Source organism: Clostridium gelidum (genome assembly GCF_019977655.1).
Classification (GTDB): Bacteria; Bacillota; Clostridia; order Clostridiales; family Clostridiaceae; genus Clostridium; species Clostridium gelidum.
Genome location: NZ_AP024849.1, coordinates 2,315,416 through 2,373,086, shown reverse-complemented (window position 1 = coordinate 2,373,086; position 57,671 = coordinate 2,315,416). Strand labels below are relative to the sequence as shown.

Annotated in this window: 47 protein-coding genes, 1 other RNA gene and 1 pseudogene (1 of these 49 running past the window's edge); 5 read left to right on the top strand and 44 right to left on the bottom strand. The window is 29.9% G+C overall.

All coding sequences use genetic code 11. The features are described from left to right. Positions 1 to 108: 108 nt before the first annotated feature. The 13 genes from psyc5s11_RS10450 to psyc5s11_RS10390 form a co-directional block, all read right to left on the bottom strand. Positions 109 to 1,113, bottom strand: coding sequence for an inorganic phosphate transporter (locus psyc5s11_RS10450; RefSeq protein WP_224037519.1), 1,005 nt, complete (start codon positions 1,111 to 1,113; stop codon positions 109 to 111). After that, positions 1,106 to 1,732: a DUF47 domain-containing protein gene (locus psyc5s11_RS10445; RefSeq protein WP_224037518.1), complete on the bottom strand. Its 627-nt coding sequence runs from the start codon at positions 1,730 to 1,732 to the stop codon at positions 1,106 to 1,108. The genes psyc5s11_RS10450 and psyc5s11_RS10445 overlap by 8 nt, the downstream gene beginning before the upstream one ends. Positions 1,733 to 1,970: 238 nt before the next feature. Further along, positions 1,971 to 2,969, bottom strand: coding sequence for an inorganic phosphate transporter (locus psyc5s11_RS10440; RefSeq protein WP_224037517.1), 999 nt, complete (start codon positions 2,967 to 2,969; stop codon positions 1,971 to 1,973). After that, positions 2,962 to 3,588 (bottom strand): DUF47 domain-containing protein, encoded by a 627-nt coding sequence (locus tag psyc5s11_RS10435; protein ID WP_224037516.1) that lies wholly within the window; start codon positions 3,586 to 3,588, stop codon positions 2,962 to 2,964. Before psyc5s11_RS10435 ends, psyc5s11_RS10440 begins: the two co-directional genes overlap by 8 nt. A gap of 330 nt (positions 3,589 to 3,918) precedes the next feature. Continuing rightward, on the bottom strand, positions 3,919 to 5,862 hold the full coding sequence (locus tag psyc5s11_RS10430; protein ID WP_224037515.1) for a [FeFe] hydrogenase, group A: 1,944 nt from the start codon (positions 5,860 to 5,862) through the stop codon (positions 3,919 to 3,921). A 317-nt stretch (positions 5,863 to 6,179) separates the two neighbouring features. Continuing rightward, positions 6,180 to 7,229, bottom strand: coding sequence for a diguanylate cyclase (locus tag psyc5s11_RS10425; protein WP_224037514.1), 1,050 nt, complete (start codon positions 7,227 to 7,229; stop codon positions 6,180 to 6,182). A gap of 707 nt (positions 7,230 to 7,936) precedes the next feature. Next, entirely contained in the window at positions 7,937 to 8,647 is a 711-nt protein-coding gene (locus psyc5s11_RS10420) for an ABC transporter ATP-binding protein (protein ID WP_224037513.1), read from the bottom strand. Further along, positions 8,640 to 9,410: an ABC transporter ATP-binding protein gene (locus tag psyc5s11_RS10415; protein WP_224037512.1), complete on the bottom strand. Its 771-nt coding sequence runs from the start codon at positions 9,408 to 9,410 to the stop codon at positions 8,640 to 8,642. The genes psyc5s11_RS10420 and psyc5s11_RS10415 overlap by 8 nt, the downstream gene beginning before the upstream one ends. After that, positions 9,410 to 10,468 (bottom strand): branched-chain amino acid ABC transporter permease, encoded by a 1,059-nt coding sequence (locus psyc5s11_RS10410; RefSeq protein ID WP_224037511.1) that lies wholly within the window; start codon positions 10,466 to 10,468, stop codon positions 9,410 to 9,412. Before psyc5s11_RS10410 ends, psyc5s11_RS10415 begins: the two co-directional genes overlap by 1 nt. A 3-nt stretch (positions 10,469 to 10,471) precedes the next feature. Continuing rightward, positions 10,472 to 11,365 carry a branched-chain amino acid ABC transporter permease gene (locus psyc5s11_RS10405; RefSeq protein ID WP_224037510.1) on the bottom strand — a complete coding sequence of 298 codons (894 nt, stop codon included), beginning with the start codon at positions 11,363 to 11,365 and terminating at the stop codon, positions 10,472 to 10,474. An 11-nt stretch (positions 11,366 to 11,376) separates the two neighbouring features. Continuing rightward, complete coding sequence (locus psyc5s11_RS10400; RefSeq protein ID WP_224037509.1) at positions 11,377 to 12,546, bottom strand: ABC transporter substrate-binding protein; 1,170 nt, start codon at positions 12,544 to 12,546, stop codon at positions 11,377 to 11,379. Positions 12,547 to 12,993: 447 nt separating this feature from the next. Further along, positions 12,994 to 14,103, bottom strand: a complete 1,110-nt coding sequence (locus psyc5s11_RS10395; RefSeq protein WP_224037508.1) for a DUF3810 domain-containing protein — start codon at positions 14,101 to 14,103, stop codon at positions 12,994 to 12,996. Between the two features lie 94 nt (positions 14,104 to 14,197). Further along, positions 14,198 to 15,193 (bottom strand): asparaginase, encoded by a 996-nt coding sequence (locus tag psyc5s11_RS10390; RefSeq protein WP_224037507.1) that lies wholly within the window; start codon positions 15,191 to 15,193, stop codon positions 14,198 to 14,200. A 457-nt stretch (positions 15,194 to 15,650) separates the two neighbouring features. On the opposite strand from psyc5s11_RS10390, the gene psyc5s11_RS10385 reads away from it, so the two are divergent. Beyond that, complete coding sequence (locus tag psyc5s11_RS10385; RefSeq protein ID WP_224037506.1) at positions 15,651 to 17,876, top strand: SPFH domain-containing protein; 2,226 nt, start codon at positions 15,651 to 15,653, stop codon at positions 17,874 to 17,876. 133 nt (positions 17,877 to 18,009) lie between these two features. On the opposite strand, the gene psyc5s11_RS10380 is transcribed toward psyc5s11_RS10385, so the two are convergent. The 7 genes from psyc5s11_RS10380 to psyc5s11_RS10350 form a co-directional block, all read right to left on the bottom strand. Continuing rightward, entirely contained in the window at positions 18,010 to 18,165 is a 156-nt protein-coding gene (locus tag psyc5s11_RS10380) for a zinc-ribbon domain-containing protein (protein WP_224037505.1), read from the bottom strand. A 922-nt stretch (positions 18,166 to 19,087) separates the two neighbouring features. Next, complete coding sequence (locus psyc5s11_RS10375; RefSeq protein ID WP_224037504.1) at positions 19,088 to 19,426, bottom strand: SoxR reducing system RseC family protein; 339 nt, start codon at positions 19,424 to 19,426, stop codon at positions 19,088 to 19,090. A 155-nt stretch (positions 19,427 to 19,581) separates the two neighbouring features. After that, positions 19,582 to 20,205 carry a YkgJ family cysteine cluster protein gene (locus tag psyc5s11_RS10370; protein WP_224037503.1) on the bottom strand — a complete coding sequence of 208 codons (624 nt, stop codon included), beginning with the start codon at positions 20,203 to 20,205 and terminating at the stop codon, positions 19,582 to 19,584. 291 nt (positions 20,206 to 20,496) lie between these two features. Further along, on the bottom strand, positions 20,497 to 21,825 hold the full coding sequence (locus psyc5s11_RS10365) for a nucleobase:cation symporter-2 family protein (RefSeq protein ID WP_224037502.1): 1,329 nt from the start codon (positions 21,823 to 21,825) through the stop codon (positions 20,497 to 20,499). Between the two features lie 259 nt (positions 21,826 to 22,084). Beyond that, on the bottom strand, positions 22,085 to 23,446 hold the full coding sequence (locus psyc5s11_RS10360) for an MATE family efflux transporter (protein ID WP_224037501.1): 1,362 nt from the start codon (positions 23,444 to 23,446) through the stop codon (positions 22,085 to 22,087). 586 nt (positions 23,447 to 24,032) lie between these two features. Beyond that, entirely contained in the window at positions 24,033 to 24,491 is a 459-nt protein-coding gene (locus psyc5s11_RS10355) for a hypothetical protein (protein WP_224038174.1), read from the bottom strand. Positions 24,492 to 24,740: 249 nt separating this feature from the next. Next, the gene (locus psyc5s11_RS10350) at positions 24,741 to 25,592 is read right to left on the bottom strand and encodes a DegV family protein (RefSeq protein WP_224037500.1); all 852 of its coding nucleotides are present in this window, start codon (positions 25,590 to 25,592) and stop codon (positions 24,741 to 24,743) included. A 310-nt stretch (positions 25,593 to 25,902) separates the two neighbouring features. Between psyc5s11_RS10350 and ssrS the strand changes: the two genes are divergently transcribed. Continuing rightward, a non-coding RNA gene (gene ssrS, locus psyc5s11_RS10345) (6S RNA) lies at positions 25,903 to 26,094 on the top strand. 350 nt (positions 26,095 to 26,444) lie between these two features. On the opposite strand, the gene psyc5s11_RS10340 is transcribed toward ssrS, so the two are convergent. The 3 genes from psyc5s11_RS10340 to psyc5s11_RS28200 all read right to left on the bottom strand — a co-directional run bounded on the left by psyc5s11_RS10340 (position 26,445) and on the right by psyc5s11_RS28200 (position 28,561). Further along, positions 26,445 to 27,185: a tetratricopeptide repeat protein gene (locus tag psyc5s11_RS10340; protein WP_224037499.1), complete on the bottom strand. Its 741-nt coding sequence runs from the start codon at positions 27,183 to 27,185 to the stop codon at positions 26,445 to 26,447. 350 nt (positions 27,186 to 27,535) lie between these two features. Next, positions 27,536 to 28,282 (bottom strand): PQQ-dependent sugar dehydrogenase, encoded by a 747-nt coding sequence (locus psyc5s11_RS10335; RefSeq protein ID WP_375541999.1) that lies wholly within the window; start codon positions 28,280 to 28,282, stop codon positions 27,536 to 27,538. A gap of 12 nt (positions 28,283 to 28,294) precedes the next feature. Further along, positions 28,295 to 28,561, bottom strand: a complete 267-nt coding sequence (locus psyc5s11_RS28200; RefSeq protein WP_375541998.1) for a hypothetical protein — start codon at positions 28,559 to 28,561, stop codon at positions 28,295 to 28,297. A gap of 509 nt (positions 28,562 to 29,070) precedes the next feature. Here psyc5s11_RS28200 and psyc5s11_RS10330 point away from each other — a divergent pair. After that, entirely contained in the window at positions 29,071 to 30,810 is a 1,740-nt protein-coding gene (locus psyc5s11_RS10330; RefSeq protein WP_224037498.1) for an ATP-dependent metallopeptidase FtsH/Yme1/Tma family protein, read from the top strand. Between the two features lie 252 nt (positions 30,811 to 31,062). Here the strand turns inward: psyc5s11_RS10330 and psyc5s11_RS10325 are convergent, their stop codons facing one another. The 3 genes from psyc5s11_RS10325 to psyc5s11_RS10315 form a co-directional block, all read right to left on the bottom strand. Then, positions 31,063 to 32,121: an HD-GYP domain-containing protein gene (locus tag psyc5s11_RS10325; protein WP_224037497.1), complete on the bottom strand. Its 1,059-nt coding sequence runs from the start codon at positions 32,119 to 32,121 to the stop codon at positions 31,063 to 31,065. A gap of 96 nt (positions 32,122 to 32,217) precedes the next feature. Beyond that, positions 32,218 to 33,207 carry a hypothetical protein gene (locus psyc5s11_RS10320; protein ID WP_224037496.1) on the bottom strand — a complete coding sequence of 330 codons (990 nt, stop codon included), beginning with the start codon at positions 33,205 to 33,207 and terminating at the stop codon, positions 32,218 to 32,220. A 553-nt stretch (positions 33,208 to 33,760) separates the two neighbouring features. Then, positions 33,761 to 36,229 (bottom strand): response regulator transcription factor, encoded by a 2,469-nt coding sequence (locus tag psyc5s11_RS10315; RefSeq protein ID WP_224037495.1) that lies wholly within the window; start codon positions 36,227 to 36,229, stop codon positions 33,761 to 33,763. Between the two features lie 911 nt (positions 36,230 to 37,140). Here psyc5s11_RS10315 and psyc5s11_RS10310 point away from each other — a divergent pair. Continuing rightward, positions 37,141 to 37,872 (top strand): TerC family protein, encoded by a 732-nt coding sequence (locus psyc5s11_RS10310; protein WP_224037494.1) that lies wholly within the window; start codon positions 37,141 to 37,143, stop codon positions 37,870 to 37,872. Between the two features lie 99 nt (positions 37,873 to 37,971). Here the strand turns inward: psyc5s11_RS10310 and psyc5s11_RS10305 are convergent, their stop codons facing one another. From psyc5s11_RS10305 to psyc5s11_RS10220, 18 genes and pseudogenes are all read right to left on the bottom strand, one after another. Continuing rightward, the gene (locus psyc5s11_RS10305; RefSeq protein ID WP_224037493.1) at positions 37,972 to 38,847 is read right to left on the bottom strand and encodes a cysteine ABC transporter substrate-binding protein; all 876 of its coding nucleotides are present in this window, start codon (positions 38,845 to 38,847) and stop codon (positions 37,972 to 37,974) included. A 31-nt stretch (positions 38,848 to 38,878) separates the two neighbouring features. Further along, positions 38,879 to 39,628 (bottom strand): amino acid ABC transporter ATP-binding protein, encoded by a 750-nt coding sequence (locus tag psyc5s11_RS10300; protein ID WP_224037492.1) that lies wholly within the window; start codon positions 39,626 to 39,628, stop codon positions 38,879 to 38,881. Between the two features lie 10 nt (positions 39,629 to 39,638). Continuing rightward, positions 39,639 to 40,319 carry an amino acid ABC transporter permease gene (locus tag psyc5s11_RS10295; protein WP_224037491.1) on the bottom strand — a complete coding sequence of 227 codons (681 nt, stop codon included), beginning with the start codon at positions 40,317 to 40,319 and terminating at the stop codon, positions 39,639 to 39,641. Then, positions 40,300 to 40,965: an amino acid ABC transporter permease gene (locus psyc5s11_RS10290; protein WP_224037490.1), complete on the bottom strand. Its 666-nt coding sequence runs from the start codon at positions 40,963 to 40,965 to the stop codon at positions 40,300 to 40,302. The genes psyc5s11_RS10295 and psyc5s11_RS10290 overlap by 20 nt, the downstream gene beginning before the upstream one ends. 201 nt (positions 40,966 to 41,166) lie before the next feature. Next, positions 41,167 to 41,526, bottom strand: a complete 360-nt coding sequence (locus psyc5s11_RS10285; protein WP_224037489.1) for a response regulator — start codon at positions 41,524 to 41,526, stop codon at positions 41,167 to 41,169. A gap of 261 nt (positions 41,527 to 41,787) precedes the next feature. Beyond that, positions 41,788 to 44,640: a GAF domain-containing hybrid sensor histidine kinase/response regulator gene (locus psyc5s11_RS10280; RefSeq protein WP_224037488.1), complete on the bottom strand. Its 2,853-nt coding sequence runs from the start codon at positions 44,638 to 44,640 to the stop codon at positions 41,788 to 41,790. 17 nt (positions 44,641 to 44,657) lie between these two features. After that, the gene (locus tag psyc5s11_RS10275; RefSeq protein WP_224037487.1) at positions 44,658 to 45,728 is read right to left on the bottom strand and encodes an HD-GYP domain-containing protein; all 1,071 of its coding nucleotides are present in this window, start codon (positions 45,726 to 45,728) and stop codon (positions 44,658 to 44,660) included. 372 nt (positions 45,729 to 46,100) lie between these two features. Further along, positions 46,101 to 47,576 carry a protein adenylyltransferase SelO gene (locus tag psyc5s11_RS10270; protein ID WP_224037486.1) on the bottom strand — a complete coding sequence of 492 codons (1,476 nt, stop codon included), beginning with the start codon at positions 47,574 to 47,576 and terminating at the stop codon, positions 46,101 to 46,103. A gap of 235 nt (positions 47,577 to 47,811) precedes the next feature. Beyond that, entirely contained in the window at positions 47,812 to 48,156 is a 345-nt protein-coding gene (locus psyc5s11_RS10265) for an SCP2 sterol-binding domain-containing protein (protein WP_375541997.1), read from the bottom strand. Positions 48,157 to 48,551: 395 nt separating this feature from the next. Beyond that, positions 48,552 to 48,893, bottom strand: coding sequence for a hydrogenase maturation nickel metallochaperone HypA/HybF (locus tag psyc5s11_RS10260; protein WP_224037485.1), 342 nt, complete (start codon positions 48,891 to 48,893; stop codon positions 48,552 to 48,554). Positions 48,894 to 49,002: 109 nt separating this feature from the next. Further along, complete coding sequence (locus psyc5s11_RS10255; protein WP_224037484.1) at positions 49,003 to 51,708, bottom strand: FAD-dependent oxidoreductase; 2,706 nt, start codon at positions 51,706 to 51,708, stop codon at positions 49,003 to 49,005. A gap of 102 nt (positions 51,709 to 51,810) precedes the next feature. After that, positions 51,811 to 52,482, bottom strand: coding sequence for a hydrogenase nickel incorporation protein HypB (hypB, locus tag psyc5s11_RS10250; RefSeq protein WP_224037483.1), 672 nt, complete (start codon positions 52,480 to 52,482; stop codon positions 51,811 to 51,813). Between the two features lie 95 nt (positions 52,483 to 52,577). Next, positions 52,578 to 53,624 (bottom strand): DUF5692 family protein, encoded by a 1,047-nt coding sequence (locus psyc5s11_RS10245; RefSeq protein ID WP_224037482.1) that lies wholly within the window; start codon positions 53,622 to 53,624, stop codon positions 52,578 to 52,580. Positions 53,625 to 53,749: 125 nt separating this feature from the next. Beyond that, a complete protein-coding gene (locus psyc5s11_RS10240) occupies positions 53,750 to 54,325 on the bottom strand; it encodes a TetR/AcrR family transcriptional regulator (protein WP_224037481.1) in 576 nt (191 codons plus the stop codon). 92 nt (positions 54,326 to 54,417) lie between these two features. Further along, entirely contained in the window at positions 54,418 to 55,047 is a 630-nt protein-coding gene (locus psyc5s11_RS10235) for a 3D domain-containing protein (protein ID WP_224037480.1), read from the bottom strand. A gap of 280 nt (positions 55,048 to 55,327) precedes the next feature. Next, positions 55,328 to 55,496 (bottom strand): annotated as a pseudogene (locus psyc5s11_RS10230) (amino acid permease); the annotation flags it as partial. Positions 55,497 to 55,593: 97 nt separating this feature from the next. Then, positions 55,594 to 55,983 carry a hypothetical protein gene (locus psyc5s11_RS10225; RefSeq protein ID WP_224037479.1) on the bottom strand — a complete coding sequence of 130 codons (390 nt, stop codon included), beginning with the start codon at positions 55,981 to 55,983 and terminating at the stop codon, positions 55,594 to 55,596. A 371-nt stretch (positions 55,984 to 56,354) separates the two neighbouring features. After that, positions 56,355 to 56,705, bottom strand: coding sequence for a hypothetical protein (locus psyc5s11_RS10220; protein ID WP_224037478.1), 351 nt, complete (start codon positions 56,703 to 56,705; stop codon positions 56,355 to 56,357). A gap of 474 nt (positions 56,706 to 57,179) precedes the next feature. Here psyc5s11_RS10220 and sstT point away from each other — a divergent pair, with 474 nt between their 5' ends. Next, on the top strand, positions 57,180 to 57,671 hold the start of the coding sequence (gene sstT / locus psyc5s11_RS10215) for a serine/threonine transporter SstT (protein WP_224037477.1). It continues 741 nt past the right edge of the window; 492 of the gene's 1,233 nt are visible here — the first part of the coding sequence; the start codon lies at positions 57,180 to 57,182; its stop codon lies beyond the right edge, outside the window.

Genomic DNA, 57,671 nt, shown 5'->3' with positions numbered 1-57,671 from the left:
AAAAAATAATGTAGTGATTTCATTCTAAATTGGTCACAGACTACCCATAAAGGGCATCAATTGTACATTGTTAATTGCAATATATATAAATATGAGACTTTCATCAAATTATATACATAATTTGATTATAGTTATAATTAATGCTGAAAGACCTGCTGTTATTGGTATAGTTAAAACCCAAGCCCAAACTATATCTTTAGCTATGCCCCATTTTACTGATTTAAGTCTTTTAGATGCTCCAACACCCATTATAGTTGTTGTAATTATATGGGTTGTACTAACTGGAGCATGAAATAATGTTGCCAGTAATATTACTAGTGATCCACCGGTTTGAGCTGCGAATCCGTTTACTGGTGTTAATTTAGCCATCCCACTTCCCATAGTTTTAATAATCTTTTTCCCACCTATAGAGGTTCCGAGTGCCATAGCTGAAGCACAAACTACTATAACCCAGGTAGGAACCTCAAAATTTTCAATAACCTTACCACTAAGTAAAGCCATTGTTATTATTCCCATTGATTTTTGAGCATCATTTCCGCCATGATTAAAAGCCATAAATGCGCCTGCAATTACCTGAAGTTTCAAAAATATTTTATTTACTACATGATACTTAAATGGTTTTAAAATCAAGTTTAATAGTTGCATTAGTATATAGCCTACTATAAATCCTATAACTGGAGAAATAAATAGCCACAATATTACACTATGAAAAAGATTATACCAATTAACAACGTCAAATGTGCATTTATAAGCTATTCCACCACCTACTAACGCTCCAATCAATGCATGGGATGAACTACTTGGAATACCAAAATACCAAGTAATTAGGTTCCATACTATTGATGAAATTAAAACCCCTAAAATCACCCATTGAGGTATAGATTCTGATGCATAATTTACAATATCTGCACCTACCGTTTTAGCAACTGCTGTTCCTGTAAATGCGCCCAAAAAATTAAATATTGCGCACACTATTATAGCAGTTGTTGGCGTAAGTGCTCTTGTAGTAATCGAAGTAGCAACTGCTGTAGCTGTATCATGGAATCCATTTATAAAATCAAATATTATTACTAAAAAAACTATTAATATTGTTATGGTCATTGTACTATGCATTCTTAATGACAACTCCCTCTACAGTGTTTGCAATTTTTTCACACTTATCAATAGTATTTTCTAAAGTTTGGTATATCTCTTTCCATTTTATAATTTCTATAGGATTCGTTTCATTTTTGAATAATTCTGATACTGTTTTTCTAAATAAACAATCTGCTTCACTTTCAATTTTATTTATTTCTGTAATTTTCTCTTTTATATGCTTTGATTTATTACCTACTGAATTAAGTTCATCCATTAATTCCACGATACAGGTAGTGCATTGTACTATCATGTCACCTAAAAGCTTACATGCCTCCGTGCTTTCATTAATATCAAACATAACAAATCTATGCATTGTTGAATTTGTTAAATCTAATACATCGTCCATTTTCTTAATTAATGAATAGATATCCTCCCTGTCTATTGGAGTTATAAATGCTTCACTTAATTCTTTAGTTATAATATTTACTAATTTGTCTCCTTTATGTTCCAACTCTTCGATTTTACTAACATTAAGTTCTTTCTCTGATAAAGAGTCTAAACTTACTCTTAAAATCATCGCCCCTTCATTTACATTTTGTGCTGCTTCTAAAAATAACTTATAAAATTTATCCTCTTTTGGCTTTAAGTAAAACATCAATCACATCTCCCTATAAAATATAAACACTCGACATATTTATTAAATATTATAGCCCTGTTAAAGTATATTCTATTTTAACCAAATATTAAACCATTTTTAATAAACTTAACCTAATTTTAATATAAAAAAACCTGCAGATTCATCATATATGAAAATCTACAGATTATTTACTTAATTTATATACTATTTACTGTGTAGACTATATAGTTCCGAAAAACAATAGTCTTTTAATAAGTTATACAAATAGCTTCATTATATATATAATTAAAGCTGAAAGGCATGCTGTTATTGGTATAGTTATAACCCAAGCCCAAACTATATTTTTAGCTACTCCCCATTTTACTGATTTAAATCTTTTAGATGCTCCAACACCCATTACAGTTGTTGATACTATGTGAGTTGTACTAACTGGAGCATGGAATAGTGTTGCAATAAATATTACTGCTGCACCACCAGTTTGAGCTGCAAATCCATTTACTGGTGTTAATTTCGCCATCCCGCTTCCCATAGTTTTGATAATTTTTTTTCCTCCTGATGCTGTTCCAAGTGCCATAGCTAAAGCACAGCATGCAATAACCCATGTAGGAACTTCAAAGGTAGTAATAAGTCCACCACTTAATAAAGCCATGGTTATTAGTCCCATAGATTTTTGAGCATCATTACTACCATGATTTAAAGCCATAAGTGCACCCGCAACAATTTGTAATTTTAAGAATATTTTATTTACTATCCTAAGCTTAAATGGCTTTAAAATCCAATTTAATAGTATCATCAATATATATCCTACTGTAAATCCTATAACTGGTGCAATAAATATCCATATTATTACCTCATGAAAAAGATTATTCCAGTTTACTACACTAAAACTATTATTATAAGCTATTCCTCCACCTATTAATGCTCCTATTAATGCATGAGAAGAACTGCTTGGAATACCAAAATACCATGTGATTATATTCCAGATTATTGCTGAAATTAAAACACCTAGTATAACCCATTGTTGTATATTGTTATGACTAACAATGCTTTCACCTACGGTTTTAGCAACTGCTGTTCCAGAAAATGCACCTATAAAGTTAAATATCGAACATATTATAATTGCAGTTGTTGGTTTAAGTGCTCTAGTAGTAATAGTAGTAGCAACTGCTGTCGCTGTATCATGAAATCCATTAATAAAATCAAATAATAATACTACAATTACTATTATTATTGTTATGGTCATAGTACTAAGCATTCTTAATGACAACTCCCTCTACAGTATTTGCAATTTTTTCACAATTATCAATAGTATTTTCTAAAATTTGATATATTTCTTTCCATTTTATAATTTCTATAGCATTAGTTTCATTTTTGAATAAATTTGATACTGTTTTTCTAAATAAACTATCTGCTTCACTTTCGATATCATGTATAATTATAATTTTCTCTTCTATGTATTTTGCTTTGTTACCTACTGAATTAAGTCCAATCATTAAGTCTAAAATATGTTCAGTGCACTTTACTATCATATCGGCTAAAAGCTTAGCTTCATGTGTACTTTCATTAATATCATACATCAAAAATCTATGCATAGTTGAATTAATTAAATCTAATACATCATCAAGTTTCTTAATTATTGAATAGATATCTTCCCTATCTATTGGTGTTATAAATGCTTCATTTAATTCTTTAACTACAATAGTTACTAATTTGTCGCCCTCATGTTCTAATTCTTCAATTTTATCTACATTACTTTCCTTATCTGATAAGGTATCCAAACTTCCTCTTAAAATCCTTGCCCCTTCATTCACATTTTTTGCTGCTTCTAAAAACAATTTATAGAATTTGTCTTCTTTTGGCTTTAAGTTAAACATCTTATCACTTCTCCCTATAAAATATAAATCTTCGACATTTTATTAAATTTTCAATCCTGTACAAGTATATTATATTTCTAACTAATTTTAAACTGTTTTTAACAAAACTTAACCTAAATTTAATATTGCCCGCCTTTAACTTAACAATATATTCCTTATTAATTTGAAATTTTAGCCTTGGATATTTTATTATATCCAAACTTAAACATTCCATCCATCAGATAACAACTAACTATAAAAAATAAGTTTAGAATTTATATTAGAAATATACAATTATCACTAAAAAGCACGCAAATTTTATTTTGCGTGCTTTGAATATGTTACATTCTTTTAATCATTGTTTTTCTTAATTCTTGGAAAATATGTGGTATGAAGTAATTCATGAGCTTTATGACTTAATGGATGATCTAAATACTTTTCATAAATAGCAAGAACCTCTGGATTTTCATTTGATCTCCTAAGTGTCTTAGATCTATCTATATTATTTAAACCTTCCGCTCTTTTTTGAAGTACTGCTTGTTTATTTCCCTTTATTTTGGGCTGTCCACCACCGCCGATGCATCCACCTACACAAGCCATGATTTCTATAGCGTGGAAGAATTCTTCACCAGATCTTACTTTATCCAACATCTTTGCAGCTTCTCTAAGTCCATGTGCAACTCCTATTCTTAGTTTTACGTCTCCAGCTTCAACTTCACAAACTCTAAAGCCATCCCATCCTCTAAGGGCTTCAAATTCTATATTCTCAATTCTATTTCCAGTCATTTTCTCAAGGGCAGTCCTTGTAGCAGCTTCTATAACTCCACCTGTTCTACCGAAAATAATTCCAGCACCAGTATATTCGCCCATGACTGAATCTATTTCTTCATCTTCAAGTTCTTTTAAATCTATTCCTGAATTTTGAAATATCTTTATAAGCTCTCTTGTTGTAATTACGTAATTAACGTCAGAATCCAAACCTACAGAAAATTCTGGTCTTGATGCTTCATATTTTTTTGCTATACACGGCATGATTGCTACTGAAGATACTTCTTCCCTTGATAATCCTTTTTCTTTTGCCCATATTTCTTTTGCAACTATACCAAACATCTCCATTGGAGATTTTGCAGAAGAAGGAACATCTAACATATCCGCATAATTTTGTTCTATAAATTTAATCCATGAAGGACAGCACGAAGTAAGAATTGGAAGTTTAACACTTTCATCTCCAGCTAAATGCTTTTCTAATCTTTCTTGAAGCTCAGCGGCCTCTTCCATTATAGTCAAATCAGCTCCCCAAGTAGTATCAAACACATAATCTACTCCTAATTTTCTAAGACCAGCTGCTAATTTCTTTTCAACATTTTCTCCTGGTTCAAATCCAAACGCCTCACCTATTGCAACTCTGACAGCTGGTGCCATTTGAGTAATTACTATCTTATCAGGTGTTGCTAAGTTCCTAAGGAATAAAAGAGTATTATCTCCTGTAAATATTGCATCAACAGGACATGCAGATACACATGCTCCACAATGAGTACATCTATTATAATCTATATTATGTTGTTTTTTCGCTTCCCCCTCAATACAATCAACAGGGCATGCTCTTTTGCATGCTCCACATCCAATGCACTTTTTAGTAATTGTTAATTTAATTAGATGGCTACACTGAGATGTTGGGCATTTCTTCTCTTCAATATGCTCTTCAATTTCGTCATAAAACTTATCAATTATTTCTTCCATAATATTATGCTTTTGATGCATTTTACATTTTACTGCCACCGCAAGATTTCTTAAAAGGTAAATTTCACGCATGTTAGATACACCTTTGCTTATTCTATTTAAAATATTAAACATTTCAGTTATGTCATCTTTAACTATTTCGTAGTTTTTATAAGATCCATCTTTAATTTTTGCAAGTAAATATCTAATATAAAACTTTTCAAACTGAATTATACAATCTTCCGCAGATAAAATAATAATTGTTCTTGCAATATTTTCATAAAATAATCCAAAATCAAATTCTTTATTTAAGCTATCTTCTGTTAAAAAGCCTCCAAAAGGAAGTCCAATTTGTGCTGCTTTGAAGTTGCTCTTATTTATAAGTCCTCCACAAAGCTCTATTATATCATTAAGAGTAGCCCCTTCAGGTACTTCTATTATTCCTGGCTTATTAACTTTCCCACAAATAGCTATACTTCTTTTATTATTTGTTAATTCTTTTAATTCTGTTTCACTAAAAACAGAAAATACAGAACCTAATGCACTTTGTATTAAAGCTGTCTTTTTATCTATCATACTATCCACTCCTTAAATCTTAGAACTCTTCTAATATTATATCTTGCTTAAATATTAAAATTTGTACTTAAAATATACAATTTTCTATTATTTTATAATAATAAAACTATATTTATTATACTTATTACTATACTTTTAGTAAAGTTATATTTTTCTCTTCAGCATCTGTTATGCTAAATATTATATAAATGATAATAAATTGCATAATTATAAAAACCACTCAAGGCATTTCCTTAGAGTGATTTAAATATATTTATAATGGAATTTTTAATAATTCCTTTTACTATTTGGAATCATGTTGCTTTATAGTAACCATTTTATATTACATTTTTCATATATTCTACAATTAATTCATCTAACTCTTGGCTTATCTTTAATGTTTGTTCATACTCTGCTTTATCATCTAATGATATACACATTTCATTTAAAACATTCCTTAATTCCTGAATTCTATAATTTAATATTGATAACTTTTCTTCCTTATTTGTTTTTTTATCTAGTGTTTTTTGTTTCTCTTCATAAATACTTTTTTCCAATTCTTTTAAAATATTTTTAATATGAACTATTTCATTTTTACTGCAATATATACCAAAACTAACCTTTAGTTTAATAATTTTGTCATCAAATTCAAATGAAATATCTTCTAGTAAATCTCTTATATCCGCTAAAATATTATCCGATTCTTTCCTATCTATATTATTCAAAACAACAATAAATTTATTATTAGAATATCTCCCAATCCAATATGAATTTTGTAGGACTAACTGATTAACAAGCTCAGACAAATCTTTTAAAATTTCCACTCCTATTTTATATCCATATTCTTCATTTACATTTTCAAAATCATGTATCTCTATCATTATTACTGATAATAAATATTCATTTATTATACTATTATTTATATCAACAGGTAGTCTTCCTTCAATATAATTTCTATTATAAGCACCTGTTAAATCATCTGTAATGATTTTCTCATTCATATTTTCAATAATAGTTTTAAATTTTTCATCAAAATTATAATTAATACTTGCTATTTTATTATTCTGTGAAGATATATCTTTTATTATTTCAACAACATACATTTCTCCACGTATATTTATTGGGGTTGCAACTATTAACATTATTTTATTCGAAATGTATTCTAATTTAACAAATGTATCTTTTTCAATATCAACTCTCATCGAAATACAATTGTCACATATTTCACCTTTATTTATCATGTCATAGCACTTCTCTTTATGTTTTGTAATCTCATCGTTACTAATATTTATTATATTTTTGTTAATAGGATCAATAATTCTAATAACATCATACATATTGTCTAGCAATGATAATTTTTCCTTTGCTTTTTCATATAACTTATTCATTTTTATGCCTCCCATTACAACTAATATACAAATAATAGTTCTATTATTTTTTACAAACCTTCCGCACATTTAAGTATTTTTATTTATATATTATACAATTTTATACAAAAATGTACAAGCATACTAATGTATAATGATAATTTTATTATTCTACCATGTAATTCAGTATCACATTCGAAAGTTTATTTAATTAATTTAACCTAACGTACTTCTATTATCAAGATGTGCGTTAGGTGTGTTAATTAATATTCTTAGTTTATAAACTTAATTTTTCAACTCTTAAGGGTATTTATGACCAAAATAATTTTTCTGAATTATAGAATCGGCAATCTTAAATGTACCTTTTAAATGATTAAGATCCTTTTAATCTTTTGGAGTACTCATAATTGTGCCATCGTTTAAGATAATATAATTTTTTTCATTTTCTTTGATTTTAATAAATTTGCAAATAACCAATTACTTCTAATAATGTTTTTTAATTTCTGTTTCATTTTTATTCTCCATTAACTTTCTATATTCTAACTCAAACTTAGATTTTAACCAATAAGATTTTTCCTTGGAAATAATATAACCTAAAAAAGAGTTATAAGAAAATCTTATAACTCTTAATATAATCTATCATTTAATAATATTTTAAACATTCATAAATTTATTTTATTATACACTCTATTACACTTAAAGTGTCCCATTGAGGACTAAATTGTATTTTACAATGTTTCACCAAGATAAGCTTTTTTAATTTCTTCATTATTAAGCAATTCCTTACCTGTACCCGTTAATATTATTCTTCCAGTTTCCATAATATAACCTATATCAGCTATTTTTAATGCTGCATTAGCATTTTGTTCTATTAGAAGAACTGTCATACCTTCTTCGTTAATTCTCTTTATAATCCCAAATAATTCTTTTACAATTATAGGCGCAAGCCCTAAAGAAGGTTCATCCATCATTATTAATTTAGGTCTTGACATAAGTGCTCTTCCTATAGCAAGCATCTGTTGCTCTCCACCAGAAAGGGTACCTGATACTTGCCAAGTTCTTTCTTTTAACCTTGGAAAAAGTGAATATACTTTTTCTAAATCTTCTGCTATTCCCTTGCTATCTTTTCGCGTGTAGGCACCTATTTTTAAATTTTCTAGTACTGTAAGGTCTGAGAACACCCGTCTTCCTTCTGGAACTAATGCTATACCTTCTTTAACCATACCCTCAGTCTTAAGTTTTGTTAAATCCGTACCTTCATAATCTATAGTACCACTTTTAGGTTTAACAAGACCTACTATAGATTTTAATGTAGTACTTTTCCCTGCTCCATTAGCTCCAACTAAAGTTACTATTTTTCCACTTGGCACCTCTAAGCTTACACCTTTTAAAGCTTCTATTCCACCATAGGATACTACTAAATTATCTATTTTAATCATCTTCTGATACCCCCAAATATGCATCTATAACCTTTTTATCATTTTGTATTTCAGAAGGCGTACCTTCAGCTATAGTAATTCCATATTCAAAAACTTGTATTCTATCTGATAAACCCATAACCATATTCATATGATGTTCTATCATAAATATAGATAAATTAAACTTTTCTTTAATTTCTCTAACAAAAGCTGTAAGTTCATCTGTTTCTGTAGGATTCATGCCAGCAGCTGGTTCATCCAGAAGAAGAAGCTTTGGACTCGTTGCAAGAGCTCTTGCTATTTCAAGCTTTCTTTGTTTTCCATAAGGCAGTGAAGTAGCCTTTTCATCTTTCAAATCATAAAGTCCAACTTCTTCTAAAAGAGCAATTGATTTTTCAAACATTTCCTTTTCTTCTCTTCTATACTTAGATAACTTTAATGTAGCTTCAATAACATTAGATTTAATATGAACATGGTTTGCAATTAATACATTATCAAGTACGCTTAAGTCTTTAAAAAGTCTTATGTTTTGAAAAGTTCTAGCTATTCCTGTTTTAGTTATTATATCTTGTCTCATTCCAGTAATATCTGTATTATCAAAAATTATTTTTCCATTTGTAGGTGTATAAACATTTGTTATCATATTAAAAGCAGTTGTTTTACCTGCTCCATTAGGTCCAATTAAAGAAACTATTTCACCTTCATTAATTTCAAGATTGAAATCTTTTACTGCAGTAAGACCTCCAAATTGCATTGTTGCATTTTCTACTTTTAGTAGTGCCATTATTTATTCCCTCCTTCGTCTAGAGGTTTTTTATTTGAATATTTAAATATCGATTTCCATGTAAATTCTTTTGTTCCCATAATTCCAGTCCTAAAGAACAATACTATAATCATAAGTAAAATCGAAAAAATAACCATTCTAAGTCCAGGTATACCAGTAAAACTTATAAATCCAAAACTATATACTTTTTCCATATCCAAGAATCTTAAAAGTTCTCCTCCAATTGTTACAATAAAAGCTGCAATTACTGTACCTGTAATACTTCCCATACCTCCAACAACTACTATAAGAAGTATATTAAATGTGAAAACAAATTTAAACATACTAGGATCTATAGTACCCATTAAATTTCCAAGTAGACCCCCACCTATACCAGCAAAGAAAGCCCCTATAACAAATGCTATAGTTTTATGTTTAAATAAATTTATTCCCATACTTTCAGCTGCAATTTCATCTTCGCGTATAGCTTTTAAAGCTCTTCCGTAAGAACTATTTATTAGAGATGCAACAATTATTATAGTTACAATCGCTATCCCGAAACTCCAATATAAATTTGTATAATGTGGAATACCTCTGAGGCCTAAAGCTCCATTTGTTATATTTTGAACATTATTAAGAACTACTCTTATAATTTCTGCGAAACCTAAAGTTGCAATAGCTAGGTAATCACCTTTAAGTCTTAAAGCAGGAGCACCTATTAAAAATGCTATGAATGCTGAAATGAGCCCTGCCACAATTAATGCTGGCAGAAATGGAATTGATAAATGGTTTAATGGAGCTATTAAAGCTTCCATAAAGAAATTTTGAGTTTTTATTTTTTCAGACATAGTAAGAAGTGCTGTTGTATACGCACCTAATGCTATAAAACCAGCATGTCCTAGTGAAAATAATCCAGTAAATCCATTTATCAAATTTAGACTCAGTGCAAAAATTGTATATATTGCACATAAGTTTAAAATTCTAATTTTATAACTGTCCAAGCCATTATTTGCAGCTAATAAGAGTAAAAATACAATCGCAATAAGAGCTATATTTAAAAGTTTATTTCTCTTCTTCATATTTTACACCTTCTCTGTTAAATTTTTGCCCATTATTCCTGTAGGCTTGAATAGCAGTATTACTATTAAAACTATGAAAGCAAACGCATCTCTATATCCAGTTAATCCTGGAAGAGCCGCAACTAACATAATTTCGCCAATACCTAGAATAAATCCACCAAGAACTGCTCCTTTGATATCACCTATACCACCTATAACAGCAGCTATAAAGCACTTAAGTCCAGGAATAATTCCCATAGTTCCAATTATTTGCGGGTATTTAACAGACCACATCATTGATCCTATACCAGCTAAAATTGAACCTATAGCAAAAGTAAAAGATATTATTCTATTTACCTTTATACCCATAAGGCTTGCTGTTTCAACATCTTTAGATGCTGCTCTCATAGCCATACCAACATTAGTTTTATTGACTAAATGTAGTAAAGCAAACAATAATATTATTGTTACTACTGGAATTATAAAAGTAAGATTTTGAATAGAAACCCCACCTATAACAACTACATCTGTAAGTATTTTGGGCGTTGGAAATGCTTTTGGCATTCCTCCAAATAAAACAACTGCTAAGTTTTCAAGCAAGAATGAAACACCAATAGCAGAAATTAAAATAGATATTTTGGGTGCCGTTCTAAGTGGTCTATAAGCTAAGAATTCAATTACAGCTCCTAAAACTGCTGTCAAAATTATAGCTATTATAAATGAAACATACCAAGGAAGTCCAAAAGTAGTTACTCCAAAAAATGCGAAGTAAGCAGCCATCATAAATATATCTCCATGAGCGAAGTTTATAAGTTTTAATATTCCATATACCATAGTATAACCTATAGCTATAAGTGCATATAAACTTCCAACTGAAATTCCATTTGCTAACTGTTGCATAAATGTACCTAAAGTCATATTTTCTCCTCCTAATTTTCTTCTGGTTTTATGGTATCAAGATAAGTAAATTTACCATCTTTAACTACCTTTAAAACTGCGTCTTTTACTGCATTGTTATTCTCATCTATAGTAATTACCCCAGCAGCACCAGGAAAGTTTTTAGTTTTCGCAATTTCATCTCTTATTTTCACTGGATCTGTAGAGTCAGCTCTTTTTATTGCATCTAATATTACTAAATAAGCATCATAAGATAAAGCTGTAACTGCTGAAGGATCCTTTTTATATTCATCTCTATACGCATCAAGAAAAACCTTTGATTCTGATGTTATAGGTGTTTCTGTTGCAAAGAATGTTGAAAAAACTGTTCCTTCTACTGCCTCGCCACCTATATCTATAAACTCTGGTGTTTCCCAAGTATCTCCTCCTATTATAGGAGTTGTAATTCCAAGCTGTCTTGCTTGTTTTACTATTAAGGCTCCTTCTGTAAAATTACCTGGAGCAAATATTACATCCGGATTACTACTCTTTATATTTATAAGTTGCGCTGAAAAATCTTGATCTCCTGTATTGTATTTAGATTTAGCCACAATAGCATCCTTATCATCAGTAATTTTCACGAATGTATCTGTAAAAAATTTACATAATCCAACTGAATAATCACTAGAAACATCTTGAAGAAGTGCTACCTTTTTAGCTTTTAATTTTTCTGCTGCATATTTTGCCATAACCTTACCTTGGAAAGGATCTATAAAACAAACTCTAAAATAATAATCATTTCCAACTGTTACTAAAGGATTTGTACAAGATGCTCCAACTGCTGGAACCTTTGCATCCATAACAACATCTCCAGCTCCCATAGAATTTCCACTTCCCCAGCTTCCTATAATGGCGTTAACATGTTCTTGTTCTATAAGGTTTGAAGCTGCACTAGCTGCCTCAACTTTATCAGATTTATTATCTGCAAAAACTAATTCTACTTTTTTACCAAGAACTGTTGGATAAATTTTATTAGCAAGTTTTGCGCCTTCCACTTCAAGTTGGCCTCCAGCTGCATTAGCACCTGTCATGGGTTCAAATACTCCGATTTTTATAACATCGCTGTCTACATTTGCTTTTGTGTTTTGTTTAGAATTACAGCCTGCTAGCATTAATGAAGTTGACATAGCTAGCACCAAAAGCAAAGATATTTTTCTTTTCATACAAAATAGACCCCCTATTTTTAGTTTAATTTTATGCACTATAAAAGTATCCTATAGAAAATGTAATCTCAAATAGTCTCTTGTAAAACTGCATTTCAACGCTTTTATAATCCTTTTTAATTGTTATATTAAATTATAAAGGTCAATTAGTAATTCACTTTTATAATTTATTAATCTATTAGAGAAAATTGATACTTATTGACTTATTATATATTATCTTATATCATTCAGCATGTCAACCTACGGTGGACACATGTATTTCCTTCTCTATGTAACAAAAAAAATCTGAATTTAAAAATGGAATGCACTTAAATTTTTTAAGTACATTCCATTTATTATTTCAATATAAAAAATTTTATCTTTCATATTGATAAATTATGCATATAAAAGCAAATAGCAACTCAATAATTCCAAGTATATTTTTCGTAAAATATGATTGAATATATCTTATTTAAATTGCACTTCATATCCTGAAATTAGTAATTTCACAACCCCGTTATAGCTTTTAATACCTTCTTCTTGGCCTCCAACTTTTAGTAATACATCATATACTTTATTATATAGCTTTGATATTCCACCCCTATACTTATTCCAATATAATGCATCATTTTTTAATTCCGCTTTCACATTATTTGAAAGTTCATTATTTATTTTTTTAAAAGCTTCTTCATTACTCTTATGTAAATCGTTCATACAATAAGAATAAGCCATCAAATACCCACTATATTGATACTCATAATTTTTAGAATTAATACATGCTAAAAAACTTATATAATTTGCTTCATTTTCATTATTAAATCCTCTTATATGACTTAATTCATGACAAATTGTACTTGGAATGTTCCATTTGGGCATATCATTATTATAATTGGCTTCAATTGTGAACGTTGTTTCTCCTTCTAATAATTGATACGACATTAGCTCAGAAGAAATATATGGTTTAGGATTTGGATAAAAGCCTTGCAAACATGGATAAATCTTACCCAGATTTTTCATATTGTCTCTTCCTTCTTGTTTTACTTCACTATCTAATTTTAAAAATCCATCTTCATCCTTTTTTATATTTCCATCTAACTCATTAAGTTTATCCTTAAAATCATTACAAAGTACAATTAACTTTTCTTCAGAACTATCTTCAATTTTTAAATCTGTTAATGTAATAAAATCTGATTTAAAACAATTTGCACTTTGCCCTATCATATTTAAAAATATAAATATTGATATATAAATAAGAAGGTTAGTTGTAGACTCGATTATAATTTCCTTAAATGAAATTTTTTTATTTAAAACTAAATATATATAAATTATTATTTCTATAAAAATAAATATTAAAAATGCATATAATATTATTTCATATACAGAAAAAGGAATTAAAGAAACTCCTCTTGAAACAGTATTAACTAATGTATTATAAATATATTTATGATACAAGTTTGCAAATCCATCTATATATAGTGACATAGCAAATAAAAGAGCACTAATTCCAAGTAAGACTCCACTTATTTCTAACTTATTTTTATATGATAATTTATTTTTTCTTTTCTCTAGCTTACTCATATTCTTATTTCTTCCTTACACTATATCTACCCAAAATTGAGCATTTTTTTAGTTTAATTAAAAGGGCGTAGATATCCATCTACGCTCCCTTCTTTTACTTTATAGATACTTCCCCTACAAAGCTTGTACAAAATATTTCTTTAATCTTTTTAGGATCATTTGTTTTTCCAAGTGCCCACATAAGCTTAGTAACAGCAGCTTCTGTAGTCATGTCATGTCCTTGAATTACTCCTTTTTCTAATGCTAATTTTCCAGTTTCATAAATTGAAAAATCACTACTTTCATAAAGGCATTGACTACATACAACAACACTAATTCCTTTTTGGACTATTTTTTCTAATTTAGATATTAAGTCTCTTCTGATAAAATGTAATCCACCTACACCAAATGCCTCTATTATTATTCCTTTATAATTCATATTCAGTAGCATATCAAATATTTCAGGATTAAGTCCTGGCGTTAGCTTTATTAAGAATATATCTTTACATATATTATCTTCAAGTTTAAATACACCATTTACTTGTTTTATTACATCCTTATTTATATGCAATCCTGCTGAATCTATAATTGCTGCATAGGGAGCATTTACACTTTCAAATGCATCAAATCCAGTAGTTCTAACTTTTACAGCACGACTACCTAAAATAACTTTACGATTAAAAGCTAAAAATATTCCTTTAGTACCACTAGCTGCCATAGCAAGTGCACATCTTAAATTTTCAATACCATCCGTTAAAGGATTAAGAAGTGGCAATTGTGAACCTGTTATAACAACAGGAATCGGTACATTTTTTAGCATAAATGAAAGAATTGATGATGTGTATGCCATAGTGTCAGTACCATGAGTAACTACGATTCCATCATAATCCTTACAGTTGTCAAATATACTATTTGCAATTATCTTCCACTCTTCAGGCTGTATATTAGAACTATCAAGCTGAAAAATATCTTTTGTTGTAATATTATAATTAGAAACAATACCACCAATTAAAGATAAAATGCTGTCACTTTGAATAGATGGTGCAAGACCATTGTCAGTAGGCTCAGATGCGATTGTCCCACCTGTGGTTAATAATAATATGTTTTTCATAAAATAAATCATCACTTTCTATGTTTCATCAGTATTTTTTATTTATTATATCATACTTTCATATAATTTAACTTAAATCAATAATTCTAAGTATATTTTTTCGTAGAAGACAGTTGAATATAACTTGTTTAAATTGAACTTCATATACTGAAATTAGCAATTTCACAACCTTAGTATATCTTTGATTATATCTAGTTTAAACATATTCTTAATAAACGTTTTTATTCTAATACAACTGCCCCTTTATTTTCACTCCTTATAGCTCGAAAATATTTTAATTTCAAAAGCATTTCATCAATAACAAAAGATAACTGATAATTGTAACGTATACAGTGAATAATTACGATTTATTCCAATATTTACATTTAAACATAAAAGTAATAGACTACTATTATATATATCTATATATATAATTTAAAATCTTTATCAAAATACAATAAATTTTGGAGGTAAAATTATGGATTCAGGAACAATATCAATTTTAATTTTCATTGCTATAGGAATTGCCGTATTCCTTTTGCTACTCTACGGAATAGGATTCACAAGTATCGGAACAGATGAAGTAGGTATAGTTGAAAAGTGGTGGAGTTTAAAAGGTTCTGTCCCATCTGACGGTTTAATCGCATTAAAAGGCGAAGCTGGCTATCAGCCACAAGTACTTAGAGCAGGAGTACATTTTAAGACACCATTTAAGTATAAAGTGAAAAAGATACGACTAGTTACCATACCACAAGGTCAAATAGGCTATGTATTTGCAAGATCTGGAGAAAGCCTTTTTGATGGACAAACACTTGGAAAAGTCGTGAATGATAGCAAATCTTTTCAAGATGTAGCTGCATTTTTAAATAATGGCGGACAAAAGGGTCCCCAAAGACAAATCCTTCGTGAAGGTACCTATGCATTTAATTTAGCTCAATTTATTATAATTACAAAAGATAAAGTGCATTCAATATTCACGTCTAAAGATGAATCAGCTCAAATAGAAACAATGAGAAGTGATTTACTTATGGTAAGTGGATTTAATCCTGTAATTATAGCAAGCACAAAAACTATTGAACAAGATGAGTCTGGTAACACAATAAGAAACAAAGACACTATTGGTATCGTTACTATTAATGAAGGACCAACTCCAGATAATGGTGCTATTATTGCACCTATAGTTGGGGATGGTATAACAAATGAGTTTTATCACAACAACTTCCAAGAACCGGAAAAATTTCTAGCTGCTAACGGTAGAAAAGGTAAGCAAATGCAAGTATTAACTGATGGTATCTATTTTATCAATAGATTATTTGCAAATGTTGATATAGTTCCAAAAAGTATAATCAACATAGGATATGTTGGTGTAGTTGTAAGTTATTTTGGTGATAAAGGCGAAGATGTATCTGGAACAGGCTACTCACATGGAGAACTTGTTGAACAAGGTAAAAAAGGTATTTGGAAAGAGTCTATGATGCCAGGTAAATATGCTTTTAATACTTATGCAGGAAAAGTTGTTCCAGTTCCTACTACTAATGTTATATTAAAGTGGATTAGTGGTCAGTCTGGAGATCATAAATTAGATGATAACTTAAAAGAAATAAGTCTTATAACTAAGGATGCTTTTGAACCAAATTTACCTCTTACTGTGGTATTTAATATTGATTATAGAAAAGCATCTTCAGTAATCCAAAGATTTGGTGATATTAAAATGCTTATTGAACAATCACTTGATCCTATGATAGCAGGTTATTTCAAAAACATAGGACAAACTAAGACATTAATTGAATTGGTTCAAGATAGAAGCTCTATTCAAGATCAAGCTTCATCTGAAATGAAAGAAAAGTTTAAGTTGTATGACTTAGAATTACAAGAAGTATTGATTGGTACACCAGCTGCATCTGCTGCAGATAAGAGAATTGAACTTATTTTAGCACAACTTAGGGACAGGCAGGTTGCTTTAGAAGAAATTAAAACTAATGAAGCTAAACAAAAATCAGCAGAGAAACAAAGGGAACTAAATGAAGCAATTGCAAAAAGTGCTGCTCAAACAGCTCTTACACAATCAAGTATTGATATTGAAGTTGCAGATAACAAGGGTAAATCTGAATTAAGACTTGCTGAACAGTTAGCATTAAAAACACAAAAACTTGCTGAAGCGGACAAGTATAAAAGAACACAAGAAGCAGATGCTTCAAGGTATACAAAAGAAGCTGAAGCTGCTGCTAATGCCAAAGCTACTGAATTAAATGCAGGAGCTAATGCTAAGCAAGTGGAATTACAAGCTAGTGCAGAAGCTTTCAAACTTGAAACAGTTGGTAAAGCACAAGCATTAAATATTAAAGCTGTCGCAGATGCTACAGCAGAACAAGAAACAAAGGTCGGTCTAGCAAAAGGTACTGCAGCTAAGGCTTTGGTTGATGCTTACGGCGGACCAGAATTACAAGTACAACAAAGTGTCATGACAGCCTTTGCAGAGGCTCTAAAAATAAGTAAATCTCCACTTGTTCCACAAACAGTAATTATGGGTGGCTCTGATGGAAAATCACCTAATGCAATGGAAGGCATTATGAGTATGGTTCTAGCTAATATGGCTAGTTCTAACGGATCAGTATTAACTAAACAAAAAGATACTATTACTGTTAAGGAACCAGTAGTAACAAAACAAGAAGATATTATTTCTGCTAAAAAATCAGAAGTATAAACAACAATTTAATATTTACTCATAAGAACCCCTTGAAGTATAAGCCTCAAGGGGTTCTTTATGTTTAGTTTCCAGTTGTTTGTTATTAAAAAAGAGTTATAAGAAAATCTTATAACTCTTGAAATAATCAAAACTATCTTCTGTTATTTTCTTGTTTTCTAGCTCTTCTACAATCTGGACATCTTACAGGTTCGTTATCGAATCCTTTTTCCTTGTAAAATTCTTGTTCTCCAGTAGTGAAAACAAATTCATTTCCACAATCTTTACATACTAAAGTTTTATCTTCCATATTAAAATCCTCCTTTTAAATTAAAGTCAATATCGATCATATAATTCTCTAAAAGGAGAAATGCACATCTCTATTAAAAACTTTTTTTATTACAATAATTATTATAACATCTTTTATTTTAAATTACTACATTTTTCTATTTTATTTTTTGTATTTGAATTACTTATTTTAAACATTTTTAATTTCTTCAGCTAAACAAGTGACAGTTTACTACTTTTTACAAAGAAATAAAAACCACCAATTAGTCAAAGTATATTAACTAATTGGTGGTTAAGCAAATCCTAACCCTATTCTAAACGAAAATGGTTCTATTTGAATTTTTATCACCCTTTTTTCTATACGATTATTTTTGCAGATTTTTTATCTTATTAATTGGATTTTATTATTATAAATGTTTAGTTATGCTAGCTACTCTTCTTTAGATATCAATTTCTCAAATAACTTAAATCTCTATTTAGTAATATCATCTTGCGTCTTAACTCGCCATGTTGGTTACTAATCAAACCTTCCGATGATTTGTGTTTAGTAATTTAAACTTGCGTCATAATTCGCTTTATCTATTACTAATCAAACTCTCATTTGGTTATTTGTTGTATCTAATTAACCTTTGCTGTAAACTGTAAAAACTAAAAATTAATTTTTGTTAATTTTTTATACTTTAATTTGTTAATTTTATAGGGTTAGGATTGCTAGAAGAAATTACTTTCTTCTTGTCTTTATTATAACACAACTATTGTCAGAATACAATGAATTTTCTGATAATATATAAACTATTTATATAAAATTTTACATTGAATCAACACAAACATGTATTTTTTTTTGGTGTAACCTAAATTGTAATTTCCACTAAAATCCTATTCTGTTAAAACAATTCTATTTCTACCTTCATCATCAAATGTTGGAAAAATAATACTCATTTTTACTACAAATCATCCCAATAAATTTTTACAGTATTTTCATCTATTTTAGAATATTTATCAAATAACTTTATTATTATCATTGATAATGCAAAAGCCACTACACCTCCTAAAATTTGTGAAATTTCAATAGACGCTTCAATAGATTTTCCTATATATCCGCCTATAAATACTCCTAAAAATATACATATTATCGGAAAAATAAATATCATAAAAGCAGCCATTAACATATTGGTACTTTCTCTCTTTGAACCTGATTTATTAATCTTAATTTGTTCATCTTTTATTTTCAGATTAATCACCTCCCTATTGTAGTCACTTTCAAGGTTTTTACAAATTGTCATAAAGAATTGTATAAGTAATTTATTTTTAACCAGTTAAGAAAATGCATACTTCTTCTAGAACCATCTAACGGAACTAATATTTTTGTTCTTTTCATGTATAAAACATCTTTCATGATTAATATATTCTACATATTATGACGTTTTTCCTTCTTTTTTTAGATTATTTCTTTGTATAACTCTTCTCTTTCTTCAATATCAAGCCAGCCTTCATCTTCAGCATAATTAAATATTTCTTCCAAAGATATATCGTAGTCTTTAGCAAAAACCGCTGGATTTCTTTTATACTTATTAATAGTTTTATCAGTGAAACTTTTGTTTCTCATTTTTTCTTCAAGGACAAGTGCTTTTAAATATGTACTTCCTATAAGTTCTCTAATAACATTATATCTATAACTTTTCGCAATACAAATATAAAGCCTACATATTATTGGTCTATTCTCGTAGATAGTACATAAATTTGTTTCTGTTATAAAATTACAATCTGTTTTCTTATTTAATACATACTGATCAAAATCTCTACAGTAGTTTCTCTTTTTCACTAGTTTTTCCTGAACAAAGTCTAAAGCTACTTCATCCTTCCAATCACTTAATCTATTTACGCAAACATTATCTATTTCTACTGACCAAGATTTTTTGCAGCAACTCTCTTCACATTCATTACAAGGAAGAGAATTATTATCTAAAAAGATATCAATTGCATCTAATACCTCTTTAACTGTTGTATTTTTATTAATATTATCATAATTTACTTTACCTTCAACATCTAATAATAATTTCATTCTATATCTCCTTAGCTTTAAAATATACATTTTCTAATAATCCTAAAATAAAATAAATATTCTAAAGAAAATCTACATTATTTATGGTACGGTTCAGTATATCATATTAAGTTGGAATATGTTATTAATTCATATTAATTTACTGCTGTGACACATTTTTCACTATTTATAATTATAGTTTGTAGTCATTCATATTTTGAAATAATTTATTTCGTATTCACTTTTTCACAAAAAAATAAAGTGGCGCTTATTACTTAATCGTAATAACTACCACTTTATCTTTATAAACATTTATTTTATGTCGCTTTCAATTTCTTTATTATCATAGTTTAAAAATGCATTAAGAATTACAGCAACTACAGATGCTGTAACTATACCACTACTAAAAATTGACTTGAAAATTGTTGGTGTTTGATCAAGTAAATTTGGTACAGCTGTAATTCCAAGTCCCATACCAATAGAACAAGCAACCACCATCATATTTGAGCTATTATTAAAATCTACATTTGAAAGCATTTGAATACCTGCAACTGCAACCATTGCAAACATTATAGTTGTAGCTCCTCCTATAACAGGCTGAGGAATAATAGTAGCTAAAGCTGCAAATTTAGGAATCAATCCTAGTGCAACAAGAATTATACCAGACGCAACAACAACAAAACGACTTTTTACTTTACTTAAAGCCAAAAGCCCTAGGTTCTGATTGAAGGTTGTATATGGGAATGAATTAAAGATACCTCCTAATATTGTTGCAATTCCTTCTGCTCTAAGTCCACGTACAATATCTTTTTCAGTAATATCCTTTTCGCAAACTTTGCTAATTCCAATGAATGTACCTGTTGATTCAATCATTACTGTTAACATAACAAAGGTCATCATAATTATTGAACCTAAATCAAATTGTGGTAGTCCAAAATTAAATGGATGAACAATGCTTATCCATTTTGCATCTACTACTGCTGAAAAGTTTACTTTTCCTAAAAATCCAGCAACTATTGTTCCTAAAACAATACCATTTAAAACTGAAATAGCTTGAAAAAATCCTTTTAAGAATTTGTTAGATATTAGAACAACAATCATTACAAATGCTGCTAACAAAAGATTTTGTATATTTCCGAAATCTTTAGCTCCCGAACCACCACCGATGCTAGTAACTCCAACATTTACCAAAGAAAGACCAATCATTGTAACTACTGATCCTGTTACAACAGTTGGAAAGAATTTTAGTATTTTCCCATATAATGGTGCTACTAGTACAACTATAATTGCAGCTACTATTATTGAACCATAAGCCGTTTGCATTCCCAGGTTTTTACCAATAATAATCAATGGACCAACTGCTGCAAAGGTGCAGCCTAAAATTGCCGGCAACTTAATACCAATATGTGGGCCTATACCAATTGCTTGTATTAAAGTTGCAATACCACAAGTAAACAAATCTGCAGCTACTAAAAATGCCAATTGTTCCGGTGTCAAACCTACCGCTCCACCAATAATTAATGGTACTGCTACTGCCCCTGCATATGCTGCTAGTACATGTTGTAATCCCAAAATAGCAAGCTGGCTTACTGGAAGCATCTCATTTACCGCATCTTCTTTTTTTATTTCTTTTTGTGTCATAACGAACCTCCTAATTAAAACTTTTGTGATAATTTCATACTTGAAAATTTAATTATGTAAAATAGTTATAAATAATTCAAACTTATAATTTATAAATATACATTATTTCTGTGAATTTATTATGCTATATTACTTAATTATTTTATCACAATTTTTCAATAAGTCGAACGTTTTTTTTTATTTTTATAAAATAGTTCGTAAATAAGTGACAGTTGCTTATATTTAACCAAATCTCTTAATGTATTTCCGTAAACTTATATTATGAAGGCTCTGCTTTATTTAGATATTCATCATTTATTTGCTTAAACGTAAAGTGATATGCAATAATTAACGGAATGCACGCTCCCAGCCATGCTAAAGGATTTGATAAAGATACTCCTAAAAATCCTAATGGTTTTGATAATATAATTGCTGCAAATGATCTCATAATCAATTCCATTATACCTGCTACTGTTGGAATAAAGCTTTGTCCCAAGCCTTGAAGTGTGTATCTATATATAAAAAGTAATGAAAGTAGGAAATAAAATGATCCATTAGACGTCAAATAAATTTGTGATAATGAAATAACTTCTGTTTTATCATATCCAACAAAAAGTCCTGTAAGAAAATGTCCTCCAAAAATATTAATAAGTCCTACTATAATACTAAATGTAACTGATATAATGGCACATTGCTTTACGCCTTCTCTTATCCTATGAATTTTTTTGGCACCATAATTTTGAGCTGTATAAGTCGCCATTGTTATACCAAATGACATCATAGGTTGTACTGCAATGGCATCAATTTTTTGAGCAGCAGTGTATGCAGCTACAGCCGTAGCACCAAGACTATTAAGTGCAAATTGTAATATAATAGCTCCAATTGCTATTATAGATGCTTGAAACCCCATTGGCAGAGAAATCTTTATATGCTCTAAAAAAACTTCTTTTGATATTTTCAAGTCATTCTTTTTTAATTTAAGTATTGGTAAGTTTTTTTTAATATGCCACATACATAATAAAGCAGAAACACCTTGAGCTATAACAGTTGCGCATGCAGCCCCTGTCACTCCCAATTTAAAAATTAAAATAAATCCATACTCCAAAATTACATTTAAAATACAAGCAACTACTAAATATACTAAAGGTGTTTTACTATCTCCTAAAGCACGAATTATGTTCGAAAAAAAGTTGAAAAACATAGATGCTATTATTCCCAGGAATATGACGAATACAAAACGATATGCATCATCTATAATTTCTGGTGGTGTATTCATTAATACTAGTATAGGCCTAGCAAAAATTGTACTTATAGTTGTAAGAACTATAGTTACTATCATACTAATTGTTATTCCAGCAACATAACTTTCCTTAACTCCTTTTGTATCCTCTGCACCAAATTTTTGTGCTGTGATAATTGAAAGACCAGCTGTTGAACCTTGAGCAAATCCTAAAATCAAAAACATTATGCTCCCTGTACAGCCAACTGCGGCTAAAGCATTAACTCCTATAGTACGTCCAACAATGAATGTATCAGCTATACTATAGAACTGTTGAAAAACATTTCCTATTAATAAAGGAATAGTAAATAACAGTATTAACTTCGCCGGTTTACCTTTTGTCAAATTTCTAGTAACCGTCATTGAAAGTTCTCCTTTTCTTAAAAATTTCCCTAATTTTTTATTTATAAAATCCATAATACACATTAAAGAAAAAAAGTCAAACATGCAAAATAAACTCACATACTTGCTGTTATTTTTAATGCGCTTAAATCCATGATACAAAACATAATTTGCATTAAAAGTATATTTCGCACATATATTTTTTTTAGGAAATCATACAAATTATACTCTTTATAGTTATAAAAATATATGAGCTTTTAATTTTTTTATTAATTAGGCACATGAAAGAAAATAACAAGTCCAAAATGCTATGCATATTTTTCATTAGGCAAGGAGGTAGAGTGTCCTCATAGCAAGTCTATTAGGACAATCTTCCGACGAAGAATAATGAAAAATATGCTAGCAGATGGACTTGTTATTTTTTTGATTGTGCCTTAAGCAATTTTAATATAGTGTTTAATATTTATGATTAACAAAATAATAAAAAGATAATAAATCTTATTCAATAGATTTATTCTGTATAGAAACTCTGCTGTCTCTATAATTTAGGTCTAATATAAAGATAGCAGGATCTAATATATAGTATCCTGCGTTATTTCTAAAAAGATCAATAATATTTGTTTTTAACTTCTCTTGTAAAACCATAATCAATAATGACAGGTCTTCCATTAATCATTCCCCAACTACTTTTTCTTGCAAAATCCCCCAATAATAAATTATATCTCTTCTTAATATTCTGCAGTTCTTTTGAGTTAAACATTTCCCTTTTACTTGTAACATGGAAATACGTCCATACAGATAAAATATTATATATTTTATCTGCTTTTTGCATTATCAATAATTTAAAGTCATCTGAAATCTTCATAACTTTTGCAAATAAATCGGAATTATCATCAAATGAAATTTTATACTCAGCCTTATTTTGTGCAATTCCTGCTTTATTTTTTGCCACTTTAATCACATATCCATTCTCCATATCGAATACTTGCCTACCAGAACCCGAGCCAATATATTTATAATATCCTCGTGTTATATCCAACTTAATTTGATTAAATCCACTAACCATTTCAAGCACCTGCTTCATAATAATCTCTTTATAGTCATTAGTAAACACTCTACATATTATATTATTCGCCTCACGGTAAATTGGTTCATAATTAAATTCTTTTAAATTCCAATTTATTAATAATTTTAAATCATCATTCTTAATCATGTGATGTATCTGCAACTATAAAAAAATATTATAAGTTTTGCTATATGAAAATAAGCGGTCAATAACTAGTCACATTGACAGTTATTAACCGCTTTTTTATTTCTAACTTTTAAATCCTACTATTCCAATGGCTCCAGGACCACTATGACTTGAAATTACACAACCCGTTTGAACCCATATAATTTTTTTAAAACCTTTTTCTTTTACAACCTTCTCCATATAATCTTTAATGTGCTCTTCAAGCCCTAAAGAATATATAAAAATAATTTGTTCTTTATCCATATTGTGTCTACCAATATATTCATTTAGATATTTTTCAGCAATGCGCTTCATTCCGCCACGGAACTTTTGAGTTGCAACTAATTTTCCATCCACAATTTCAATTAATGGTTTCAGCTGAAGAATAGACGCCCCCAAATAGGCTACATTAGATAAACGTCCTCCTGCCTTAAGATATTCAAGATTACCTGGTATAAAAGAAACTCTTGCTATAGACACAAAATACTCCAATTGTTCAATCAAACGTTTTGGGTCGATATCTGGTTGTTTTTCTATGAGCTCTACTGCTTTTAAAACAATAGCTGTTTCACCGCCAGAAACATTTAGAGAATCAACATGATAAATATTTTTCATATCTTCGGAAGCAATGAGTGCATTCTGATATGTACAAGATGCTTTAGATGAATAGCTAATATGAATAATAATACAACCAGGATTTTCTTCTGTTATTTTTTGAAATAAACAAGCATATTCATTGGGATTTATTGCTGATGTTGTTGGTATCTTTTTTGTTCTTTTATAATAATCATATACATCTGTTACTGGAATCGAACCATCTAAATAATCCACATCATCCATCACTACGTGCATTGGAAGCACATGAATATGATGTGCTTTTGCTAAATCTAACGGTAAGTCCGCGCCACTCTCTGTTACTATAATAAATTTTTCCATAATTTCTCCTTTTTCTAACGAACGATATTGTTCATGTAGCTATTCACATATCAAATGAATTTTACATTGCTTTTGGTACATGAAAATACTCTGCTTATTAATGAAATTATATCATAAACTTAGGAGCTTTTACCAGTTCAATATTTAGATACTATATTTATAGTTAAACTTTTTTTGCATTTCTACAGCGGATGATGAAAATGAGCATCTATTCCAAACATTACCACACTCATATCTCTTGTCTAGTAACTTTAAATATGTTATCATGATGTCACAAAAAGAGAACAATTACTTTTATATACGTAAATTATAATATCTGAAATATTCGTTAAGCTCTTATTTTGAACCTACATTTATATTTCGGGAGTTCAAATATTTAGATGAAGATATGTACTTTCATGTGAGTCCTTTCAGGCATTGAAGGCGATTGAAACATCTGTGAGGACACCCACCTATCGACGGATAGGGGTCAAAATTAGAGTACCGGTATTTTGGATATTATCTTAGAAATTTCAAGTCAATGCTTAGTATTATTAAGCATTGGCTTATTTTTAGTATTAAATTAATACATTGGCATAAATTCTAAGCACCTATTTGTTTAAATATAAATAAGTATAATCATTGCAACAAGTTTATCAATTTGAGTAAATATCCTACTATAAATTAATAGCTTTAAGTATTTTTTACAAAAATTTTAGTTATGTGTGAAGAAGCTGGCATTTTATCACCTGAAAAAGAACCTAAAATAGCTACTAATTTTATACAATAAAAAAATAGAAGGACTATACTAAAAGATAAGTTTTTCTAATCCTTTAGTATAGTCCTTTCTAAATAAGTATTTTTATCTAAAAACTAAAATCCTGCTGACTCTGATTTAGCCCCTTCTTTTTTCATTTCTTGTATTGCCTCTAAATACATAGTATTGTCTGCCGCAATTTTTGCTGCTTGTTCATAGCAATATAATGCTTTGTTTAAATCTTCTAAGTGATAAAAACAAGCTGCTAATTTATTTATTAAATCGCAATTCTTTCTATTAATTTTTAGTGACATCTTATAATACATTACTGCCGATTTATAGTTAATGCTATATTTATCTCCTTCAGTGAATTCTACTATATTTTCTTTATTTAAATATATGTTTCCTATACATTCATAAGTTGTGCATATTAAAGAAATATGTTTTTCTTTTTCCTCTTCTGAAATATGTTTTTCACCTAACCTAAGATGATTTAATGCATTTTCTACATCATTTAATTCTGCATATGAAAGCCCTAAGTATATATCAGCTAGTGGATCAGAAATATTTTTGCAGTATACTTTAAATGATTCAATTGCTTCCTTAATTTTATTCAATCGTCTATAGCTTAAACCTTTTATAAAATATGAGTAGTAATTTTCTTCATCAAATTCTATTGCTTTTTCTGTAAAATATAAGGCCTTTTCTACTTTACCTTTTTTAAAGTCCCCCATTGCAAGGTCATTTAAAACTTGCGATAATTGTTTCTCACTCGTTATTGTTCCACCTTTTACATTTATTCTGTTCTCTTGTAAAAAATCATTTATCTTATCTTGTATATTTTTATTATTTTCCATTCTTATCCTCACCTTACTTAAAATATTATCTATTTAATTACTTGTTTTCTTATTATACCATAAATTTTTATTTTCTCTATTTAATCAATTCAAATTTGTATGAAAATTTTATTTTTTTATCTAAATTCTCTATTGTTAATTCAAAAAATATATCTCCCCACAGATTCTATAATCATTTCAATATCCCAAAACTTTATAATTTCCTACAGATACATTGTAAATTATATATTTTTATATCCTCGCCCAAAGTCGCGCCTTTTGTTATTTTAAATATATTTATTTGGGAATTAACTTAATAATTTTATCATCAGCTCCATCAGGATTTCCTCTACCATCCCTATTACTCGTTGTCATATAAATCGATCCATTTTTCCTTCAACAACCTCACGTAAACGTCCGTACTCATTTTTTAGCCATCCTTGTAAGTTATTTACTACAGTCCCTTTTCCATTAAGCTCCATGGCAAGCAATTGCTGTCCACGCAAAGTAGCAACAAGCAATTTTCCTTGCCATGGTCCTTGATTTACAAATGTTATGCCTGAGGGTGCCCATGTATCTTTTCCACTGTGTATCAAAGGTTTTCGCACTATCATCTCAGTAGAATCTTCATTTCCTTGAACGAGGGGCCAGCCATAATTATTTCCTGGTTTAATTATGTTTATTTTATCATGTGCTGACTGTCCATGTTCTGATTCATACAAAACATTTTGAGAATTCCATGCCAAACCTTGTGGGTTTCTATGTCCTAAGCTATAAACAGGTGAATTAATAATCGGATTATCTTCTGGAATTCTGCCATCTAATTCTATTCGTAGTATTTTTCCAGCTATACTCGTGGGATCTTGTGCCAATGCAGAATTCCCTGCATCTCCAGTTGTAATATATAATTTTTTATCTGGCCCTATTTTTATCCTCCCTCCATTGTGAATTCGTCCCCCAGGGATTTTATCCAGAAGAATTTTGTCAATAGTTGCACTGTTATTATTTTCAAGCAATCTAACAACTCGGTTATAAATTTTATTAGTTTCTCCATATGAATGGATGACATAAATATAATGATTTTGCAAATAATTTAAATCTAATACTATACCAAGCAAGCCGCCTTCCCCCTAACTTACAAAAGGCATACTAAATGTTATGAGTGGCTGTGATCTAAGTTTACCATCTTCTATAATTCTAATTATCCCAGAGCGCTCCGTAAAATATAGTTTGCCATCATTACTTATATCTATTGCCCATGGTACAAATAAATTTTCAGCAATAACTTTAATTTCATAAGGAAATTGTCTCCATGTGTTTGCCTTACCTTTAACATTGGCCACATTGTAGCCAATGAATATCATATTAGACACAATATCATAAAATATATTTTTCATATTATTATCCTCCAACCATAAATGAATAGATCTCCTAATGCGCACAAACAGATAAAATGGCAGGTTTATATTATAAAATTAATGAATTTATTTCTATATTACTTATCTAACTACCATATTATTCACTCAATATTCAAATAATACATTTTTGCGCATAAAAGCTAATGGTAAATTTAATATTAGTCTTCCACTTTTCATAATTCTTTCATAAACATTAGAACTCATAACTGGTAATTTATAATTCTCCAAAATTTACATTGGTAAAAATCATAAAAAAAATTAGACTTCTAATTTTAAACCTGTATAATCAATATTAAGTTAGGCGCATTCAAAAAATAACGAAACAGTATGCTTGTATATTTTGGGTCATACTGCATAAATAAGTTTGCTAATAGTCTGTTATAAGCAAAATTTATTTTTTTGTCTGACGCGATACACAATATACAGCATATCTTAGTTCTATTGTTTTGTTTCATATGCCTTATCTTTTAAAAATTAGGAGGTACTTAATGAATAAAATAAAAAAATATTATATTGTTATTCCTATAATTACTGCAATACTATCACTTATAGTTTTAGTCTTTGCATCTTTTAATACAACAATAGTAAATAAAAGTTATTCTCTATTTACAGAGGATTTAAATTCTAATAATATATCTACAGTAATAATGGACAACTCTTCTAAAATGACCGTTTTATTAAATAATGGTGATAGATATTCTACAGATAATCCACAAACAAATACCTTAAAAGAAAGTTTATTATTAACTGGAATAGAAGTTAAAGATCAAACTATTCCCCCTCTTGCCAAAACTATTCCTATTGTGATTTTGGCATTATCAATGTTATCACTAACAGCTATGCTTGTAACTAAATCTAAAAGTGGTGGTTCTTCTATAACATATATGGACATGCATGATTTCAGCAAAGATAAAAATTCTGCTTTAGATTTTGATGCTGTAGCTGGTAATGAAGAAGCTAAAGAAAGTTTAATGGATATTGTAGATTTTCTTAAAAATCCCGAAAAATATCAAAAATATGGTGCAAGAATGCCTAAGGGAGTTATTCTTTATGGTTCTCCTGGCACCGGTAAAACATTGCTTGCAAAAGCAGTAGCTGGTGAAGCTGGCGTTCCATTTTACGCTCTTAGTGGTTCAGACTTCGTGCAAGTATATGTTGGAGTTGGTGCAGCAAGGGTAAGGAATTTATTTAAAAAAGCAAAATCTGATGGAAAAGCTGTAATATTCATCGATGAAATTGATGCTATAGGTAAGGCACGAGGTAATGGAAAAAATGGTTCGAGTAATGATGAAAAAGATCAAACATTAAATGCTCTTTTAACAGAAATGTCTGGTTTTGGGCAAGAAGAAGGTATAGTTGTAATTGCCGCTACAAATAGATTAGACATGCTAGATGATGCACTACTCAGACCAGGTAGATTTGATAGACATATAGAGGTATCTCTTCCCGATGTTAATGCTAGAGAAAAAATTCTATCCCTTCATTTAAAAAATAAACCTCATGAAAATCTTAATATAAAAGATATTGCAAAAAAAACTGTATACTTCTCTGGTGCAAAACTTGAAAGTTTAATAAACGAAAGTGCTATTTTAGCTGCTAAAGATAATAGTGATTCTATTACTTCAAACCATATAGAATGTGCTTACTCAATAACTTTAGCTGGATATGAGAAAAAAGAAAGAAGTTATCTTAAGGAAGAAGACAAGCTCCTTACTGCATATCATGAAGCTGGACACGGATTAGTTGGTATGTTACTACTCCCACAAGACAAGGTTTCGAAAATAACAATTATACCAACTACTAAGGGTGCTGGAGGTTATACATTGACTATTCCTGAGGATACTAATTACCATAGAATTGATTATTTAAAGAATAAAATCAAAGTCTCTCTTGCTGGTAGAGCTGCAGAAGAAATTATTTTTGGAAAAGATAAAATTTCAACAGGAGCACATGGCGATATTTCTCAAAGTACTGATATTGCATTAAAAATGGTTACAGAATACGGTATGGGAGAAACCTTGGGACTTATAAAACTCTCAAGTGTTGGTTCTCTATATAGTAGCTATGGAAATCCTGTTATTGAAGAATGTAAGAATCTTGTTAATGAACTATATGATGAGACTATAGAGCTTTTAAATGAAAATAGAGCTTTTCTTGAGAAAATTGCTTTAGAATTATTAGAAAAAGAAACTTTATATGAAGATGAACTAAATAAACTAGCTATATAAATACCTAAAACGCAAGTTAAAGCACTGAAAATTTTTTGTTTTTCAGTGCCTTCCAGCGAAATTTTCTTAAAACATATATCCAATTTCGGTGGATATCCAAATTTAAACAAGTTCTTTATTTTTCATTAAAAATTCTTGGTTATGCTCAATAAGTTCCTAATTGTGCTTCGCACTCTTATTATCGGTGCGCATCTTTTTATAGGTGCACTGATCTTAGCTGTGCTTTGCAACTTTTTTACATGTGAATATTTTTTAACTTAATTTTAATTCTTTTATATGGATATCCTTATTTTTGCTTAAATCTATAAACTCACCATCTTTTAATACTAATGGTCTAGCTAAATCATTCATATTTATTTGTAATATTTTAGCTCTTTCCCCTGTACTTAATATTACGTCTTCACCCATATAATAATTAGCTATATGTTCTAAAAATATTTTTGAATACTCATAATCTAACTTATGCAAACTTTTTTCTTTAATTATTTCTAAAATCTCAAACGGTCCTCTACTATTTTTATATGCTTCATCTGAGTTCATTACATCGAGTTCATCTGCTATAGCAATAATTTTTGCAAAGCAATGTATTTTTTCTCCAGTTATTGCAAGAGGATATCCTGATCCATCTTCTCTTTCATGATGCATAAGAACTCCGTAGCTAACAGTTTTATCCAAAGAAGAAATACTATCAACATATTTATATCCTATTTTAGCATGTTTTTTAACCACTTGATATCTTTCTTCTAATAAAATATCCGCTTTTTCAGGAACCGGTTGTTCTAACTTTGTCATTCCAAAGTCATGTAATAAAGCTGCATATATAAGCAAATTTATCTTTGAAGGCTCAAGTCCAATCCATTTTCCTAAAAGAGCACTAAGTGTAGCGACATTTACTCCATGTCTATATATAGGATCTTCTCCGCTTCCTTTAAATACAATACTACTTATAACAATTTCCTTAGACTTAAGCGCAAGTTGAATTTTTTCTGAGAAAACTCTAAGATCATTAACCTTCTCTTCTTTTACCTTATCTAGCTTTAGGAATAAATCCTTTAGCCCTGTACTTATTTCTTTAAATGTTTCTTCTACTTTTTGAATTTCTGCTTCTTTAGTACATTGTGCAATTACTTCATTCGATATAGTAACCTCAATTTTTTCTAGAAAATATGCTTTATTTAATCTAGCTATAATATCTTCATTTACAATTGTTTTTTCTCTTATTAAAAAATCCCCACCTTTTGTAACATTTTTTGTAATAATCATTCCTGGTTTTAATTCATGAACATATAAAAATTCACTTTTTTCATTCATAACTTTTTCTCCCTAATATTATCATTTATGCTATTTATAATATAATTTATTTAATGTTTATTAGAACTTATTATTGCTTAATCATCATATAACCATTTAATATGATGTATTTGAAAAATCATTCATAAAAGTTCGTATATTCAAGAACTCCGAGTTGTAATTATTATTGCGTATTGCATAATATCTACTTTTTATAGAAGATGGAGTTCTATTAAGTCTTATTGCTATCTCATCAAAAGAATAACTTGCCTTTGTTAAGTTATTAAGTAATTTATCTTCATTAATAGTCCATTGCAATTTATGTCGCATACGTGATTTTTTAGCTAAATCTTCTTGAATTTTGCTTTGTAACCAATTTGGTAATGAAATATTAACTGTAAATGCATTCTTTGATGTTATATTATAACTACTATAATAAGATTTTATTGTTTGCATATCTGCAGTTTTGCTATCCCATATTGTTTGGTTATTTTTCAAAAAATCTAAAAAACACTCAATGGATATTTGATATTTAATTTTACTTTTAACATTATATTTTCTAAACTTCAATAAACCATTAACCATGCAGTTATATATGCTTCTAACATTTATGCTAAGAATTTCACTAATATATTTCGGAGTGAGAAAATATCCATTTGCTAAAATTTCTTCCCTTAAGGATAGCTGACATGCTTTTAAATAAACTGCATCTATACTTCTGTTTAGTTTTTTAGAAATAATATTAATATTTTTTATACCCCAATTTTCTTCTAAATAATTTATTTCATTTTCAGTCCAATGTCTTAATTTCAAAGTTAAATTAAGACATTGGGCTCTTTTCAAAATACTATAACGACTTCTATTTAAATCCACCATTAACGTTTCTAATGATAATAAATTATAATTATTAATCATATATTGATCTTCATCAATAGTCCATTTTTTCTTAATGAGCGTATCTGGTGCTTTACGTGTATCTAAGCCCATTCTGCCAGCCTTTCTAATAACACTATCCTTTGTTTTACTTAGAAATTCCATAATCTGTGATAAGGATTCAATTTTCCAATTATCTAGCAAATATTTTTCTTCCTCTTTTTCCCAGCTCATTAAAATAAACCCTCCTTCCCAATAATATTCAAGTTTTATAATATTAATTCTCATGAACGTTTACAAAAATTTTCCTTTTCGACATAAATTTTACATTAATATAGTGTGATACTATTCTAAATAAATATTTATATATTCTTCTTATATTAAAATTATATCTTTTCATAAAAAACTTGTATATTGTACTAAAGTATACTTTTAATTTTATAACTACACTAAATCTTCCAAATATTTGCTAAATTAGATATGTAAAACAAATATATATATATATATTTATATATTTATATATTTATATAAAATATGTAGTTTTTATACTTAGCTGCTCACTATTAACTATAAAAGTCCATAAACATTTGTTCATGGACCTTCTAATCGAAATAAGGAATAGCATTACTAAAATCAATGCTATTCCTTATTTCTTTATATTATATATACAATTCAAGTGTTAAAAATCTACAGCCTTATTCTCTAGCAACTAGAATAACAGAGCCACCTTTATTCCAGCGGATTCCATGCATAAGAAAGACTTCCACTTCTGGTACTTATGAATTATTTAAATTATGCCATTTTCTTTCAATAAGTTTATTGCCACTGTTTTATTGTTTACATTCAATTTAATATAAACAGATGCAATATGTTTTTTAACAGTAGTCAATGCAATATTTAGCTCTTCTGAAATTTCACTTTGTTTATAACCCTCTTCAATTAATTTCATAATTTCAAGTTCTCTTGATGTTAATTCTACTTTTTTCATTTTACAATAATCTTTTCCATACATTTCATTATATTTTTTGCAATCTGCTAATACCATTTTTGCATATTCGTTTTCTTCTTGAAGTTCTTCTATTATTGGCAATATATGTGGTCCTAACTCTATAAAGCACATTACAAGGTCATCACCTTCTGCTAAATCTATTGCTTTTAATAATGATTCTTTTGCTTGGTCCATTCCATAAAGCTTGTACTTGGCAATTGAATCAAATATATACGCATATATAATTCCAAATATAGTATCGTTTTTTGCGTAAACTTCTAACATAATTTCCACTTGAACCTCTAGTTCAATATAACTTTCCTTATGTATCATTGCTAATGCATATATAATATGAATCATTTTTGCACGAGGTGCAATAATTTGTTGAGTAGGCATTTCTATTTCATTACTAAAAATAGGCATATCTTCTAAGTTTCCAGTAATTCCATTAATATATCCTAAAGCTATTTCTGTTCCATTTAAAAATCTAGGAATATTAAGGTTTTTATACACATTAATTAAACTATTATACTTATTTTTAAATTCTGCCGTATTATTTTTATATAAATAAATTCTCATCAAAAGAAAAAGTGAACAAATTATAATACTTGTTTGATCTTTTGATTGCGCCTTATAAAGAGCTTTATATGCAAATAATTCTCCATTATAAGCATCACCCGTTTCAAAAAAATATTCTCCCAGCATTAGGTAGTTTAACCCTGTAGCTGCTCCATTTGATATATCAATAAAATAATGTATCTCTTTTTCAAAATGTTTTATCAAAGCTTTTAAATCACCCTTTTTTCTATGAAATAAACATAAAAAATGAGGTGAACCAAAAGTAATTGGCATTTTGTTATTTGCAATTTTAGAAGTTCCTCCCCGAAAGAATTCATATGCTTTTTTATGATATTCAAACATCTTCTTAACATCATCAAACATTAAGAGACTTTCTAAAAATGCAATTTCTCCTAACACCTGATTTCTATTTTCTAGGTCTTCATTTACTTCATAAATAACCCATAATTCATATAAAAGTTCTTTTGCAACTGTAGCATTTTTATAATTTATACAAAAAAATATATACGTTAAGTAAGCTATAGGTCTATTTACCTTTTGATCCATACTTACTTCATTAAACACTGGCTCAATAATTTTCTCCCATAAATTAGTAAGGTATATAGTATTATTTTTTTCTACCAAATCAAATATACGACTATAATTTTTTGCTTTATAGTAATATTCCATTGCATATGTATCATTAAAGTTCTTAGAATGCCAGTCGCCACATACATTATTAATTTTATCTAAATCTATGTTTAGTAATAACAGTTCTTCTTCCAAAGCACTCCTTAAAATAGGATGTAATGTATATATCTTTGATTTTGCATCATACTTTATAAAACAGTTATTTGAGATTAAGTTTTTAATTACAAAACTACACTTGTTATTTCCAGTAATATAAATTGCTTGATCCAACGTAAAATTTTCAACTAGTGCAAGTATTAAAATAATTTCCTTTGTTGTTTCATCAAATTTATCATATACAGCTGTTTTAACAAGTTCAGTGGCCTTCGGAATATTATTCAAAGTCTTTTCATTATGATATTGAATTAAAGCTAGATAAGTTGCTGCGATCCATCCTCTTGTATATTCATATACTTCTTTTTTTTCTTTTTCTTTTAATGTTATTCCATTAATTTCAAAGAATTCTATTGTTTCATTAAAAGTAAAAGCTATGGTCTCTTGCCAAATTATCATACACTTTCGTTTTAATTCAAGTTCTATATATTCATCTGCTGGTCTATTACGACTTATTATAACAATATGTAAATTCGGTATTCCCTCAAAAGCTATATCCTGTATTAAAGACTTAATGAACAAAGTTCTTTTATCATTCCAGTCATCAATAACCATAACTGTTTTTTTATCTATTTCTTCTCTAATTATTTCAATTATATCATTATTATCCATACTATTTTTAGGCAATCCATACGTACTAAATCTTTCGCTAAGTTTAAGATTTGTACTTTTAATTGATCTACAAAACTTGCGCCATATGCAAATATCATCATTTTCTTCATTATCTATATCAACCCAAATAGTTTTTATTTCTTTGTTCTTCTTTAGGAAGCTTTTTACTGAAGTAGTTTTGCCATATCCAATAGATGCAGATATAAAAAATATAGGCACATCAAATATTTGATATAACATCGTATTGATACGCTTTCTATGAAATATTTTGGGTTTAAGAATCTGATTTATCATTAATATTTCCACCTTAAACTAGTATAAATTACTACATTTATAACATTAAATTTTCTCTTTAATAATATTCATTATACTACAATTTTAACATACATAAAATAATTCTATAGAATAATGTCCTCAAGTCACTTTGAGTATACTTGCATTCTTTTGTATTCCCTCATGATACTGTATATTTATAACGTATATTGATTTTTAAATAAGGAGCTTAATTAATTATAAAAATAGCGATTCCTACAGTGAAAACTAAACTTATCCTGTCTACAATATTTGAAATCCACTCAAATAAACACTAATGAATATCTTTCTAAATAACATGAAGCCAGGGTTTATTTTTAAACCCTAGCTTCATTTAGAAACAAGTGTACTTATGGGACTTTAAAATCATTTTCGGAGTAATCCTAAAATATCATTTTCAAAATCTAATTCCATGAGAATCACCTCTTTCAAATATTATTATGTACATTATTAAATTAAATATACATAAAAAAAGAATTATTAATAATCTAATCTTTAATCTTTTTAAATTACCTATAGTCTAATATATATACATAATTATAGGAGGTTCAACTTAAGTGAAAGTTACTTTTAAAACACTCTTATCACATATTACTTATATTCTTATTATTTGGGGATGTTACTTTTTAACAAATAAAATCCCCTCGTTCACACCTACTGTTATACTTGTTATTAAGTATTCTTCATATATTATATTTGCGTTAGGAATCGTCCTAAGCATCCGATTTAGTCAAGGGAGGGGTTTTCTTAATAATTTTGCTACTTACTCTATTATAATTATTGCCATGTAGCTTTTTATTTGTAATCATAGTCATAAGTATATATAATTATATATATACTTTCTTAGCTCTGGTTGTAGATAAACGTTTTTATACTTAGGAGGAATATAATAAATGAGTATTATCAATAACATATTAAACAGTTATAGTAACTTTTTCTCATTGACTGAACTTATGAACGAACTATCTGATCCTGCAAGTTGGGGTATTATATTAACACTAATAATTTTGGAAGGTTTATTATCTGCTGATAATGCTTTAGTTCTTGCCATGATGGTTAAACACTTACCTGAAAAAGAGCAAAAGAAAGCTCTTACCTTTGGTATATGGGGGGCTTATATATTTAGATTTATTGCTATAGGTATTGGTACTTACTTAATAAAAATTTGGTGGGTTAAACTTATAGCTGCTGGATATTTATTAAAGATGTCTTTAGACTTTTTCTTTAAGAAGAAAACAGATGGAAATGAAGAAGTTAAAGCTGTTAGCAAAGGCTTTTGGGCTACAATTGCTACAGTTGAATTAATGGATATAGCATTTAGTATAGACTCTGTTACTGCAGCATTTGGTGTTTCAAACAAAGTGTGGGTTCTATTCTTAGGAGCTATATTCGGAATACTTATGATGAGAGGTATTGCCAAAGTATTCGTATCATTTATAGATAAGATACCTGAACTAGAGGGTGGTGCTTATATTCTTATTATGGTAATAGCAATAAAAATGTTATTAGAGTTAATTCACATTGAAATACCAGACTTTTTATTTTATGGATTATTAGTAGCCATATTTGGCGGTACTTTTATATTCCATAATATAAGAAAAAAAGAAAAAAAACAATTAGATTAATAAAAATTTCGCTAAAGCGCACCAAATATTTTAAATTCCCCTTTGGTGCTTTCTAGCAGCTTCTTTTCATATGCCTACTGTAAATCCATTAAATATGGTTTACTTTACTACTCCACCTTCAACTACAAGGCTATCTTCAAATTCTGCACCATATACTGATTTTAATGTTTCATCATAAGCTTTGTGCACAAAATTTTCTTTGCCTATTGTTTCAAGTTCAATATTGATCCAACTTTGAAGTTCTGTGTTACCTTTAGTTACAGCTGGTGCAATTGTGTCTGCACTTCCAAGTGATGGTACGCCGACAGTAAATCCTGCATTATCTTTAGCCCATGCTATAACTTCTGTATTATCACTTACTATAGCATCACCACGTTTATCTTTTAAAGCTTGAAATATTTCTGAGTACTGTTCATATTTTACTAAATCAACATCTGGATGATTTTTTGTCATATAAGTTTCAGCAGTTGTTCCCTTTGCTACTATAACTTTTTTACCTTTAAGCTGATCTTCTGAAGTAATTTTAGCACCATCTGGTGAAACTATTCCAAGAGATACCTTCATATAAGGGTTTGTAAAATCTACCTTTTGCTTTCTTTCATCAGTAACAGTAAAGTTAGCCATTATTATATCAACCTTTTTAGATTCCAAATAAGCTACTCTGCTTGCTGCATCAACTAAAACAAATTCAACTTTTGATTCGTCTCCAAGAAGGTCCGTTGCAAATCTCTTTGCAATATATACATCAAATCCTTGATTTTTTCCATTTGAATCTACATATCCAAATGGTGCCTTATCGCTAAACACACCAATTTTTATAGTTCCACGTTTCTTTATTTCATCTATAGAACTTGCTGATGCCGTTTTTGAATCACTATTATTTGTAGTTGATGCTGAATTAACGCATCCTACAAGTCCTCCTATTACTATAGTACTCATAAGCAGTGCTGTTACGATTTTTTTAATGTTTTTCATAATTCATCATCCTCTCATTTATAATTATTAATTAATATTGAAATATATTTAGAAAGTGCTTAGCACGTTCAGTCTTTGGGTTTGTGAAGAATTCATTTGGTCTAGATTCCTCACATATTTTTCCTTCATCCATAAATATTATCTGGTCCGCTACAGCTTCAGCAAAGCCCATTTCATGAGTTACAATTACCATAGTCATGCCTTGCTTCGCGAGTCCTAAGATAACATCTAAAACTTCTCTTACCATTTCAGGATCAAGAGATGCAGTTACTTCATCAAAAAGCATTATTTCTGGATTCATACATAATGCTCTAACAATAGCTATTCTCTGTTTCTGCCCTCCTGAAAGCTGACGTGGATATGAATCCTTTCTATCTAGTAAGCCAACTCTCTCTAAAAGTTGCTCAGCCTGAGCAAGTGCTTCCTTTTTATCTCTTTTTTGAACCTTTAAAGGACCAAGAAGTATATTTTCTATAACTGTCATATGAGGAAATAATTCATAGTTTTGAAATACCATACCTATTTTTTCATGAATTTCTTGTAACTTAACATTTTTATCTGTGAGACTTTTATCTTTAAATTTAATATCTCCACCTTGAATTTTCTCAAGACCATTAAGGCACCTTAAGAGAGTACTCTTGCCACAACCCGAAGGCCCTAGAACAACTAAAACTTCGCCTGCGTGAAGGCTTAAGTTAATTCCCTTTAATATTTCTTTGTTATCAAATTCTTTATGAACATCCTGTATTTCAAGTAAAACAGGATTATTATTTTTATCCATTGTATCCCTCCTAATTATTCCACTTTATTTCTAGAGTTTTTGATATTTTGGATAGTGGATAACATATTATAAAGTATAAGAAGAATATAAAACTATAAATCCAAAAAGATGCAGTAGGATATTCAAATCTACTAGTTTCTATAATTTGCTGCCCTATTTTAACTACATCTATAACCCCTATCAAAACAACAAGTGAAGTAGTTTTAATCATCCTTGTAGCTAAGTTAATAGTTCCAGGTATCATTCTTCTTATAGCTTGAGGTATCAGTACATACATATATAATTGAAAATAGTTTAAGCCCAATGCCTTGCCAGATTCAATCTGATGCTTTGGTAGTGATTCCAAAGCTCCCCTTACTATATCTCCCATTTCTGCTGCTCCCCAAAGACTAAATACAATAATGGAAACTAATTCGCCACTAATATTTATATTTAATGCTGTGGTAACTCCAAAATAAAATATGAATAACCAAACCAATGTTGGTATTATTCTAAATGCTTCAAGATAAACTCTATTTATAAAAAGTACTACCTTAGATTTTGTTGTTCTACTTAGACCTATAATTATGCCTAAAATAGAACCTATAATAATAGAAATAAAGGCAATCTCTATGGTTATGAGTAAACCTTCAAATATTAAACGTTGAAAATTCTTCCCTTGAAAAATAACGTCAATTCCCGAATTCTGCATATCGCACCTTCCTTTCTAACCAAGACATTATAAATGATAAAGGCAAAATCATAATAAGATAAACCACAACTAACATGGAAAGCGATTCAAAAGTTCTATAGTACATGCCTATTAGATCTTTTGTTAAATTAGTAACATCTATTATTGATATTGCCCCGAGTATGGAAGTCTCTTTTAATAAAAATATACAATTTGCACTTAATGAAGGCATACTTATTGAAAAAGCTTGTGGAATTATTACATATCTAACAAGTTGAATTTTAGAAAGACCTAGACTTGTTCCAGATTCAATCTGTGATGTGCTCACAGCCTCGAGTCCACTTCTAAAAGCTTCAGCCATGTAGCTTCCACCTAAAAATGCCAATCCAATTATTGCACAAGTACTCTCGCTCATTTTTATACCCAATTTGGGTAACCCAAAATATAAAAAAAATATCTGTACAAGCAGTGGAGTATTTCTTGAAAGTTCTATATAAACTTGTACAATACTATCAATGACTTTTATTTTAAAATATAATATTATGCTACATAGTAGTCCAATTACTAATGATATGAGTATTCCTCCAAAAGCTAACTTCAATGTAAGCCATGCAGCTTTCTCATATAAAGGCAAACTAGTTACTATAAAACCCCAGTCAATATTCATTTATCCATCACCTTTTTCTTATGTTTTATTATTTCTTACAATTCTTCTAGGAATACTTATATATTATCAGCTATTCCCTAGTTTGTCAATCGTATTAGTATAATTATTTTCTATATTCAATTTTTTATTGGATTTCTCTTTGTTAAATAAAAAAACACTTACTATTTATACTTAGTAAATGCTTTTAAAATATTTATAAACTTAATTATATTTTTCTAATATCTGTAATAATTCTTCAGTCTCGAAAGGTTTCTTAAGATAACCCTTAGCTCCAAGTGTTATACATTCATCCTTCACATCATCATAACCTACTGCTGATATAACAATTATAATTACTTCAGGATTAACACTCATTATTTCTGTTAACACAGAAATACCTTCTTTGTGCTCAGATATATTCAAATCTAACATTACAATCTCTGGTTTTTCGGTATTATATATCTCTATTGCCTCCTCCTTAGTTGATGCCTCAAGCATCACATACGAGCCTCCCTTTTTAATAACCTTTTTTACAAACAATCTCATATACGATGAATCATCAACTATTAATACCTTTTTCATATTAAAAACTCCTTTATCTCTAATTTATTGAATTTAATTAATGATTTTTTAACTCCATTTAGGCACATGAAAATAAATAACAAGTCCAAAGTTGCCATGAATATTTTTCATCAGGCAATGAGGCGAATTGCCCTCATAGCGGGCCTATTAGCGTAATTTGCCGACGTAGCATGATGGAAAATAGGCACATTAGAAAAAAGTAGCTATGCTGCATATACGAACTTTTCTGGCAAATGGACTTGTTATTTTTTTGATTGTGCCTTAATGAAACAAATCTTTTATTTGAATAAAAAATCTAGCACATTCATCTATTTCTTGTTTAATAGCTTTTTCCTCAAGCTTTATTGCAAGTTCATGAATAGAAGTTATTCTAAAAGTTCCAGAGGAACCTTTTAACTCGTGACTGAGCCCTGCTAATTTTTTAAAATCACTGTTCTTTATAGCCACGTTAATACCTGCTAATAAATCCGGTAAACATTTTACATATTCTTCCAATATTTCTTTTGCATCTTCTTTTTCAAGTCCTGTGATTTTAACAAAGTTATCAATATTATTATCTATTATTTTATTATAATTCGGTTCTGGCTCTCTATCTTTAGTATTTTCTTCTATAAGTTTAAACATAATATTAAAATCAATAGGTTTGCTAATATAATAATCCATTCCAGATTCAATACACTTTTGACTGTCACCCTCCATGGCATTAGCAGTCATTGCAATAATTGTAGTATGCTTTTTATTGCCTTCAAAAAGCCTTATTTTAGCTGTGCTTTCATACCCATCCATTACTGGCATCTGGCAATCCATAAAAACAACATCATAATCTTTTTCCGACACTGCTTTTAATGCTTCGCTACCATTTATCGCCACATCACAAGTCATCTTATGAGATTTAAGTATACTTATAAGTATTTTACGATTCATCTCATTGTCTTCAACTAATAAAATTCTCGGTTTTAATAGATTCTTATCTTCTTTAACCTTATGTATTTCTAGACCTTGATGCACTTCTTCTTCATCTTCTTTTTTCAAACCCAATGCTACAGCAATGCAACTTACTAAATCATCTCTGCGCAGAGGCTTTGACAAATACGATGAGAATCCATATTCTTTTATAGCCTTAGTATCTCCTCTTTGAGCTATGGAAGTTAAAAGTATTAGTTTTATTTCCTTTGCAATGGGTATTATTTTTAATGCAGTTGCAAGTTCATAGCCACTCATATCTGGCATTTGATAATCTATGATAGCTATACTTATTTTGTTTTCTGTATTTGAATTTGAAAGGATTGTAGTAATCGCACTGGTAGCATCTTGTACTTCAAATACCTTAAGTCCAGTTCCTTGAAGATACGAACTAATTATTTTACTATTATTTTTATTATCTAGTGCAATCAAGATATTCGTATTGTCAAGCTTGTCAAACTCAAATTTCTGCTTATAGGCTCTTTTTATTATCTTTAAGCTCACATCAAATTTGAATATGGAACCTTTCGAAAGGCTACTTTCAACACAAATTTCACCGCCCATCATTTTTACCAATTGATTAGATATAGCAAGTCCGAGTCCAGTGCCTCCATACTTTCTAGTTGTAGATGTATCTGCCTGGTTAAAAGATTCAAATATCTTATGAATATCCTCCTTAGCAATTCCAATTCCGGTATCCCTTACTTCAAAGCTAAGAACAGCTATTTCATTCTCTTCCTCTAAATAATCAACTGTAACAGAAATCTCACCACTTTGCGTAAATTTCACTGCGTTACTTATAAGATTGATTAATATCTGTTTAATCCTTGATGGGTCTCCAATAACCTCTTCAGGAACACCTGCGTTAATCATGGTATTAAGTTCAAGTCCTTTTTCTGCAGCCTTAGGGGCAAGGAGTGAAACAGCATCTTCAATAATAGTTCTTAAATTAAACTCAACCTTTTCCAACGTTAACTTTTTAGCTTCAATTTTTGAAAAATCCAATATATCATTAATAAGGTTTAATAATACCTCTGAAGCAGATTTTGCTTCACGTATAAAATCTTTTTGTTCTAAAGACAAAGTAGTTGATTGGATCAGTTCAAGAAATCCAAATATTCCATTCATTGGTGTTCTTATTTCATGAGACATATTTGCAAGGAACTGACTCTTTGCAATATTTGCTGATTCTGCAAGCTCTTTTGCCGTATGCAGCTCAGTTTCTGCTTTTCGCTGCTCTGTAATATCATCAGCAGTGCAAATAAGATATTTAATATTACCATATTCATCCCGGCCTGGCTTGCTTTTAATTTGAAGCAGCCTATTTTCACCTTTCCAATTCTTAATCTCAAGTTCCTTTTCTGTGGGCCCATTCTTTTGAAATAATCCCCAATTATTTTCAGAAAACTTATTTGCAGTGTCTATGTCAAATATATCGTAAAGGTCTTGATATTCTAAATCGCTTTTCTGCTTTCCGAAAAACTTTGCATGAGCTTCATTAACAGTTGCATAAGAAGTAACATTACTCAAAGCCCAAAGCTGCGACTGAGAATTATCAAGCAAAATTGCTTGCCCATCGAGGGCTTTTTTATATGCTTTTTCATTTGAAATCCTTGCTCTTATATATGAAAAAATCCTTGAAATATCCCTTAATATTTTGATTTCATCCGTTTTCCATGTTCTAGGCTTTGATAAATTTTCAAAACCTATGAATCCAATCATTTCATCTTCATTTTTTAATGGAATTAAAAGAGAAGCTTGTATTCCTTCCATTTCAAAAGCTTCTGCTTCAAATATTGCATCAAGGGGAACTTCCTTAGCATTATTTATTACAACAATACCTTTATTTTTAAGTTCACGTATGAGCCATGGAAGAGCATAAACTACTTCTTCTTCCTGCACTTCTCTTTTAGGACTTATATCTATTTTATTCCATTGACATTCTATTTGCATAAAAGTAGGATCCTTTGAAAAATAATAAATATAAATTCTATCCAAATCAAAAAATAAACCTATATCCTCTAATGGCTTTGTTAATTCATTCTGATAATTAACACTATTTACAGCTAAAAACTTCTGGAAAATATTAGAGATTAGTTTTAGATAATCGTTGGAATTCACACTATCTCTAAACTTATCCTCATCACTCATAAAATCCCTCCCACAGTTTAAATTTCACAGGTTTTTATAATAAAAAGAGTCAATTCTTTTAATAAATCAATTTCATAAGTCTCTAAAAGTAAATTTCCATCTTTATCATATATAACTTTTACTACTGGCCTAAGTGGCATTGAATTATTTTGATTTATTACTAACCCCTTTTCATTTGAGCTTAGGATAACTCCACTTCCTGTTGGAAAAGCAGCTATGTTCGCCGTAAATTTCCGCACCATTTCTTCGTCAAAATAAATGTTACTCATACCCACAAGATATTCAATAACCTCATATGCCGTTTTAGGTTGCTCCCCGCCCCTACCTGATATTAAATTATCAAATACATCACATATGGACACTATCTTTGCAATTTGGTTTATTTCATCACCTTTTAGTTTTAAAGGATAACCACTGCCATCACATCTCTCATGATGCATTAATGCAGCTACCTTTACATATGCATTCCAAACTTGCTGCTCTCCTAAAAAATCATAACCAACCTTTGGATGCATCAGTTCAATATATTTATCTAATTCTTCCTTAGTATCAAACTCTTCTAAAATTTTCTTATCATTTATGATTTTTGCCTTACCTATATCATGCAAGATTGCAGCTGTTGCTATATCATTAAGCTTTGACATACTGTATCCCATATGAGTTCCTATTATTGTAGATAGTACACAGACATTCACACAGTGTGAATATACATTGTTATCACTTGAACTTATTTCTGAAACATTTATCAAAACATTTTTATTTGCGAGTATATCCTCAACCACTGAGTTAACTGAATTCATAACACTGCTATTGTCAGCTTTTCCTTCACGACAATATCCTTCAATCATTTTCTTAACCGCATGTTTACTCATTTGCCTTGTCTTTTCAGAAATACTTTCTTCAATAACCACATTTTTTGATATGTCATCATCAATGTACACCGAATAAATTCCTAGTCCTTTAATTCTTTCAATATAATAAGGTTTTAATTTTACTTGAGCACGAAGTAAGACTCTACCTGATTCATCAAAAATCTGTTTTCCAAGTATTTCATCTCCCTTCAAGCTGGAGACACTAACAACTCTCATACACACCTCCAAATGAAATAATTAGTTATCTTATTTAACAATCAAAATCTTTTTATAAAAATAAATAACAACCATACTAAAAATGTACTGTCCTTTTACAAAACTAAGCTTAAAAAAAGAACACTATTAATAGGAATCTTATTTAAATATATTAGCATAATCTGACACTTTTTACTATCAAAAAAATGTTAACATTAAATAGAATTTAATAATGTTAAATAAAAAATTGATATTATCCTAAATTTCAAAAAAATAAAACCAAGGCTTTTCTAAGCCCTGGCTTCATATGAAAAAAGGTGCACTTATTGGGACTTTAAAATCATTTTGGGACTAATATGAAAATATACTAATATTCCAAGTCATATATATTACTTAAGTACCACAAAAAGTTCTATACGGGCAGGTAGATTTCTCAGGCAATGCAGTATAACCTGCCTGTTCATTTGAGTGAGCGTAAGGGTTTGAAAGCACATCAAGAAGTTTTTTCATCACACTGTAGTCTCCATTTTTCTCTGCTGCGTATAGTGCCTCTTCTACCCGATGGTTACGAGGGATTATCTCAGGATTTGAGCTTTTCATTAGCTCTATTGAGCAATCTTTTGATTCCTCCTGCCTGTACAGTCTTTCCTGCCACTTTTTATGCCATATAGTAAATGACTCAGTATCAAACAAAGTCATATCTGAGAACTTATCAAAAGTTAATGCGCGGAATGTATTGGTATAGTCCGCATCATACTTCTGCATCATATTAAGCAGATTTTCAATAAGGATTTCGTCCTCTGGCTCTTCATTAAATATTCCTAATTTTGTTCTCATTCCTGACAACCAATTACTGTGATACAACTGCGTAAACTCTGCAATTGCATTTTCTGCCAGCTGAGTAGCCTTTTCTTTATTATCATGTAAAAGTGGTAATAATGTTTCCGCAAATCGTGCTAGATTCCATCCAGCAATATACGGCTGATTTCCATAAGCATAGCGGCCTTGCCTATCAATGGAGCTGAATACCGTTGCCGGGTCATAGTTATCCATGAAGGCACAAGGACCATAATCAATAGTTTCCCCACTAATGCTCACGTTGTCAGTGTTCATAACCCCGTGGATAAAACCAACCAGCTGCCATTTAGCAATAAGCGCAGCCTGACGCTTAATCACTTCTTGAAGTAGACAGAGATATCGATTTTCAGCACCATCACCATCCGAAAAATGTCGCTTTAATGCATAATCAGCTAGAGCGCGAAGTTCTTCAACTGTTCCCCACTCTGCAGCATATTGAAAGGTACCAACTCGTAAATGACTTGCAGCTACACGGGTTAGGACTGCACCCGGAAGCTTAGTTTCTCGAAATACTGGCTCACCAGTTGTCACCACCGCTAAACTGCGGGTTGTAGGAATACCAAGTGCATACATTGCTTCGCTAATGATATATTCACGCAGCATTGATCCAAGTGTCGCCCTGCCATCACCACCTCGGGAGTAAGGCGTTCTACCTGAACCCTTGAGTTGAATATCTACACGCTCATCTTTTGGAGTTATTTGCTCGCCAAGTAGTAGAGCCCGACCATCTCCTAACATAGTAAAATGCCCGAACTGATGCCCTGCATAAGCTTGAGAGAGAGGCAAAGCGCCTTTTGGCATCTGATTTCCAGCAAGCACTGCAACACCATCACTGCTTTGTAGTGCTTGAACGTTCAACCCAAGGTATGCAGTGAGATGATCATTTAGAATAATCAATTTGGGTGAATCTACATGTGTTAGGCTCTGTCTTTCAAAAAATAATTCTGGAAGATTAGCATAACTGTTGTTAAAATTCCATCCTGTTTTTAATATTATTTTTCTCTCTTCCATCGTATATCCTTCCTTCTTTTATCTTTTATCTGTACTAGCTTTTTCTTTTACATAAAAGAAAAATGATAGCATTGTGTTGATATATTTTAATTTCACACTTATCCTATCAACATAATACAACCATTTTTAGTATCTACTTCTTCCTACATTTTATACCCAGTTCAAAAAAGATGGCGCCATTTAACAGACGCCAAAAGTAGCTATAAAGAGCTTTTTAATTTACTTACTACCCATTTTATTTTGTTACTATTTTTTCTATTGCACGTGCTTTATCTAAATTTCCCTCTACTTTTAATTTCCCAGTTGTAAATGCTACGACTGGATTAAGTTTTCCCTCTGCCATTTTCGTAAAAACTTTTGCTGTTGCAATAAATACAGCATCTCTATCATAGTACTCATACGGTTCTACACTAAGTTGTCCATCTTTTACTTTTACATAAAATATGCCTTCTCCATCGCCCACTATATTGAATTGAAATGCTAATTCTCCATCAATTTCGCTAGCATCTACTTCCTTTAAAATTGTTTTAAAATTGTTGAAATTATCCTCGTATGTTATTGTTTTTGCTACTTTTGCCATTATCTTTGCTACTTTAAATTATGTTTAAAGTAACTCCCTCCTCTCATAATCTTTTTTTAATTCTCAAAACCATATCAAATTAACTTATCCCTACTTTTACTATATTAGTATTTTAAATATATTATAACACAATTTATACATTAATTGTAAATAAATGTATAAATGCTATATAAAAAATTTATTTTTAACAAATGTACTTGACTCATACAAATACCCATAAGTCTAATGGATACCAGTACCAAACCCACAGCAGACTTTAATTGACAAGTTGTTGCTATACTAGAGATACTAAAAAAGGAGATTGAGCTTACATCGTAATCCCAATCCCCTATATAATCCTTCAATGCAATATTCTTTTATGCTAATTTACGCAAAACTCTTAATAGACTCTTATTTTAACAAGCAATGATTTCCTTAATCATAAACTCTTTTCCACATAATATCTCCCAGTCTTTACTTCCGCAGTTTGGACATTTATTATTATTTTCAATGAGATTAAAAACTTTATTACACTTTTTGCAAATAGCATTGCCTGGTAATATCTCCATTTTTAATTTCGTCTCTTCCAATAACGTTCCATCCACTGCAGCTGGGTAACATGCTTCAATATATCTCGGAATCATTGAAGAGAGTTCACCAATTTGAAGAACTAATGTATCAATTTTAGTTACTTTATTTTTCTTTGCAAAATTTTCAACCGTTTTTACGACTTCAATCAAAACTCCTACTTCATGCAATTGAACTCACCTCTCTTGTCAAAGTTTAAGGAATAATCAAAAAGTAACAAGTCAATATGCCTAAAGACGAAATAAATCACATTCCTTTAGGCTTTATTTTTACAATTTATCAACTTCTTTTATTTTTTTCACTTGAGAAAATTGATTCTAGGAATTTCACTGGCTTTTTAGCAGCAATTCTTATTTTTCTTTTTATAGCATGTTTCATAACTGCTGGTTTTATTTCTCTAAGTTCTACACCTTCACCATCATATTTTCTAACAAGTGAAATAGCATCAAACTTACATTTAGTTGTACAAACACCGCATCCGATGCAAAGATATTGATCTACAACAGTCGCTCCACAACTAAGGCAACGTTCTGTTTCCTTCTTAACTTGATCTTCTGTTAATGTTCCACGAACATCCTTGAAAGATTCCTTTGATTCATTTTCATCAATATGCTTTGCTTTTTGTCTTGGAAGATGATCATATCCTTCAAGATTAAGGTTTTCTTTATCAAATGAACGATAATCTCTCTTAATACGTCCAATAGTTAAACTTTGTCCTGGATTAACATAACGATGAATTGAAATTGCACCTTCTTTTCCCGCAGCAATTGCATCAATAGCAAACCTTGGTCCAGTTAAGGAATCACCACCAGTAAACACATCAGGTTCACCAGTTTGTAATGTAGTAGAATCCGCTTTAATTGTCTTGTTAGGATTTAATTCTATTTTACTATCTGCAATCAAATTACCTAAATCTATTGCTTGACCTACTGAAATTAATACATTGTCTGCCTTCACTATCTTTGTGTCATTTTCATCGAATTTAGGATTAAATCCTCTATTTTCATCAAATACAGAAATACACTTTTTAAATTCTACACCTGTAACATGTCCATTTTCTGTAGTAATTCGTTTAGGACCCCATGAATTATTGATGTTAATGAATTCAGCCAATGCTTCGTCAATTTCTTCTTCAAGAGCTGGCATTTCTAACCTGCTTTCAAGACAGAACATGCTTACTTTTGATGCACCAACTCTCACCGCTGTTCTAGAAACGTCAATAGCAACATTTCCTCCTCCAATTATGATGGTTTGTCCTTCTAATTTAATATCTTCACCTAAATTTACCTTACGTAAAAAGTCCACACCTGTAGTTACTCCTGTAGCATCTTCACCTTCGATGCCTATATATCTACCTGCTTGAGCACCAATTGCAATATAAAATGCTTCAAATCCTTGACCTCTTAAGTCCTTAAGGCTTATATTTTCACCAACTTCAACACCAGTCTTAAATTCAACACCAACCTCTTTCAAAATTTCAATTTCTGCATTAACTACATCTTTTTGAAGTCTGAATGAAGGAATTCCTAGTGTAAGCATTCCACCAAGTGCTTTTTGTTTTTCAAATACTGTTACCTTATATCCATTAAGAGCTAAGTAGAAAGCGCATGAAAGTCCAGAAGGACCTGCACCAATAACGGCAATTTTATTTCCATAGTTATGTTTTACTTTAGGAACATAACGATTATCTTTATTTAAATCTTGTTCTGCAATGAATTTCTTAATATCATCAATAGCTAGAGGATCATCAATATCACCTCTGGTACAAGCTGATTCACATTTTCTTGGGCATATACGTCCACATACTGCTGGAAAAGGATTTTCGTGCTTTATTAGTTCAAGTGCTTCAGTATATCTTCCTTGAGCCGCTAGCTTTATGTATCCTTGAATACCAATATGCGCAGGACATTCTGCTTTACAAGGACTTGTTCCAGTATCTACAACAACTTTTCTGTTAGTACGATAATCAGTATTCCATTTATCTGGGCCCCATTCTGTATCGCGAGGAAGTTCACGTTTCTTCTCTACTATTGGTGTTTTTGTGCAAATTTTTTGACCTAATTGTAGTGCATTAACTTGACACCCTTCAACACATTCTCCACAGCCAACGCATTTATCTTTATCTACAAATGAAACATAGTTTGAACGCACCATATCAGTATTTAAGAACATCTCAGAAGTTCTAAGTGATAGACAAGAACATCCACAACAATTACAAATGGCATGAGTTTTTCCAGCACCATCTGTATTTGGTATTTGATGTACCAAACCATCTGCTTCGGCTTTTTTAATAACTTCAAAAGCTTCTTCACGACTAATTTGTTTGCCTCTACCTGTACGAATATAATATTCAGCAGCATGGCCCATTTGAATACATATATCTTCCTTTAAGTGACCACAGCCTTCTCCCATAACTGCTCTAGCTGTACGACAAGAACAATCGGAAACTGAAAATAAATCATTTTCATTAAGATATTTGGAAACTTCCTCATAAGATGCTTTTCTTGTTTCACCTTGAATGGCTTGTTCAATAGGGATAACACGCATTAATCCTTTGCCTACAGGAAAATTACCTACTGTTTTTGGTCCTCTTACTCTTCCATATGCTTCGAAAGCCTCCCCAATTTGTGGATACTTTTTAATGTTCTCCTTGTTGTTAACCATCATTTCCATAACACCTGGAATCCAAGTATCAAGCCAATACTTATCAACACCATCAATTTTATTAATAAAACAAACACCAGCAACTGCCAAGTCCCATAAAATTTTTGATGTTTCCTCTACAGATTTGTCACATAAAGGAGCAACATCTTTTGCACTCTTTGGATTACGTAACTCCAAGCAAAGTCCAACTTCTGCCATTTCATTTGAAACAACAGGTTCCAAAATCATATATTCTGGATCTTCAAATTTAATTCCAGATTTTGAACCACGTTTTGATCTATTAATATGATTAGCAAGATCCAACACCCTATCCTTAGCCAATTGTATTTCCCCCTAAAAGTAAAATTTTGTTGTTATTTATAATTACTAATTATAATTTTAATTAACATTTCTCATTTAAACTTCTATTACTAATTTGAATTTCTACTTTTCATTCCAAGCCTTTACTTCAGCACGTATCCAATCTGCCCATTCGTCAATTCCCTCACCCGTTCTAGCTGATACTTTAATAACTTTGATATTCGGATTTAATTTTTTCACCCATTCTTTAACTGCTTCAAAATCAAAATCAAAAATACCTATTGTATCTATTTTGTTAATTAATAAAACATCAACAATCGAAAACATTAAAGGATATTTAAGAGGTTTGTCATCTCCCTCTGGTACACTTAAAATCATGGCATTTTTTGATGCACCAGTATCAAATTCTGCTGGACATACCAAATTCCCTACGTTTTCTAATATGGCGAAATCAATACCTTCTGTTCCTAGTCCTAATAGACCTTGTTTGGTCATATCTGCATCAAGATGGCACATTCCACCTGTGTGCAATTGAATTACTTTTGCACCAGTCTTGGAAACAGTATTAGCATCAACATCTGAGTCAATATCAGCTTCTAGAACCCCAATTCTCATTTCATCTTTCAAGGCTTCAATTGTTCTTAAAACAGTTGTTGTTTTGCCAGAACCTGGTGATGACATCAAATTTAATAAAAAGGTCTTGTCCTTTTTCAAGTCTTCCCTAAGCAAATCTGCTTGTATATCATTATTTTCAAAAACACTTTTTTTGATTTCAAGAACTTTATATTTATCCAAATTAGTTCCTCCTTCATTTTGCCTTAAGCTTTATTTTCAATCCTTTTTCTATTTGAGAAATAAAGTATTATCTTCTTGCTGTTTTAATGTTTAACTTAATTTTTAAATTTGCTTTCACCTTGCATACTATTAATTCTATATTCCCTTTGACTACCTAATATTTCTTCGGCAGTTGATTTGATTTCCTTATATACTTTCAAATCTGAATAAAGCTCCCCAAGATAAGGATTTCTCTTTGTCTTAACTACTTTGTAAATCATATAAGCAAATACTGCTACATTTGAAGCTAATGCTATAAAACTAAATACAAATAATGGTACTGTATTATAAGTAGATGAAACTACAAACGCACCCTTATCAATAAATGCTGGGAATGTTTGCGCAAACATACACCATAAAGCCAATGTTTGTGCACGATGTTGTAGCCATGCTCCTTTTCCCAAAGTAAATGCACAAGCTGTTGGCGCTAATAGAAGTGCAAATCCACAATACCAAGCATGTCCTGGCAAGCAATTATACGTATATGCAAAATTCCATAAATCATAAGCTACTATCCAAAACCATAACATATCAGGCCATAGCATATCTCTACTTCCATCTTTAGAAATCTGTTTTTTTATACAAATTCCAAGCCATCCAGTTATAGTTATGATATTCAAAATACCTGCTATACCATTCATGAAGTTCCAAGAACCACCAAGTACATACATGGCTTCATCTGCTAGCACCCCTCCACCAAAGTATTGAGTACCAACTTCAAAATCACGGGCTACTGCTTCCATAATGTTTATAGCAAGAATAAGTGGCGGAAAACATAATGCCCACTTTTTGTCAGCTAATCTCCATTCCTTACCTGATAATTTATTTCTCCATTTAACATGCCTAATGCACCAAAAGCCTATACATCCAGCTGTAGATGAATACACCTTTGCTAAATGAAACCAATCTGTATACGTTGTATCCTTTAATACTGTAAACCACAATATTGAAAGGAGTAGTGGTAAAATAACAAAACAGAAAAGACCAACATATTTCCATCTACGAGCTACTTCATTAAGACCAAAGAGAGCTACAAAAACGATTACCCACACTCCCCATACGCTTAACATTGATGCTCCATCAGCATAATTAAAAACAAACATAATTTAACCTCCCTTGTAAATATTTAATGTTTTGTGCTTCTATTATATAATTTTTACAAAATATTCTTCAATAGACAAATAAAAGAAAGTGTCTATTTTAAACACTTTCTTTTATCTATAATGAATTATTTTCTTATTTCTTCTTTAACAAAGTTATCTACACAGCGATGAATACTACCTGTTATAATCATCAGAAGTTTTTTAAGTATAATTTCTGGCTCCTCTTCCATACCTTCACTTACCCAATCTATCATTAACCCATTAAACACATGTCTATAAAAATTAACAATGAAATTTTGATCCTTGTCCTTTAATTTCACTTCCATTTTTTCAACACACTCTTCAATCACATCATAAAGCAATCTATTCGTAAGATTGGTGAAGTAATTATTTGCTTCAGTCCAATAGGAAGATTTATATATATGTAAGATCATTTTTGAATTTTTTTTCAAATACTTCATTGTAGCCAGGAAACCACCAGTCCAGGTTTCAAAGGTCCTATTTTGTGCAATTTCCATTGATACTTCCTTAAAAAATATGAATTTAAAAACATCCATGATATCAGTAAAATGATTATAAAAAGTCTGTCTGTTTACATTGCAATGTTCACAAATTTCTTTCACTGTAATCTTGTCTATAGATTTCTTGTTTAATAATTGTTTAAATGAGTTAATTATTTCTGCTTTAGCATTCTGTTTCATAAACGTCCCCTCTAACTAAAAAGTACCCAATCCAATATGGATTAGGTGCTCTCTTTCAAAAATTATAATTAAAATTTATATATGTTTGTAATTTAATAATTCTCTACTAAATAAATGGTAGTTTTTTTTCTACCAAATTCCTCAGCTTCTTCATAAGTTGATACCCAAACGTCTATTACATAAGTACCATCTTCTTTTACTTTAATTGCTCCACCCCTATCTTCTACATTAAACATACCATCTGCTTTATAATTTTTCAACTCTGGAATATAAATTTTACTTCCAAGGGATATATTCGATGGAGCTGCAATAACACCTAATCGCGTCTCTGTTTGCATTGCTGTTTGTGATCCCCATTCCTCTGAACATCTTGGATCATTGCAATATGCAGTTAATTCAGCTTTAATCGGTATTCCTACTGAATGTTGATTTTCCTGAGATTTAGTTGATATAGTTTCAGGCTCTTCTTTTTCTGCTACTAGCTCCTGTGATGTGTCCGATGAAGTTTCAATATATTCTTCCATAGTATCTTTTTCAACAATATACTTACGTCCTTCAATCTCATAATTTTCGATTTTAGAACTTCCTTGGTATTTTCCTGCAACATATTTATTTATTTGAACATTTTCTGATTCAATATTTAAACAGCTCATTCCAATACCTATTAAACATATTTCTAAGATTATATATCCTCTTATCATATGTTTTTTTAATTTAAACAATTAACCACTCCTTGTGTTTTTTTGCAACTTATTTAAGTTAGTACTACAGTTGCTTATGTCACCGATATGGTATTGTCATTATAGACTAGGTGTTTTTTAAGGTCAAGGCTATTTCGTGTCATAATTAGACATTTTTTTCATATAAAGCGCAAATGTTAACGATTTATATCTAGTATAATGCTTGTTTTTATATTAAACCAAATAATTCCATTTATTTTCTTCATTTTCATCTATTGTTTTTTTGTTTATCTCTAACAATAATTTCAAGTATATTTCAATTAACTAATCCAGTCCCCAAGGCAAAAGCTTGGGTTGCAAAGGTCATAAAATATAAAGAATCAAGATTTGCTACAGTCATTTCTGGAAAAGCATAAATTATAAAATACCAACACTCCTCCTAGTATATAAGACATTAAAATAGCGGGTCCAGCAGCATTTATAGCTACAGATTAACCAATAAAAAGAAAAGTACTTGCCACAAGACCCTAATTATTATCTTTTATACCAGGAGTTAATCTTAATTAAATTAATAGTGTTTAAATAAGATTACATACACTTTATCATCTTATGAATTTTATTATTTACATTAGTGCCTCTTAGTTTGCAACTGTCTTTACATCTCATAAAGCGTTTATTTTTCTTAATACTTCTTAGCTTACATTTTGGTTTACATTTAATGCAACATTTATTTTTTTTCATATAAACTACGACTTCTTGTTTTGCTTTCTCATAGCCCTCTTTAAAGCCATCTTTAAATCCCTCTTCATATACTTCTTCGCACTCTTCACTGTCTGTGTTCTCCATATCCCTTATAAAACATTCATTTGCTTCATCAATATCAAACTCAAAATCGAAATTATAATTTTCTTTTTTTATACTTCCAGATTCATCTTCATCGCAGCTTTTGAATTTTCTTCCACTATCTTTGTTACTCATCTTCTTCTCTCCTTCACAATCTGTTATGAGTTATTTAATTGACAATAATGCTATTTACTAAAACTTTCCATTTTTATATAATTAATCTTCGATATATTAATTATGATTACTTTAATATTCTTAATAAAAGCATTTCTAAACAGCATTTTAGTAGTTTTAATCCCTCAATTCTATATTATGCTAATTTCATATATTTGTTATCAATGTAAAGGTGAAATAATAATTCCCCATTTACCTAAATATATTTATGAGTTATCTTTATGCCTATAGATGCTTAAAATATAAACTATAATAATGTATAATAAAGCACTTGCAGGGTAGACCTTTTTTCATTGGTCTACCCTGCAAGTACTTTTTATATTTACCTATTTTCAGCTCTCACATGGATATATATAATTAGCTACAGTACAAACATCTAATTCACTAGGATTACATTCATCATCCTCTGGGATTACAAACAGTATTTTACGTTCAATAGTCCCACATTCACCATCTCCACATGCCATTGTGATAAAACCTTTAAAAGCAAGTATTCTGTGACATTTATCATATATAATAGCTGCAACAGCTACTTTTTTGTCCATGCATACGTTATTTACTTTTACTCTTACAGTTACTAATCTGGCACCATGCTTTTCTATTTCTACTGGATTTGCATTAATAAAATCACATAAATCACACGAACATTTCTCGCGCTTATCGCACTTGTCATATTTAATCATCTAGTACATCTCCTTCTTACACATAAATTTAGAATAGGACAAATAGTTATTAATACTGATTTGGCCATTCATAAGTCTTATAGCTACATATATCATTAAAATATAATTTCAACATAATGTTTATAATTTGATATATGTTCTCCTAAATCACATTAATATTTTTAAATGCCTTTATTATAAATTTACAATGGTTTGATTAATGAGTTTATATAAAAGATAGCTAATGTATATTCCATATTTCTAATATATTCTTTGATATATATTTAGTGAATAAATTTAATTTTTCATCTAACTTCTTTTTAATTTTTTCATATTAAAAATTAATTTTATACAAAATTTATCCCCTTCTCATTGATTGAAATTTATGTTAAACTTACCATGGTTTTAATTTTAGACGAAGACTGTCTATATTATCGAGTCTATAATATAACAGTTCGCTGTCTCATTTATATATTATTAACGGGGGGAAAAACTATGAAAAAGCTAATGAAAACGTGGACTCAATTGAGTCTTGTGAAACAAATAATTGTAGGTTTAATTATTGGTATTATCTTGGCCTTAACTTTACCTGACGTAGCAAAACCTGTCGTCATTCTAGGTTCTTTATTTGTAGGTGCTTTGAAATCCATTGCTCCTATATTGGTATTCTTTTTGGTAATGTCAGCCATCTCTCAACATAAGAGTGGTCATCAAACCAATATGAAATCAATTATTATTCTTTATCTTTTAGGAACATTTTTGGCTGGTCTTATAGCAGTTATTGCAAGCTTTATATTCCCTGTAAGTTTGACACTTGCAGCAAGTACTGAAAATATGTCACCTCCTGGTGGTATCACAGAAGTTCTTAAAGCATTACTGCTGAATCTGGTTGATAACCCAGTAAAAGCACTTTATACCGCTAACTATATTGGCATATTATCTTGGGCAGTACTTCTTGGACTTGCATTAAAAAATGCACCTGATACT

Excerpts from the sequence above, each read along its gene's own strand:
- psyc5s11_RS10310 (WP_224037494.1), top strand. The coding sequence starts at position 37,141 with ATGAGTATTATCAATAACATATTAAACAGTTATAGTAACTTTTTCTCA.
- psyc5s11_RS10220 (WP_224037478.1), bottom strand. The coding sequence starts at position 56,705 with ATGATTAAATATGACAAGTGCGATAAGCGCGAGAAATGTTCGTGTGAT.
- psyc5s11_RS10340 (WP_224037499.1), bottom strand. The coding sequence starts at position 27,185 with ATGGAAAATAATAAAAATATACAAGATAAGATAAATGATTTTTTACAA.
- psyc5s11_RS10355 (WP_224038174.1), bottom strand. The coding sequence starts at position 24,491 with ATGGTTAGTGGATTTAATCAAATTAAGTTGGATATAACACGAGGATAT.
- psyc5s11_RS10445 (WP_224037518.1), bottom strand. The coding sequence starts at position 1,732 with ATGTTTTACTTAAAGCCAAAAGAGGATAAATTTTATAAGTTATTTTTA.
- psyc5s11_RS10290 (WP_224037490.1), bottom strand. The coding sequence starts at position 40,965 with ATGAATATTGACTGGGGTTTTATAGTAACTAGTTTGCCTTTATATGAG.
- psyc5s11_RS10265 (WP_375541997.1), bottom strand. The coding sequence starts at position 48,156 with ATGGCAAAAGTAGCAAAAACAATAACATACGAGGATAATTTCAACAAT.
- psyc5s11_RS10370 (WP_224037503.1), bottom strand. The coding sequence starts at position 20,205 with ATGAAATTATTATTAGATGTTGAAGGTAAAGTAAATTATGATAATATT.
- psyc5s11_RS10400 (WP_224037509.1), bottom strand. The coding sequence starts at position 12,546 with ATGAAAAGAAAAATATCTTTGCTTTTGGTGCTAGCTATGTCAACTTCA.
- psyc5s11_RS10350 (WP_224037500.1), bottom strand. The coding sequence starts at position 25,592 with ATGGAAAAATTTATTATAGTAACAGAGAGTGGCGCGGACTTACCGTTA.
- psyc5s11_RS10365 (WP_224037502.1), bottom strand. The coding sequence starts at position 21,825 with ATGACACAAAAAGAAATAAAAAAAGAAGATGCGGTAAATGAGATGCTT.
- psyc5s11_RS10325 (WP_224037497.1), bottom strand. The coding sequence starts at position 32,121 with ATGAATGAAAAAAGTGAATTTTTATATGTTCATGAATTAAAACCAGGA.
- psyc5s11_RS10280 (WP_224037488.1), bottom strand. The coding sequence starts at position 44,640 with ATGAGTGATGAGGATAAGTTTAGAGATAGTGTGAATTCCAACGATTAT.
- psyc5s11_RS10390 (WP_224037507.1), bottom strand. The coding sequence starts at position 15,193 with ATGAAAAACATATTATTATTAACCACAGGTGGGACAATCGCATCTGAG.
- psyc5s11_RS10405 (WP_224037510.1), bottom strand. The coding sequence starts at position 11,365 with ATGACTTTAGGTACATTTATGCAACAGTTAGCAAATGGAATTTCAGTT.
- psyc5s11_RS10415 (WP_224037512.1), bottom strand. The coding sequence starts at position 9,410 with ATGGCACTACTAAAAGTAGAAAATGCAACAATGCAATTTGGAGGTCTT.
- psyc5s11_RS10375 (WP_224037504.1), bottom strand. The coding sequence starts at position 19,426 with ATGACAATTTGTAAAAACCTTGAAAGTGACTACAATAGGGAGGTGATT.
- psyc5s11_RS10450 (WP_224037519.1), bottom strand. The coding sequence starts at position 1,113 with ATGCATAGTACAATGACCATAACAATATTAATAGTTTTTTTAGTAATA.
- psyc5s11_RS10275 (WP_224037487.1), bottom strand. The coding sequence starts at position 45,728 with ATGAGAGTTGTTAGTGTCTCCAGCTTGAAGGGAGATGAAATACTTGGA.
- psyc5s11_RS10425 (WP_224037514.1), bottom strand. The coding sequence starts at position 7,229 with ATGAATAAGTTATATGAAAAAGCAAAGGAAAAATTATCATTGCTAGAC.
- psyc5s11_RS10330 (WP_224037498.1), top strand. The coding sequence starts at position 29,071 with ATGAATAAAATAAAAAAATATTATATTGTTATTCCTATAATTACTGCA.
- psyc5s11_RS10440 (WP_224037517.1), bottom strand. The coding sequence starts at position 2,969 with ATGCTTAGTACTATGACCATAACAATAATAATAGTAATTGTAGTATTA.
- psyc5s11_RS10245 (WP_224037482.1), bottom strand. The coding sequence starts at position 53,624 with ATGTTTGTTTTTAATTATGCTGATGGAGCATCAATGTTAAGCGTATGG.
- psyc5s11_RS10430 (WP_224037515.1), bottom strand. The coding sequence starts at position 5,862 with ATGATAGATAAAAAGACAGCTTTAATACAAAGTGCATTAGGTTCTGTA.
- psyc5s11_RS10435 (WP_224037516.1), bottom strand. The coding sequence starts at position 3,588 with ATGTTTAACTTAAAGCCAAAAGAAGACAAATTCTATAAATTGTTTTTA.
- psyc5s11_RS10385 (WP_224037506.1), top strand. The coding sequence starts at position 15,651 with ATGGATTCAGGAACAATATCAATTTTAATTTTCATTGCTATAGGAATT.
- psyc5s11_RS10360 (WP_224037501.1), bottom strand. The coding sequence starts at position 23,446 with ATGACGGTTACTAGAAATTTGACAAAAGGTAAACCGGCGAAGTTAATA.
- psyc5s11_RS10395 (WP_224037508.1), bottom strand. The coding sequence starts at position 14,103 with ATGAGTAAGCTAGAGAAAAGAAAAAATAAATTATCATATAAAAATAAG.
- psyc5s11_RS10380 (WP_224037505.1), bottom strand. The coding sequence starts at position 18,165 with ATGGAAGATAAAACTTTAGTATGTAAAGATTGTGGAAATGAATTTGTT.
- psyc5s11_RS10315 (WP_224037495.1), bottom strand. The coding sequence starts at position 36,229 with ATGATAAATCAGATTCTTAAACCCAAAATATTTCATAGAAAGCGTATC.
- psyc5s11_RS28200 (WP_375541998.1), bottom strand. The coding sequence starts at position 28,561 with ATGAAAAATATATTTTATGATATTGTGTCTAATATGATATTCATTGGC.
- psyc5s11_RS10410 (WP_224037511.1), bottom strand. The coding sequence starts at position 10,468 with ATGAAGAAGAGAAATAAACTTTTAAATATAGCTCTTATTGCGATTGTA.
- psyc5s11_RS10295 (WP_224037491.1), bottom strand. The coding sequence starts at position 40,319 with ATGCAGAATTCGGGAATTGACGTTATTTTTCAAGGGAAGAATTTTCAA.
- psyc5s11_RS10300 (WP_224037492.1), bottom strand. The coding sequence starts at position 39,628 with ATGGATAAAAATAATAATCCTGTTTTACTTGAAATACAGGATGTTCAT.
- psyc5s11_RS10240 (WP_224037481.1), bottom strand. The coding sequence starts at position 54,325 with ATGAAACAGAATGCTAAAGCAGAAATAATTAACTCATTTAAACAATTA.
- psyc5s11_RS10225 (WP_224037479.1), bottom strand. The coding sequence starts at position 55,983 with ATGAGTAACAAAGATAGTGGAAGAAAATTCAAAAGCTGCGATGAAGAT.
- psyc5s11_RS10285 (WP_224037489.1), bottom strand. The coding sequence starts at position 41,526 with ATGAAAAAGGTATTAATAGTTGATGATTCATCGTATATGAGATTGTTT.
- psyc5s11_RS10270 (WP_224037486.1), bottom strand. The coding sequence starts at position 47,576 with ATGGAAGAGAGAAAAATAATATTAAAAACAGGATGGAATTTTAACAAC.
- psyc5s11_RS10420 (WP_224037513.1), bottom strand. The coding sequence starts at position 8,647 with ATGATTAAAATAGATAATTTAGTAGTATCCTATGGTGGAATAGAAGCT.
- psyc5s11_RS10305 (WP_224037493.1), bottom strand. The coding sequence starts at position 38,847 with ATGAAAAACATTAAAAAAATCGTAACAGCACTGCTTATGAGTACTATA.
- psyc5s11_RS10320 (WP_224037496.1), bottom strand. The coding sequence starts at position 33,207 with ATGAGCTGGGAAAAAGAGGAAGAAAAATATTTGCTAGATAATTGGAAA.